The organism is Dysgonomonas sp. GY75 (assembly GCF_015234155.1).
GTDB lineage: Bacteria > Bacteroidota > Bacteroidia > Bacteroidales > Dysgonomonadaceae > Dysgonomonas > Dysgonomonas gadei.
This window is the reverse complement of the sequence record NZ_JADCLQ010000012.1, coordinates 586647-644317: the sequence shown is the minus strand read 5'-3', so window position 1 is coordinate 644317 and position 57671 is coordinate 586647. Positions and strand designations below refer to the sequence as shown.

Below are 57671 nucleotides of genomic sequence, written 5' to 3'. Positions count from 1 at the left end.
GATAACTGAATATACAGCCGCTCCCGTTTATTTTGGAGATGAAAATACCGGTGCCCATGAGTGGTTTATCGAGTTTTCCGTCGAGCCCGACGATTTGGATAAGTTTGTCAAGTCTTTGGATGATAACCTGAAAAGGGTAAACTCGGACTATGAGGCGAAACGTTCCTATAATCTCTCTTTAGGTTTACCTATTGTAAAAAGTTTGCCAAAAGGAACATTTAATGAATGGCTGAAATCGATAGGGAAACTGGGCGGGCAAAACAAAGTGCCGCGATTGTCGAATAACAGGGATTACATAGATAGACTAAGGTTGTTTATAGAACAAACAAGATAAGACAAAAAAGGATGGTTACACAACCATCCTTTTTTATTCCTATGCGTATCACAGCAAACTCGCCGCTTCTGCATCCAGGAACCAATACAAATAACCCCTTTTCGGATTTACTTTCGCCGCAGGGTATTTATTCAGGAATTCTTTCCGGTTCTTTATTATGTCTCTGACCTTTTCCGCCTTGTTCTTTCCTGTAGCAAGGAATACGACATACTGTGAGTTGTTTACCACTTTACCGCTGATCGTCACACGTTGCATACCTGTTTCAGGATGCTGACCGATAACACAGATGTCTTTACTGTCCCAAAGTTCGATCTGATTAGGGAAAATAGACACGGTATGCCCGTCATCCCCTAGTCCAAGCATGACGATCTCGAAACTCGGCATGTCCTGCTTTTGCATCAGTTTCGATTTTAGGACAGTGCCGTACCATAATGCTTCTTCTTCGGGCTCGTTCTCTCCGTGTATACGGTAGATGTTGTTGTTCGGAATGCCCGGCACTTTGTCGAATAAGTGATCCTTTGTCATCCCGAAGTTATTCATCACATTTTCCGGTGGTACGCAACGTTCGTCTCCCCAAAAAAAGGAGATACGGTTCCAGTCGATAGACTCTTTACAATTTTCGGCCCAATAGTCAAAGATGACTTTAGGCGTAGTTCCTCCCGACAATGCCAGGTTGATGTGCGGATATACATCCAGCAATTTCAGTACAAACTCGGTGAATCCTTTGCTTAAAGCGTTAGGATCTTCATAAACTTTAATCTCTTCTTTTATCATAGTTCGCAATATATACCATCGTCAGACAGATTCTTACAAGGATATCTCCATGTCAGTTTTTTTTCTTCAATCAGGTCATCGGCGCAGTTAGGGCCCCATGATCCGGCAGGATAACCATGTAATGGCGCATCCGGATTCTTCTCCCAGAAATCAAGCAGTGGTTGCACGAATTTCCATGTGGCTTCCAAGGCGTCGCCCCGGATATATAATGTAGAATCGCCTACCATGCAGTCGAGCAGCAGACGTTCATATGCTTCGGGCAGATAAGTATCTTGCAGCTGCGAGTAATGGAAATCCATATTCACATTCTTTACCTGATAACCGCTTCCCGGCACTTTCATCTTTGTTTTCAGCAGGATGCCTTCATCGGGCTGTATTCTTATTACCAACTGGTTGTCGTCATTGTTTAAGTCCGTAGTTTCCGGAAACAATCGTTGAGGAGCCGGCTTGAAATGTATAACTACTTCCGATACCCGTGTCGGTAAACGTTTTCCGGTGCGGATATAGAAAGGGACATCTCCCCAGCGCCAGTTATCAATAAACAACTTCATGGCTACATAGGTCTCGGTGCGTGAATCCTTATCCACGTCTTTTTCTTCCCGGTAACCTTTGGCATATTTACCTTTTATGTTAGCAGCTGTATACTGTCCACGAATGACATTTTTGAACAGATCGTCGTTCGACATAGGGCGGAAAGCCTGAAATACTTTCAGTTTCTCGTTCCGTATCGAAACCGAGTCTATAGACATCGGGGGTTCCATTGCCACAAGAGCCACTAATTGCAGCAGATGATTTTGTACCATGTCGCGCAATGCTCCTGAATGATCGTAATATCCTCCACGATTTTCGACGCCAATACTTTCGGCAGCCGTGATTTCGACGTGATGAATATAATTCCTGTTCCACAGAGGTTCATAGATACCATTAGCAAAACGGGTAACGAGCATATTCTGTACAGTTTCCTTACCCAGATAATGGTCGATACGGTATATCTGCTCTTCATCGTAATCTTCGCGTAAAGAAGTATTTAACGAAATGGCAGATTTCAAATCTGTACCGAAAGGTTTTTCTATAATAATCCGCCTGAAATTATCGTCTTCTTTGTTCAAGCCCTGTTCTGCCAGGAATTTAGGTATGAGAGGATAGAGCGCAGGTGGCGTAGATAAATAGAAAATATAATTTCCTGCAGTATTTTCTTCTTTGTCGAGCAGGTCTAAACGGTCTTTCAGCTTCGAGTATTCTTTACCGTCATCTGTATTGATAGACAGATAATGAAGTTTCTGGCAGAATGTATTTAATTCTTCATCAGAGACGTCCTTAGCGGTAGCGAATTGCTTAATACCATCTTTCATCTTTTCACGGAAAGAGTCATCCGTAAAAGGACTACGAGCCACTCCCAATACTGCAAAGTTTTTAGGAAGTGAATTCTGTTTATGCAAATCGAATATAGCAGGAACCAGTTTCCTGTATGTAAGATCTCCCGATGCACCGAATATGATCAGTGCCTGATCTTTTATTATTTTTGGTTTCATCGTATTCTAGTTACGAGGTACGAATTACAAGATAAGAGTTATAAGATTATCTGTACATTTATAACTCATAACTTATAACTCGTAACTAAGTTAGTCTTTCTTTATTTCGTGGCCGCCAAACTGATTCCTCATAGCTGCCAGTAATTTCATTGCATAAGACGATTCCTGTCTCGACTCGAAACGGGTGAAAAGTGAAGCTGTGATAACGTGTGCCGGAACATCAAAATCCATAGCTGTCTGTACAGTCCAACGACCTTCGCCGCTATCGGCTACATAATCTTTGATGCCATCCAGATTTTCGTTTCCTTCAAGTGCATTACCGATCAGTTCGAGCAACCATGAGCGGACAACCGAACCTTCCATCCATACACGGGAAACTTTTTCTAAGTCTACATTGTATGGTGAATTTTTCATTATCTCAAATCCTTCCGCATATGCCTGCATCATGCCATATTCGATTCCATTGTGCACCATTTTTACCATATGGCCGGAACCGCTTTCGCCGCAGCGCATGTAGCCGTTTTCTGGGGCAAGACTTTTAAAGATCGGTTCGGCGAAGTCACAGGCTTCCTTGTCACCACCATACATCAGGCAGTATCCGTTCTGAAGTCCCCATACGCCACCACTTGTGCCACAATCGAGGTAATGAATTCCGTGTTCTTTTACCTTCTTTCCACGTTCTACAGTTTCTCTCCAGTAGCTGTTGCCACCGTCTACAATTATATCGTTTGGATTAAGTAATGTAAGCAGTTCGGCAATGTTTCCGTCCACAGGTTTACCGGCAGGAACCATTAACCACACCAATTTGCGTCCATCCAATTTATCCACGAGGTCTTTCAGGCTGGAGGCAGGTATAGCTCCTTTTTCGGCCACTTCATCTATTTCTTTTTGGGTTAAGTTGTAAGCAACTACTTCGTGTCCATGATTCAATAGGCGCTCTACCATTTTACCGCCCATTTTGCCTAATCCTACAAATCCGATTTTCATATTAGTTTCTATTTTTGATTTTTATAATATAAACAAGTAAAGGTCGCAGACCTATTTATTACTTGGTAAGTAAAAAAGCAATAGTAAGTTATGATTAGAAAATATATCATCAACTCTATCTGTTACCTGATTGTTTAAAAGATTTTGATAATTAATCTTTTAAATCCTACGAAGTTAATGTTTTTTTACGATTTTAAGTTAAAACAAAGTGTTATATTATTTAGTTGGTTAATAGTGAATATTGGTTATCAATATTTTATATATGGAAAATGTTTTATAAATATTATCTATTTATGTTGTCCTCATATTTCGACTGTCAATATTTGAGCAGGGATATTTTTATAAAGAAAAGATAATCGCTTGTTTTTATTTTTATTCAATCATAAAAAATGTATTCTGATAATTAATTGTACTATACAGATAATTCAGATTGGATATATTGCATATGGCTAGACAAAAAAAACCGAAAGACTTAATTTAGTCTCTCGGCTTCTTGTTTTATTACTTATCTGATTTTATTTATAATCGTCCGGAGCGATTGTCATTTCTCCTATGACTTTGTCCGATGCATTTTTGTATTCGTATTTGTATGTTATTTCATATTCTTTTAATTGGGCTATTTCAGGTGAACTTTTTAGTGCATCAACAGCTGCCGCTTTACCTGCTTCGGTATCAAATGTTTCGATGTCCTGATCTATTTTATAAGAGAATTTCATCGTTCTGTTTCCTTCTACTTTGCAACTTTCCAGAGTTAATCCTCCTCCAAGACTAAGCGGGCATTGCTTGTTCATTTGTTCTACCTGCATATCTAGGTATTTAGTTACGACTGCATCTTTTGCATCTTTGCATTGGATGAAAAACGAAGAAATGAATACAATAGCAATAATGCCAAGAGTAGTTTTTGTTAAATTTTTCATAAGTTGTATTTATTATTAATAGTTAGTTTATAAAGATAATATTTATCTTTTATATTTTGTTAAGGCTTGGTAAAAGTAAAAAGAGAGTTGTCGATAAACAACTCTCTTTTCTATATTTAACGGTATCTTATTCAGAAACTACTTCGAAAGGAATTTCTACAGAAACTTCTTTGTGAAGCTTAGCTGTTGCTTTGTAAGTACCTACTTCTTTTACGGCATCTTTGATAATGATTACCTTACGATCTACGTTGTATCCTAATTTCTCAAGAGCCTCAGCTATTTGAATATTGGTTACCGAACCGAAGATAGTACCGGTAGAGCTTGTTTTTGCTCCGATAGTAAGTGATACGCCGTCAAGTTTGGCAGCCAAAGCTTCTGCGTCTTTCTTGATTTTCTCAAGTTTGTGAGCGCGTTGCTTCATGTTTTCAGCCAAAACTTTCTTTGCAGACTCTGATGCTATCACAGCTTTACCTTGAGGTATAAGGTAATTACGTCCATAACCGTCTTTTACAGTTACGACTTCATCTTTATATCCTAAGTTAAGGATGTCTTCTTTTAATATAACTTGCATTTCTTTTTCCTCCTTTTTATTATTTCATTAAGTCTGTAACGTAAGGAAGCAAAGCTAAGTGACGGGCTCTTTTTACAGCTTGTGCAACACGACGTTGGAATTTCAGAGATGTTCCGGTAATACGGCGAGGAAGGATTTTTCCCTGTTCGTTAAGGAATTTCTTCAAAAACTCTGGGTCTTTGTAGTCGATATACTTAATACCGTTCTTTTTGAAACGGCAGTACTTTTTTTTCTTGACATCAACTGAAGGCGGAGTCAAATATCTGATTTCTGATTGCTGTGCCATAATTTAGTTCTCCTTTACTTCTTCTTTTTTAGGTGATTTTAGATTTCTTCTCTTTTCTGCGTACTGGTGTGCAAACTTATCCTGGCGGAAAGTCAGGAAGCGGATAACACGTTCGTCGCGGCGGAAGTTGATTTCTAGTTTAGCGATAACAGCCGGATCAGCTTCAAACTCTAACATCGCATAAAAACCGGTGGATTTCTTCTGGATTGGATAAGCCAGTTTGCGAAGTCCCCAGTTTTCTTCATTTACTATTTTCGCCCCTTCATTGGTCAAAATAGTCTTGAATTTTTCTACCGCTTCCTTCATCTGTACATCAGACAAAACGGGAGTCAAAATGAAAACGGTTTCGTAATTGTTCATAAATTAAATAATTATAAATTAAACATGTCATTTTTGCAAATGAGGTGCAAAGATAGAGCTTTTTATTTATATAACAAATGCTAAAGCTTTAAAAAATCTTTGATAAGCGGACTTCTTATCTTACATTTGTATACAATATAAGAGGAACCGTCAATGGAAAATGAAGAAATACTCAGCTTGGATGGAGATCAGGATCTTATCTTCCCTATCATCAACGGAAAAGTGTCGATGGCTATTAACCGTATGATGTACCGCAACCTTCGTAAAGAAGGTCTCGATATTACTCCCGAACAATGGACGGTATTAGCTTTCCTTTGGCGCGAAGATGGCGTTACCCAACAGACCTTATGTAATTCCACATTTAAAGATAAGCCCAGTATGACACGCCTGATCGATAATCTTGCCAAACAAAATCTTGTCTATCGTAATGCCTCCACTATAGACCGGCGCTCCAATTATATATTCCTCACGGATCTTGGTAAATCAATAAAAGACAAGGCCAATAAAGCAGTATATCAGACCATGGATGCTGCTTTGGCAGGAATTGACGAAGATGGGCTTAAGCAGGTGCGTTTCCTGTTGGCGGCTGTTTTCGGCAATATACGCGAGGCCTTGGAGGATTCTAATCGCTATTAGATCCTGATAAATACCTAATTAGCTTGTCCCGTAATGTCCCGGATACAGGGTATTCGAACTTTCTTGCGAAAAACGCGTCTGAACGGATAATGTCCTCAAAATCCCTTTCGTCCAGATTGGCAGGATATACTCCGTCCCTGTTTTCCCATAACATGAATCTCAGGTTCTTTTTTGCAACCTTTTCTTTGAATGGAGAATTCATCAATATGGAATGTAAAAAGATTTCTTCGGCACAAAATGTATATTTATAAGTTTCGAGAACATTCGGATGCTTATCGATAAAGCTGAGGTAGTATTCAACTGCCGGAAGTGTAAGAGTCCAATAGGTTGAACCTCCATAGAGACTGTTTAATTCGGATGGTAATTCCCTCTTATATCCTACAATCTTTTGCATCTGTACAAATGCTTTGATAAACAAACGTTGCCAGCTTTTAGCATTGAAAATCTCATATGGATTGTAATATATAACCCTGTTAAGTCCTCCTTCTATCCAGGTTTTAATAGGTAGTGGCCTGGCCGAAAGATACTCTGTTCCATGATTCTCTTTCAGATAACCGGATATCTGTTGCGGCGACTTTACAGGAAAATCCTGTCCTGTGATCAGGTGGACATAATCTATGTCTTTGTCTTTCGCGCATTCCTTCGATAAAAGGAGGATTGCTTTGAGGTGGTCGACGCTGCCCCAGTTGACTCTGTATTCCCGCGATACGAGCTTAACGGCAGGCTTCGATTCCAGTATCTTAATATCAGAATCGGTAATCCGGCTTTTCTTATCTATATGGATATAGAATGAATAGTCTTCATCGAAGAAGTCTACCAGTTCGTTTAATTGCTGTGGATTCTTATATGCTGTTACCAGTATGGCGTGCTTCATTTCTTTAGTCTTTAATAATCAAATCCATATAGATTGGTAGATGGTCGCTGTACCCGCCCGGATATTTAAATCCTGAGTAAGTACGCAATGGTTTCTGTCCGCCACCTCCGGACTTTGTATTATCGTCGTGCAAGAGGAACGATGCGGAGTAAGCATGGGCTTCTTTCCTCTTTATTGAAATCTTAGAAGAGGGATTCAAGAGGTTTCCACTTATAATAAACTGGTCTATGAAGTTCCATTTCCCCTTGTATTTATAAGAGCCTGCATCCTTCTCGCCTGAACGATGATAAAACATATTGTATAAGTTTTTGTCCCAAACCGGGGATTTGATGCTATGTGCGCCAAGGCTTTCAGACAGGCTTATATCATTCGGATAGTCGTTGAAATCGCCCATAATAATGATATTTGCTTTCTTCCGTATGCGGAAAAGGCTGTCGGTCTTCTGTTTCAAGAGTTCTGCACACCGGATGCGGTCGGGTCTTGTCCTTTTGATCCCTTCACGCCGTGAAGGGAAATGGCAAACGAATATATCCAGTATTTCATCATTGATGACTCTCCCTGTAATATGAAGTATATCCCGTGTCGTTTTCATTGGGTCTGATTGCAGGGTGGGAGTATAAGACCTTTTGCTTATTATCTTTATCTGGTCCCGCTGATAGAGTAGGGCCGTGTTCGAACCTCTGTTGTCTTTGGAGCTGGTGATTATATATTCATACTTATGTTTCCTCAGTCCGGCTCTTTTGGTAAGGTCGAACAGTACAGAATCGTTTTCTACTTCGCATATACCGACTAGTGCAGGCGGGTATCTATTGTTGCCAACAGATGAAATTACCGTGCTTATATCGTTCAGTTTCTTCCAATACCGATAGCTTGTCCAGTGCAATTGACCGTTTGGAGTGAGATCGTCATCGTTTGTTTCCGGATTGTCCTTTGTATCGTACATGTTCTCTACATTGTAGAACATGATACGGAAATTTTCCTGGGCATTTGCCTGTATGCTGATTATCAGCAGCAGTATAATGCCCTGTAATATCTTCCAACCTTTACTTAACCCGCTCATAACAACCAATATCAGGGGAATCCTGACGGGATTTACCCCGCAAATCGAATGGTAATCCTTTTGAATATGTTTTATCAGCTTTATCTATGGCCGGAGATGATTCCTGTAACTCAAAGTTGTATGAATAGATACCTTCCGTATTTAAGTCTTTGAATAGAGGATCTTTATTCCATATTATATTTTCAAAGTGGGAGTCTGAAATCTCCATACCTTTTATCAGGCAGTTTATGAACTGATGGTTGTAGACTGCGTCAGCATTTCTATTCATTAGGAGTTCTCTGTTCAATGAACCGTAAACGATAGAGTTCATAAAGTCACATTGAGCTAGCGGTGCCTCTTTACTATTGCTTATTACCAGACTTTCCACCGTCCTTGCCGACCATCTGAAATAGTTGGCGATAGTACAATGCAGGAATGAATATTTTCCTCCATTGAGATTAAGTGCGGCACCTTTCGAGTTGACAAGCAGGCAGTTTCCTCCGTCAATATTACTGTTTGTAGCTGATACCCCATATTCCAATGTGTTTTGTACAACTGCATTCAATAAGGTCGCTTTTTTATATTGGATGTCTGAGGCATGGAATGTTATGCCTTTTGTGGCATTCCGTATATTTATGTTTTCAAGTTGGTTGTTGTAACTTTCGGAATAGAAATACACGCCGTCCCATTGTCCCGGGACATTGTCGTAAGGTATATCCGCTTCAATCTTATCAAAACGGTCCCCCCTGAAAATGACAGGCTTTTCTATTGTCCCGTTAGCTATCAGTGTACCGTGTATCCGGATAGAAGCATTATTCCTGAAAAAGACCTTGGCGCCTTCAGCCATTGTAGCCGTAACCCCTTTATCTATCACGATGGAGTCATATACAAGGAGCGGCTTCTTGCCTGCAATTACAGAATCTTGGGTAATCCGTCCGCCTTTCCATATATAGACATCCTGTCCTACAGCTTCCAGTTGCAGGTATTGGATATTGCCGTTTGTTTCGAATCTGATAGAATCGCGTATCAACAGCGGATTTTCATTATCCGTAGGATTCACTGTAACTTCTATAAATCCAAAAAGACTGTCTTTTTTCAGTATTTCTACATTTGAGAGTTTCGTCCCTTTTTCTCCGTCGATATTCATTCTGAATCCGCTTTTTCCCGGGTTCATCAGTTCTATCGAGCCTATCACGAGCGATCTGCTGTTCTTATTATATATTTTAAACTGCCGCGTCGCAGAGCCGATAGTAGTAAATACGGTATCGAAACTGATTGTATCGTTCGAGAATGAGAGCCCTAGGCTCTTGTCGTCCGAAAAATCATCTCCATTTTTACAGGAGCTGAATATCGAAAGGAAAACGGAGGATAGAATAATCCCCCTTATCAGCCTTTTCAAAGGAGACAACAGATAAAGCAGTTTCTTTAATTGGCAATTAGTTCCCGTTATTTTATAGCTCATAATTAATGATTCCGGTGTCCTGTCATTTTTATCTCGCCATACCAAATCTCAGATGAATACAAGAGATATATTCTATCGGCCGGCTTCATTTAAGACTCCGGTTTTCTTTTTCAAATACTTCAATACGCAATAAGAGATTATACTTATCAGGCACGCTATAATGAGAACGTAATTATAGGCTTTCTGATGTTCCACCCATTCTCCGGACAAATCGAAAGCACAGAATATCAGAAACAAGGCAAGCAACCCGTTCTTCTCTTTTTTCAATACTTTTTTCCAGCTAAACGACAATGAAGGTTTTATAAACAGCCCGAAGTCCGGTAAAAAAGCCGGAGTCTTGTCTGCCCATTCACTGTAAACTGTTCCGAATTTCCTGCTCAGGAATTGTTCTTCCGCAAACATGATTCTTTCGTAGTAAACCCAGTATAGAAGGCAAAAGGCAATAATAAACCACAGATTACCGGTCAGCAGGCATACTCCTAACCACATTAAGAAATTTCCCAGATAAAGCGGATGCCTTACAACAGAATACACGCCGCTGGTATTGAGTGTTTCCGCAACTTGCCCTTTGGCGGTGTTCCTGCCCGATGTATTTTCAGGCGTATATCCTACAGTATAAATACGGATACTTAAACCTAACAGGCTTATAATCAGGCATGCCACCTCATAATATATTTCGTAAAGAGTTCCTTCGAGTATAAATGTCTCAGGGTATATTTCCGTCTGCAAATATAAGTATGCACCTATAAACAGGATGATAATGGGTAATACACCCCTATAGCGGAAAAGCCAATTTCCTTGTCGCTCAAATTCTTCTTTCAATGCCATATCAATTTTCTATTGATGTAATTAAACATATAATCATAACTTTACTACCAAATTAGCACTATTGTTCCGGCGAGTATCAATGTTCCGCCGGCAATAGTTTTTATATCTATTGGTTCTTTCAGGAAAATAAATGCCAGCACCATTACAAAAACAATGCTCAATTTATCAATCGGTGCAACTTTCGATACATCGCCTGTCTCCAGAGCCTTAAAATAAAATATCCATGAAAGTCCTGTGGCTAATCCCGACAAAATCAAAAAAACAAGGTTGACTTTACTTAATTCCTTTACATCTTTCAGATGGCCACTGAAAAAGACAATGCCCCAAGCTAAGAAGAGTACAACTGATGTCCGGATAGCAGTAGCCAGATTTCCATTGATATCTTTTACGCCAACTTTGGCTAAAACGGCTGTGAGCGCGGCAAATATAGCTGATAAAAGAGCATAGTATTTCCACATATTCTTCTTCTTTATATATGTTCGCCGAACCAGAGAGTAAATTCGGTGGATATTATTTTTACAACCATTATAACGAATTTCATGGGGTTCTTATTATTCCACTATCGACCTATTTTCATTTTTATGCAAGACATTTTCCTTTGGCAAAGTCACCGGGTGGTTTGTGATTCAACTGCAAACACCGTCTATAGAACAGGATTGCCCGCTTATGATTTCTCCTTTTCCGGCAGATACGCTGTTTTGTTCCCATTCGGCATATGCTTTCGTCAATACCTCCAGATAATCTTCAACAGGAATGGAACCCTGCACTATTTGCTTATTGTTGAATAGATAGAAAGGGATGTATTCGAGATTAAGCTCGTTTTCACTATATTCAATATCCTCTTTTATCTTGTCCAGATATTTATCGCTGTCCAGCATTTCCACAATGGATTTTTCAGTCAGTCCTATTTGTGTCCCCAATTTCACAAGTATACTGTTGTCGCTTATATCTGCACCTTTCACAAAATAGGCATCGAAGAGTACCTCTTCGGCTTCGGTTGCCAGTCCCGATTCATTTGCCAGCTTCACCAGACGGAGGGCGTCGGATGTATTGGCCACGATAAGATTATCGTAGTCGTAATTTAGTCCTACTTCCTTTGCCAGTTTAGCCGTATTTGCCATTGTTTCATGAGCCTCATTTACACTCATCTGATACTTGGCCGCGAAATATCCGTAGATTTTCGACTCCAGAGCTTCTTTAGGAAGTTCGGGGTCTAATTCATAACTATGCCAGACAAGTTCTACATTGTCTCTATGAGGAAACAGGCTCAGGGCCATTTCCAGTTTTCGCTTTCCTATGTAACAATACGGACAGGCTATATCTGACCAGATATCTATTTTCATTTTGTTCATCATCGATGTTTTTTTATGTTGTTGATAATTAGCTTTGTAAGTTTTAAAAGGTAACAAAGGTAACACTTAGTTCAGTTAACAGTCAACAGTTAGCAGTTAACAACTTGTATCTCGTTTACTTGTAACTGCCCGCAGGGCGTAGTAACTCGTAACTTGTAACTGTTAAAAGGTAACAAAGGTAACACTTTTTTCAGTGAACAGTCATCAGTTAATAACTCGTATCCCGTGTCTTGTCTACTCGTATCTCATATAACTTAAAACTTACTACTTGTTAAAAGGTAACAAAGGTAACAGTTTTTTTGTTTTTTCTTTGTTACTTTTTATCATTTCAAAGAGCTGCAAAACAATACTTTATTGTATAGATAAATATATTTGTTATATTTAAAAAGTGACAGGGTTCTAGCAATACAAAGATACTATTAACCGATAATATATTTGCTTTTTGGCAGATATGAAATTACTTTTATAATAATATAAGACCCCAGAAACGTGCATATAGCCAGTAGGGGAATTTTTATTGCGGCTGATGCAAAAACATCGTTAAAAGCCCAGAAGAAGAAATTTAATACTATTATATGTACTAGGTATATCCCGTAGCTCAAGACGGAGATACTGGTTATCACTTTTTTTAGAATAGTATCTTTTCTGTATTTGATATTCTTTATAACTAAAAATAGTCCTAAAGCCATCATTGCCACATTGATGGTCCCATAGTTCCACGACAATTCCAGATCAGATACCAGTTCTTGTGTATTGAGCCTGTTGGCAAAAAGTGAATAGGTAACGATGTATCCAATTATAATTAAAGAGAAGCCTACTGGCAGATCCAATTTACTCTTTACTATACAGAATTTTTTGAGATAGAAACCCAGTATGGCAAATCCGAGAAATCCAGTGAAGTAATATAGCAGGGATGTCGGATTCCAGTAACATTCTCCCAATACTTCTGGGAATACCTGATGTATATAAGGGAGGAGTAATGTGATTGCCCATATAATGAGGTAAAAATGCAGGCTGTTGCGCGATGCACTGTTCAGCCAGGGAGATACAATCGGGAAGAATAGGTATAATCCGATCAGCATATAGATGTACCAGAGATGTCCGACTTCCACTCCATAGTTAACCGGAATTTTAGCTATATTGGTAAACATACCCTCTATATCAGTCTTGCCCATGACGAAAGCATATAGCGCATATAATACACACCATACGATAAAAGGAATTAATACACGTGTGAAACGTTTCTTAAAGAATACATTCATTTGTTCCCTGACAGGCAGGACAAAATAGCCTGTAATCATTATAAACAAGGGCACTGCTGTTCTGAACAATGAATTGTAGATGTTGACCCAAAGCGCATCATCTCCACTTACGACAGTTCCTCCGTCTCCGATATAGTAAAATTCACCAGCGTGTACCTGTATTACCATATAGCAGGCTAATACTCTGAGCAAATCGAGACTGAATACTCTTTCTCCTTTCATTTTTTGTCTTAATTAGTGTTTTATATTGGTGTTTTCTGTTTTGTTTTAAGGTTGGATTATTCTTTTACTACACGCAATCAAAGATTGCTTGTGTTACTTTTGGGCAATGCCAAAATGAACATTCTGACGAAATGAAGTGTAGTCAAAATTAATCGAATATTAAAATATATCAACACATCCTTTTATGAAAAATGCCGTGCCAATAAGCATATTACTATCGGCACGGCAAATTCCTTTATTTCAGGTATTATATATCAAAATAATGTACCTGATATTATTTAGCAGGAATGTTCTTCAATATTTCCAGTAAGAAAACCCACCATTTTTCAACAGAAGGGATTTCAACCTGTTCTTCCGGCGAATGGGCATTACGGATTGTAGGTCCACATGAGATCATGTCCAGATGCGGATATTTTTCGAGGAAAAGTCCGCATTCGAGACCGGCATGGATCGCCATTATTTCCGGCTCTTTGTCAAATAACTTCTTGTAAGCATCTTTAGCTACACCCAATACTTTAGAATCCGGATTAGGTCTCCATCCCGGATATCCGGCCGAGTGTACCACATCAGCTTTCGCAAGAGTGAATACAGCATTGACTATATCTCCTGCATCATCTTTCAGTGAATTTGTAGAACTTCTCTGGCTTGTAGTTATCAGGATCGTATTTCCCTCTTTCATTTTCACGGAAGCCAGATTTGTGGATGTTTCCACCAATCCCGGTATTTCGAAACTCATGCCCAGTACACCATGAGGGCAGGCGTATAGTGCGTTCAGCAGATTGTTAGTTGTATCTTTGTCTATAATAAACGATGTAGCATCAGTCGATTCCACTGTCATTTTCAGATTAGGGTCTATGCTTTTCAACTCAGCTTCGATTTCCGGAGCCAGTGTATTCAAAGCCACGATTACCTCTTCCTTTTTATTATAAGGTACTCCTGCTATAGCATATGCTTCGCGGGCAATAGCATTATGCAGGTTTCCTCCGTTAAATTCAGCAAGGGAAAGATCGTATTTTTTGCTGAGTTCCCATAGATAGCGGTTAAGTATCTTATTTGCATTACCCAGGCCTTTGTGGATTTCCGATCCGGAATGCCCTCCGTTCAATCCTTTTACCTGAGCCTTAAACCAGAAATAGTTTGCAGGAATGTTTTCCGGTTTGTATGTAAATGTAGCAGTAGTTATCTTACCTCCTGCGCATCCTATATATACTTCACCTTCTTCTTCTGTGTCCAGATTGATAAGAATATCTCCATTCAGGAAATCTTTACTTAATGCATAAGCGCCTGTCAGACCTGTTTCTTCATCCACTGTGAATAGGCATTCCAGTTTACCGTGTTCTATTGTATCCGATGAAAGTATAGCAAGGGCTGCTGCTACTCCGATGCCGTTATCTGCACCCAGAGTTGTTCCTTTGGCCTTTAACCAGTTGCCTTCTACAACTGTCTCTATCGGGTCATTGTCAAAATCATGGACAGTGCCGGTGTTTTTCTCACATACCATATCTACATGTCCCTGAAGTATCACGGTCGGAAGATTTTCTTTGCCTTTAGTCGCAGGCTTGGTTATAAGCACATTTCCGGCATCATCTTTTTTTACCTCCAGATTATGCTTTTTTGCAAAATCGAGCAGATAAGCTATTATTTTACCTTCTTTTTTCGATGGCCGCGGGATCTGGCTTATTTCATAAAAATAGTTCCATACTGCGCTCGGCTTTAAATCTTTTATTGTCATATTCAGTTAAATTTTTTAGTAGATGACCACTCTAATTAGTAATAACATCTAAAATTAGATAGATAACCTATAAAAAGCAATTTTTTTACATCTTTTAAAGGTTTCAATATAGCGTTGTTTTAACATAAAGATATATCTTTGCCAAGTCGTTCTCAAAAATGGGTATGGAAATGAGACTCGTACTGACGGATTTTCTGTATTTGAAAAAGGATTAACTAATGCATTTAAATAAATGAAGAATATCTCTTATGTTATTAACGGTGTACTTGCAGTTGCAATAATCGTATTGTTTATTTTATTTTTTACCTCTAATAAGAAAAGCACGGAAGGTGGATCTGCATCCCTGAAATTTGCAGAAGGTGATTCTACAGGCGTTTTACCTATAGCTTATGTCAATGTTGACTCCTTACTTATCAATTACAATTACGCCAAAGATGCAAATGATGTATTGATGAAAGAGTATAACAGTTCCAATGCAACATTGAATAACAAACAACGCCAATTTGAAAATGAAGTAGCTGATTTCCGTAAGAAAATCGATAACAATGTATTTCTAAGTCAGGAACGTGCTCAGCAAGAACAAGTCCGTATACAGAAGATGGAGGCTGACCTTCATGCTACAGCAGAACGGTTGAGAGAAGATTATATGAAAAAACAGGCTAAAGTAAATGCGGAGATAACCGATTCGGTTCGTGTTTGCCTGAAAGATTATAATAAAAAAGCTAATTATCAGGTGATCTTTAGTAATACAGGATTAGATAATATTCTGTTGGCGAAGGATTCATATGATATTACGAAAGATGTGATACAGCTACTCAATAGCCGTTACAAACCCGAAGCCGCTAAATAGAAGAATTAAAAATATAGAAATAGGATAATTGCCAATTGGTATTATCCTATTTTTTTATACCTTCTCAGCTCTTAAAATTAAATTTATTGATATTATGGATTTATATGGAATTGTGGGGAACCCTTTAGCTCAGTCCTTTTCTCCCCGGTTTTTTACAGAGAAATTTTCGAAGGAGAGTATTGATGCAGAATATGTGAAATTTGAAATTCCTGAGATTTCTTTATTTCCGGATATTGTAAGTTCGCATCCGAATCTCAGAGGATTGAACGTAACTATTCCTTATAAAGAAAAGGTGATTCAATATTTAGATGATTTGGATCCTCAGACCAGAGAACTGGGGGCGGTGAATGTAATAAAAGTAGTAAGAAGCGGATCGAAGGTTAAACTGATAGGCTATAATTCAGATATTATAGGTTTCCGGAATTCGATCGCTCCGCTTATCAATAAAGATATTCATAAGAAAGCTTTGATTTTGGGAACTGGAGGAGCATCCAAAGCGGTAGCCGGAGGGTTGAAGAATCTCGGTTTGGATTTTACTTACGTTTCCCGTACACCCAAAGCAGGACAATTACAATATCAGGATTTGGATAAAGATATATTTAGTGAATATACCGTAATTGTGAATGCGTCGCCACTGGGTACATTCCCTAATGTAGATGAAGCGCCGGATATTCCCTATCAGTATCTGACCCGGAATTGCTTGTTGTATGATCTGGTTTATAATCCGGCCGAAACAAGGTTTCTGAGGTTGGGAAAAGAAAGAGGTGCTAAGGTGAAAAATGGTGCAGAAATGCTTGAATTGCAGGCTTTGGCAGCCTGGGATATATGGAATAGATAAATTTTTATTATCAATTCTGTGAAATTGAAAGAAAACAATTAAATTTGGATCAAAATATAATAATGAAAACAATAAATTTATCGGAACAAAACACTGTATTGAATCGTTTTGTCAGTGAACTGCGCGATGTGGAAATCCAAAAAGACAGCATGCGCTTCAGGCGTAATATAGAAAGGATAGGGGAAATTATGGCTTATGAGATAAGTAAGACGTTGAATTATTTCCCTTTAGAAACTGTGACTCCACTAGGAACTTCGGTAACAAACGTTCCCTCCGACCCTATTGTAATAGGTACTATTCTGCGTGCCGGACTGGTATATCATCATGGCTTTCTGAATTGTTTCGATCAGGCAGAGAACGCATTTGTTTCAGCATATAGGAAGTATCGTGAAAACCATCAGAGCTTTCATGTGCATATCGAATATATAGCATCCCCCCGGATTGAGGATAAGATACTGATCCTTACAGATCCGATGTTAGCGACAGGTGGAAGTATGGATTTGTCATATCAGGCATTGCTGACAAAAGGCCAACCGAAACATATTCATATTGCAACTATTATTGCAAGTCGGCAAGCGATAGATTATTGTGAGCAAAACTTCCCTAAAGACAGGACTACTATCTGGGCAGCGGCAATAGATCCGGAGTTGAATGAATATGCCTATATTATTCCGGGACTGGGAGATGCCGGAGATTTAGCATATGGAGAAAAAGAGTAAAAAAAGATAACGCTAAAATAAGGAAAGTCCGGAACTCCCGGACTTTCCTGTTTCCTGTAATATGATGAGTTTAGTTGTTTCTTTTGGAATAAAGCCATGCCGTTTCAAATTTCGGGTTCTCTTTCCTGAAAGAGTCAAGAAATGATTCGGCCTGTGTCTTATCCTCAAACGAAGATATATATATTCTGTATCTGTCGCTTCCTTCTATAATGTCTGCATCATTAAATCCATTTTTCTTAATTTTAGAAAGCAGATTGTTCGCTCTATCCATTGTGTCTTCTCCTCCGACAATAATATAATAGATACGTCCGGATTTGGGCTTGACCAGGCTATTTTCAGCTGTGTTGGTGATTTGCCCGTTTTCGGTCTTGTTGTCCAGATCTTTAACAATTTCGCTATTACGTTGTGATAACGAGCTTGTAATTGCAGATATAAAATCAGCTTTTTGAGAGGTTCTGTTATTGCTGTCTTTAATGTTGATGGGGGTGATGAAAAGTGCAATCGCGGCTACACCGGCAGCGACGGCACCAATTGTATATTTTATGGACAGATTTCTTTTATCTCTTACAATGATTTTATCTATTTCGGCCAATTGTTTTATGCTGGTAGGGTATAATCCAAATAAACCGGGATGTATAATCGATCTGTTCTGTGCGAAAAGAATATTTCCTTCAGCATCAGTTGTAAATGAACCAAGGTTGCCAAATGAAACAGTTTTGCCATCTTTCAGATTCGTTTTAATTACTGTCACAAATTCTTTTATCTTTTTGCATGCAGCGTTATAGGATATCTTCTCGTCTTTGGCTATATATGATGCAATAATTCCATCATTATGATTCAGTTCCGGATTGAAAACAATACTGTGTTTAGGTGATTTGATTTCGCCGTTGGATAAGAATGCTGCCGGTTCCATGTTTAATATGAAGCCTCCGAAATCGGGTATAATAACACAATTGTGTATAGGAAGTGAAAATTCTAAGTATTTAAATATTGTTTTTTCCATAATGCAAATATAAGCATAAGCTGAATAATTTTGTAGTAAAAAAAGGATTTTATTTTTCAATTGATGCATTGTGGTCACGCTCAAGATGTAAAAGGTTTTGCTCGTGTTTTATGGTGTATGATAGGGACTGTAGAAAAGACTATTCATAAAAAAGTGTAGTTTGATATAAAAGCATTAATTTTGTACAAAAAAGAAATATGGATTATGAATACTGAAAGTATAATTAAGAACCAGATAGAGAAGTCGATTTCTGTGAAAGAAGCAATATTGACTGATGTTGCTTTGTTGAAGAATATTCAGGATGCAGCGGAAATGGTTACAGAGGCTTATCGGAAGGGATTTAAGACCTTGCTGGCCGGTAATGGTGGGAGTGCAGCCGACGCTCAGCATATTGCTGGAGAATTTGTTAGTCGATTTTATTTTGACCGGCCTGGTATTCCGTCTATTGCGTTGTCTACAGATACGTCTATTCTGACAGCTATAGGTAACGATTATGGTTTTGACCGGCTGTTTGAACGTCAGGTTCAAGCTCATGGCCAGGCTGGAGATGTTTTTATAGGGATCACTACTTCCGGTAATTCCGAGAATATACATAGAGCTCTGATTGCATGCAAGGATAAAGGAGTTAAGACGATTGTCTTTACAGGAAAAGGAGGAGGCCGTGTTGCGGATATTTGTGATATATCCATAAAAGTTCCATCTGATGAGACTCCACGTATACAAGAATCTCATATCCTTATCGGGCATACAATATGCTGTATTGTGGAGGAAGAATTATTCGGATATTTGAATAAAGAATAACTGTTTTATCATTACATTGCATTTTATGATGGTTAGATAAAAGACAAAATGTTTGTTGATAATACGCTTGTTTTCAGCTAAAAAATGTCTACATTTGTAGCGCTAAAAAAAGAAGGAGAATAGTACGGCTGATGTGACCGTTGCAACTATTTGATTTTATGAGCTATGTGTTTATTTAATGAAGATAAAATACCTCTGTGGTTTTTCGGCAGAGAATACCTTATACAAAATAAAAGAAACAGCAATAAGTTATATTACTCAATTAGAGAATCATAAATTCCCGGAAAAATTAACTCAAATATATGAAAAGACTTATTCTTTATTTATTTACTTTTTTAATTTCGATTTGTTCCCTTTTTGCTCAAATGTCAGATGATCAGGTGATCAGCTATGTCAAGTCTGAAATGGATAAGGGGACATCTCAGCAATCAATAGCTGCCGAGTTGTTAAAAAGAGGTGTGACGCAAGGACAGGTGGAGAGGATAAAAGATCAGCAAAATCAACAACGGCAGGTGGTCTCTCCTGGGGTTATTAATGATGATTCAAAATTGCGGACTGACGTGTTGGATGAAACAATGGCCAACCAGCCAACAGTAGAAAATAAACAGAGAATATTTGGAAAAGATATATTTAATAAGAAAAATTTATCTTTTACCCCGAATGTTAATATTCCTACCCCCGAAGATTATAAACTCGGACCTGGAGACGAGGTCGTGATTGATATTTGGGGGGCATCACAAGCATCTGTGCGACAGACTATATCTCCGGAAGGAAGTATCAGGGTTGATCGACTGGGACCTGTTTATTTAAGTGGAATGACAATTAAGGAAGCGAACGATTATGTTCAACAGAAATTTTCCGGTCTTTATTCTGGAATAGGTGATTATGAGGGTGCTTCACAAATAAAACTTACTTTAGGGCAGATAAGAACTATTCAAATAAATATAATGGGTGAGGTGTCGGTTCCAGGCACTTATTCCATGTCTTCATTATCTTCAGTCTTTCATGCGTTATATAATGCAGGAGGTATAAATGAAATAGGATCACTAAGAATGATTCAATTGTATCGTAAAGGAAAATTAATTAAAACGGTGGATATTTATAAATATTTATTAGACGGCGATTCAAGTGGAGATATACGATTAAATGATGGAGATATTATTATTGTCCCACCATATATATCATTGGTTGAAATAACAGGGAAAGTAAAGCGCCCGATGTTTTATGAGATGACTTCTCAGGAAACTTTAGCCGATTTAATTAAGTATTCTGGTGGCTTTGTAGGTGATGCATACCGGAATGAGGCTGGATTAGTGAGGAAAACTGGAGGTTACGATAAGGTGTTTACATTAGCATCTGATAACTTTAAAAACTTTATTCTTGACGATGGAGACCAGATTACAATTCATGCTGGGTTAAATCTATATGAAAACAGAGTAGAGGTTCAGGGTGCTGTTTATCGGTCAGGCTACTATGAGATCGGAAAAGATATAAAGACAGTCAAGGATTTGATAGAAAAAGCAGGTGGACTGAAAGATGATGCATTTTTAAGCAGGGCTATATTGACAAGAGAAAAGGCTGATTTAACAATAGAGAATTTATCAATTAACTTAAGTTCGCTTCTTAAAGGTACCGTCAGCGATATAGTATTGAGAAAAAATGATGTCTTATTTGTTGCCACAAATGCTGTTGTTATGGACTTAGGTAACTTTGCTATATATGGAAATGTGGCAAATCCTGGTTCATATAAATATGCAGATAATACAACAATTGAAGATCTTATAATCCGAGCTGGAGGATTATTAGGATCAGCATCTACCGCTAAGGTTGATGTTGCCCGAAGAATAGTAGACCCCATGAGTACAGAAAGCCAATCTGTGATTGCAGAAACATTTACTTTTAGCATAAAAGATGGTTTAATTGCGGATGGAGTTTCTAATTTTACTTTGATGCCATATGATCAAGTGTATGTGCGTAGAAGTCCGGGATATATTGAGCAACGTAATGTAGTACTTCAGGGAGAAGTGCTGTTTCCTGGGACTTATGCTCTTAAAGAGAAAACCGAGCGGATCTCTGACATAATAGCTCGATCTGGAAATTTAACTCCACATGCATATTCTCAAGGAGCAAAATTGGTAAGAGAAAAATCACAAGCGGAAATAGCCAGTCAGAAAAAATCTATTAGAATGATATCTGAAAGTGGATCAACAGATTCTATATCTTCGGAATTGATGGATGTGGAGAAATACTATTCAATAGGGATAGAGTTAGATATGGCTCTTAAGTATCCTAGATCGGAATTTGATTTGGTTTTAAAACCCGGAGACAGGTTAATGATTCCGGAATATGATAATACAGTGAAAATTAATGGCGCCGTGATGTACCCGAATACTATACTTTACAAAAAAGGAGAAAAGGTTTCATATTATATTGATCAGGCCGGAGGCTATAATGATGTGGCTCAGAAGAAGAGAGCATACATTGTTTATATGAATGGAACAGTTGCAAAGGTTAAAGGTTCAAGTAAAGATGCTATTCAACCTGGTTGTGAAATAGTAGTCCCAACCAAAGAGCAAAAACAAAAAATGACATTGGCAGAAACTATTAGTATTGGTACAAGTATAACTTCGATGGCGTCGGTTGTGGCTTTATTGATTAATGCATTGACTAAATAAAGCTATGGAAGAGAAAAAAAATAATATTACTGAAGACAAAGAGATCGACTTATTGGAATTAGCTAGTAAGTTATGGAAGAATAAAAAATTTATACTTAAGATGTTAAGTGTAGGTGTAATCCTTGGATTAATTGTAGCACTCAGTAAGCCTAAAGAATTTACAACAACTGTATTATTGCTTCCGGCTTCAAATGAAGCTTCTGGTGGAAAGATGGGATCTTTGGCTGCTTTGGCGGGAATTGATTTGAATGGAACTACAGATGTTATATCAACAGATATTTATCCAAATATTATTCAATCTACACCTTTTATACAAGGATTATATAATATTAATGTAAAAGATTTAGACGAAGGAGTCAACACTACCTTGTATGATTATATTGAGAATCATCAGCAAACAGCATGGTGGAGTTATATTTTAGGTTTACCTTCTTTTTTATCAGGTATGTTCTCTTCATCTGATAGTAATCCGTCAGACTCTATTGGTGTTAATAATCAGACTTTTATTTCTAAAGACGAAATAGTCGTTATTGGTAGTCTAAGAGATCGATTAGAAATAAAATCAGATAAGAATACAAGTCTAACGTCTATTTCTGTCACAATGCAAAGTTCTCAAATATCAGCATTTGTTGCTGACACTTTAACATCTTATATGCAAGGATATATTATTGATTATCGAACTCAGAAAGCTCGGAAAGATTTAATATATGCAGAGAAGCTTTATAAAGAATCAAAAGAGAATTATTATCAAGCACAAAAGAATTTAGCAGTCTTTATTGATGGGAATATGAATGTTGTCTCAGCCAGATTCAAAACAACCCAAGAACAGTTACAAAATGAAGCAAATCTAGCATATTCGCTCTACAATCAGATGGCTCAACAACTCCAAATGGCAAAAGTTAAAGTACAAGACAAAACTCCAGTTTTTACTATTATACAGCCTGTTGTACAGCCGATAGAACCTTCAGGGTTATCGAAGAAAATGGTACTGGCAATTTTTGTGTTTTTAGCATTCTCATGTGCTGTTTTATGGATACTGAAAGATGATTTATTTGATTTTGCTAAAAAATGAAATGAATTTGATCCTTTGAATTACTAAATTCTCCCTACATCTGTATAAAATATATAGAATGGAGATTGATAATAGTAGAAGATAAAAATATTATATTAGTTGTAGTAAAGAGAAAAATACTTTTAATATGGGGAATGCTGCGCAGAAAGTTGTATTTAATACAACTATTTTATATGGGAAGATGTTTGTGACAGCAGGCATAACTTTTTATACAACACGTGTAGTTTTAGACATATTGGGAGATATAGATTATGGTATATATACGCTAATTGCAGGCGTTATAGCTATGCTTTCATTTTTAAATGCAGCGATGACTGTTTCAACACAACGATATTTATCATATCATCAAGGAACGAATAACTTATTGATGCAGAAAAAAGTATTTTCTAATAGCTGGATACTTCATATTGTAATTGGTTTGATTATAGTGTTGTTATTAGAAATTATCTGTCCCTTTTTGTTTGATTCAGTATTAAATATTCCAAGCCAAAGATTAGATGTAGCTAAGATTATTTACCATATGATGGTAATATCGGTTTTCTTTACAATAATTTCAGTTCCGTTTACAGCATCCTTAAACGCTCATGAGAATATGCTTTGGATTGCAGTGGTGAATATAATTGAAGTCTTATTGAAATTGGGAGTGGCGGTTTCCCTAATTTTTATTTCAGACTCTGATAAGCTAGTCATATTTGGAGTTTTAACAGCGTTTATCAGTCTAATATCTTTCTTAATATATTCTTTTTATTGTTTGAAAAAATATGACGAGTGTGATATTCGTCACTATTGTTATGATAAGCCGTTAATGAAAGAATTAACGGGATATGCAGGTTGGAATCTATTTGGAGTATTATGTGGTATGGGGAGAAATCAAGGATTGGCAGTTTTATTGAATCTTTTCTTTGGAACGGTGATTAATGCTGCATATGGGATAGCTAATCAATTGGCTGGACAAATTAATTTTTTCTCAGCGACAATGCTTCGTGCTATTAATCCTCAAATAATGAAGAGTGAAGGACAAAATGATAGGAAACGAATGTTAAAACTATCCATGTCTGCATGTAAATATGGTTTTTTCTTATTGGCAATATTAGCCATCCCTGCAATATTTGAAATGCCGGCTATACTTGGTATTTGGTTGAAGAAAGTACCTGATCATACTGTTGCTTTTTGCTCATTAATGCTGATTGGTACTTTAGTAAAACAATGGACAATCGGGTTGCAATCAGCAGCGCAAGCTACAGGGAAGATTCGTGTTTATCAGGCAGTTGTAGGCTCTTTATTATTGTTAAATTTACCAATCGCATATATACTACTTAAATTGGATTATCCACCCTATTTTGTTCTAATAAGTTTTATCTGTGTTGAATCAATTGCCTGTTTCTTTAGAATATTTTTTCTTGAAAAATTAGCAGGATTATCCATAAAAGAATTCGTTGCAAAAGTCTTTCTTAAAACGATGCTTCCTGCTTTCTCATCTTTAGTTGTATGCTTTTTTATTACAGAATATGTTCATTGGGATTTTCGTTTTTTATTGACATTCTCTTTATCATGTTTTATATTTATAATTACCATTTATATTGCAGGATTGGAAGATGAAGAAAAAATAGCATTAAATGGTTTATTAAAGAAACTACGTAGCATTTTAAATATAAATAGAGAATAATACTTATACTAGCTTGTTGTCTGAATGCAGATCTTATTTAGCCAAATCTAGTACGAAATAGAATAAATAATAATGATATAATAAATAAGTAAATATATAAAATAATGAAAAAAATATATCAAAAATTGCGCGCTTATTATTTGATTATAACAGCATATTTGTATGACATAAGGAGATATATGAAATATTCTAACTCTCTGAATAAATTATCAAATGAAAATAAAGTAAAAGGATTGCTTACTATGACATATCATGTCATTGAAAAGGGCCTTACAATGCCTGAAACAAGATTAGGGTTTGGTGCGAAACCTCTAAATACGTTAATTGATTTATGCGAATTATATATACATCGAAATTATAACTGTAGTGAGATGGAATTTACTCATTCAATTATGATACTGAATGAATATGTAGATTTTCATCGGCAGCATAATTATAATTTGGAGCAGGTTTTATTAGATAAAATACAGTCTCTCTCTATTAAAGTAGACATATTCCAAAAATCAGAACAATTAATCTTTAGAAAATCCGATTTTATAAAATATAAACATGCCGATTTTAAACAGTTTTGTGAATCGAGATATACAGTAAGGAATTATTCGTCAAAAGATATTCCAATAGATATATTACAAGATTGCGTAAATCTTGCACAAAAATCACCATCAGCATGTAATCGGCAACCTAACAGAATTTACATTATAAAGAATAAAGAGATAATCAAACAAGCCCTATCTCTACAGAATGGTAATAGGGGATTTGGAGACTTGGCTAACGCTTTGGTTGTGTTTACCTCAGATGTTTCAGTATTTCAGAGTGCATTTGAAAGAAACGAATCGTATTTAAATTCAGGCATGTTTGCTATGACTTTTGCATATGCTCTTCATTATTATGAAATAGGTTCTTGTGCGTTAAATTGGAGTGTAAGTAAAGATCGTGATGGAAAGATGAGGAGGTTGTTGAATGTACCCGAACGGGAAGTTATAACCCTTGTTATGTCATGTGGTTACTTACCAGATGAATTTAACGTTGCAAAATCACCAAGATTTGACGGTTTGAATGTTACTAAACTAATAGTGTGAGAATGAAAAAAGTTGGACTTATAACTATACATAGAGCCATAAATTATGGAGCGTCTCTTCAGGCGTTTGCGCTAAAAACTGTAATTGAAAGAGAAGGATTCGATTGTGAGATAATAGATTTACTTAGGCCGGTTCATAAAGATTTTGTAGATACTCGTAGATTTAATCCTTTATATAGTAATGTTTCAGCAAATGAAAAAGTAACGATAATATACTTCAAACAATTATTGAAAAAAGTTTTATTTTTCTTTACTAAACAGAAAAAATTGTCAGAATTAAATAAAGTTCGGAATAGAATATTTAAAACTTTCGATGAACAAGAAATGAAGTTTTCGAAAAAAATTTATCATAATGGAGATGAACTATATAAAAACCCTCCTAAATATGATGTATATGTGACAGGGAGTGATCAAGTCTGGAATCCCAAGATGCCATTTCATCCAGAGCCTTATTTTTTAACTTTTACCAATCCTGATTCTAAACGAATATCCTATGCGCCTAGTTTTGGTATTTCAGAATTACCTTTGGATTTGGTTTCTAAGTATAATTTATGGATAAATTCAATAGATTTTTTATCTGTGAGAGAAGAACATGGCGCGAAAATTATAAAACAAATAAGCAGCAGGGATGCACATGTTGTCTTAGACCCCACTCTATTATTAACGGGAGATGAATGGCTAAGTTATCTGCCAGATGTGAAGAAGAAAGAGCCATTCATTTTATTATATACGATAGGATATAGCAAGAGAACTATAGACCTTGCATATTATCTGCAATCGATAACTGGTTATCAAATTATAAAAATAGGAATGACAGTTGAAGATCTTTCTTTAGAAAATGTAAAAGTAATATGGAATTTAGGTCCTAAAGAATTTGTAAGCATCTTCAGTCAAGCTGCAATTGTTGCAACTAGTTCTTTTCATGGTGTCGCATTTTCTATAAATTTCCAAAAGCCATTTTTTTCTATTTTAAATACGAGTATACATCAGAGTAATGGTTCAAGAATAGAAAGCCTTCTCTCAATTTTAGGATTAGAAAATAGGATCATTGATAATGATTCTCCTTTACCAAAATTGAAAGATATTGAATTAGATTATCAAAATGTAAATATAAAACTCGAACAAGAACGAAGAAAATCATTTTCCTTTTTGAAAGAAGCATTGAATGAATAGATTTTATTAAAAAATATATAATAATAAACAATGAAAGTGTCTTTAATAACCCTACATAGAGTTCATAATTTTGGTTCATTATTACAGACTTATGCCACAGTTCGGTTTTTGCAATTAAATAATGCAGAAGTTGAAGTTGTTGATTATATACAACCGCGATTGACACCCAAAGGACTGAGGCAAAATATAATTGCATCAACTAATAATAAAAAAACAAATAAAATAAAGGCTTTTATTGTTATTTGCCTGAGAATTATAATCTCTTATTTCAATGATAAGAAAGTTGATTCTTTCTTGAAAGAATATATTCCATTAACTAAATATAAGTATCATAATATAGAAGATTTTAACCTTAATAAGGTTGCAGCTGATATATATATGACAGGAAGTGATCAGGTTTGGAATACTTCATATAATGCAGGAATTGATCCAAGTCTTTTTCTCGCTTTTGCTACTGAAGGGAAAAAGAAAATTTCTTATGCTGCAAGTTTTGGCAAATCGAAACTGGAGTTGGAAGAAAAAGAAATTATCTTTAATTATTTATCAAAATATGACTCCATTTCAGTAAGAGAAGATTCAGGATTAAAAATTATTGAAGACCTTGGATTAACAGGAACGCATGTGTTGGATCCGACATTTCTTTTGGATAAGGAAGATTGGATTGATTTTAGTAAGAATAAAAATCATAATTCTCAGAAAGAGCCATATCTCTTGATATATTCCGTGCATCTAGATTCTATGCCTCGTATTTTTAAAATAGCTCAGGAAATTGCAGAAAAGAAGAATCTAAAAATCTATTTGTTAAGTTATGGTCTTTCATTCTTACAAAAAGCAGATAAAGTATATAACTTTTCTACTATAACAGCACTTGATTTTATTCATTTATTTAATAATGCTGAGTTTATAGTTGCCTGTTCTTTCCATGGGGCGGCCTTTTCTATTAATCTGAATAAGCAATTTGTTGCTATTGCTCCAAAGAAGTTTGGTACCAGAACAAAAAGTATTTTAGCAGCGGTTGGAATAGAAGAACGTTATATTGAAGACTCATATGATATACATCGTATATCAGATTTAATAGACTATAATGATGTAAACTTGAGATTGAACGAATTGAAATATAAATCAAGACGATTTCTGAGGAATGAAATTTTGAAATGAAGAAAGTCCTTTTATTTATTCTAATTATATGCTCTGTTGAGTTTTGGGGGTTTTTTCTTGTTCCCAAGCCTCTTATGTATTTAGGTTATATATTCTCGTGGATGATTATGGGATATTGTCTTTTATCTTCATATTCAAAAAAGGATATATATTTTAAAAATTGTGTAATATTATTTTTAATAGGCATTTTTACTAATATATTATCTGCATATATTAATCATGGACAATCTTTCTGGATGACATTTTTAGCATTCAAAAATTATACATTCATATTATTATATTTTTATTTATCTAAAAATGAAGTTTCCGAAAAATATGTTGAACGACTTATCATATTTTTTGCCATAGTATTTTCGATATTTTATTTAATCCAAATGTCTGTCTATCCGTTAGAAATATTTGAAACTAAAATATATGAAGATAGAGGTACTTTAAGAATACGTTTATTAGGTAATGGCTTTTTGGGATTAGCTATTCTTATGCAAGTGAATCAATTCTTCATAAAGAAGAGATTAATCAACCTAGTAATGGCATTAGCCTTTTTTTGCGTTTTGATACTTGGAGGCTTTAGATTATTGCCTTTAACTATTTTGTTTTGTTCTGGTTTGATCTTTTTTAGAATAAATAAATTTTCACTTAAATCTATAATGAAGATTTCCGCTATTGGAATTTTTCTAATAATAGTTTTAGTGCAAATTCCATTTATATATAATATTTTAGAAGAAATGATTCTTAGATCGGAGTCTGATATTGATAGAGGACAAGATTCAATCAGATTTATCCAGTTTTCTTATTTCTTTTATGAATTTACACCTAATATCGGAGCATATATATTGGGTAATGGATTGCCTAATGGAGATAGTACATATGGGCAAGAGCATATGCTTATTCAAGAGCAAAGCAATCTATTTTGGATGGATTTGGGTTTGTTAGGACTATGGATTGTTGCAGGAGGAGTTATTGTAATAGCTATTTTATGGTATTCTGTAAAAGCAATATTCACATCTGTACCTAAAGAGAAATTTTATTTAGTTATGTACTTTTTGTATTTAGTTATGGTCTCTTTCACTAGTGCTGAGATATTTAGAATAGGATTATTTGGCGTACAAGCTATTGTTCTATATTTAATTGATAAGAGTAGAGTAAAGTCTTTAGAAATAAATAGATGAAATGAATTATTCTGTTGTAATACCTCTGTATAATAAGGAAGATAGCATTGTAAAAACAGTAAAATCAGTACTCAATCAGGAATATGCTCAATTTGAAATAGTTGTAGTAAATGATGGATCTACAGATAAGAGTTTGGAGAGATTATCTCAAATACAGGATGATCGTATTCGAATTATTTCAACTGAAAATGGAGGTGTTTCTCACGCTCGAAATGTAGGAATAAGAGAGGCTAAATATGAATGGATTGCATTTTTAGACGGAGATGATATCTGGGAGAAAAATTATTTGCATGAGATGGTTCTCTTTATGGAGAAGTACTCTGATGCCCAAATGTATGGGGCTAATAGATATATAATTAATAAATCAGGCGATATTGTTCGAAAAAAATGCAGATTAAATGCAGACTTTATGGGATATTTATTACCTTATTATAAATATGCATCTTCAATGGGGCCTTTATTCTTCTTATCAAGCACAATTGTTAACAAAGAAAAGTCAATAGAGATAGGATTGTTTGATGAAACTCTTTCTTTTGGAGAAGATATGGATTTTATTATTAGATTTACATTCTATAATAAAGTGGCATTTTATAATAGATATCTTATATATTATAGGAATGATTCGGAAAATCGAGCCATGGAGCGTGTTCATCCATTTAAAAAAACTATTCAGTACCAAGTTCTAGAAGGGAAGTATGACGAGTTTGCTTCTGAAGATAGCATTTTTAATAAGTATATTAATGGGTTGGCATTAAGATATTTAATGATTCCTATTTTAGATAAATATAAATTGGATAAAAAAATAATAGATAAATATATAAAAAGGACTAGAACATCAGATATCGGACTAAAAAAGTATATATTGTATATACCATATCCAATTATTAAGTTTTTAGTATCATTCATTATAAAGTAATTGAGGTTAAAATGTCAAAAAGAGAAAATCCGAATTGTTTTATAATTATTGCTAAGGAAATAGGGCGATTTATAAAAGCTTTACGCCTTTATATATTTAATATTTTTTTTAGTAAAATTCCTTTTTTTGTGTTGAGAAAGCCAATAATTAGGTGCTATTTAACACTAGGAAAGAAATCTTATATTGCACCAAATCTTAAATTATTGAATAAAGATTTTAAGAAAAATAAGATTGTTGTGGGAAATAATTGCATTATAAATCCCGATTGCCTTTTAGATGGTAGGCAAGGACAAATAATTATAAATGATAATGTAGATATTGCCAGAGGAACATGGATTTTTACTCTTGAACATGACCCTCATTCCGATTACCATAAACTAAAGAGAGGGGATGTTATTATTGAGGATCATGTATGGGTAGCCTCCCGTGTTATTATTTTGCCTGGTGTTACAATAGGAAGAGGTGCTGTTGTTGCTTGTGGTGCTGTAGTGACAAAGGATGTTCCGGCTTATAGTATAGTTGGAGGTATTCCAGCAAAGGTAATAGGCACAAGGAAATCCAAGTTATTATATGATTTACATTATTTTCCGTATATGACTGTATAAAGTTGGTTTTAAATGAAGAAAAGAATTTATCTATTCCCGATGAGAGATATAGAAACTCTCAAAGAGAAAAACCCATATACTTATAATTTGACAGTAAGTCTCCAACAAAATTTTAATATTGTCAACTATGGACAGAAATTGTCTTGGTACGATATTCCTATAAATATATTTAGGACTGACTTTTTTTACTTTAATTGGATAGAAAATAGTTCTTTTATAAAAGCTGTAATTTTCATTTTTTTATTTTATCTGATAAAATTATTTGGTAAAAAGATTATTTGGACACATCATAACCTTCAGCCTCATGGTTCTAATGAAAAAGTTGGAAAGTTCTTGATTTCTTTTATGGCAAAAAAATCAGACTTTGTTATATTACATACAACTGAGAGTTATCAAGCTCTAAAATTGGACATAAGCGATGATCGGGTACTTCTTTTTCCTCATCCTGTTTTTTCAATGATGCAGCCTGAAATTACAACTGGTAAAAAATATGATATTCTAATATGGGGGAATATAAGAAAAAGTAAAGGAATTGAAGAGTTTTTAGAATTTTTATCTGAGAAAAGAATGCTCAATCGGTTGAAAATTAAAATAATAGGAAAGTTTGAAAGTGAAGAATATTTCAATTTCTTTTGTGAAAGATATATTGGATCCAATATAAGCATATCAAACAAATATATTGAAAGTGAAGAACTAGACAAACTTCATCTTGAAGCAAGATTAGTTTTCTTTCCTTATACAGGAAAGAGCGTATTTAATTCAGGCGCATTAATCACTTCTCTTCCTAAAGGCTCTCTTATTGTTGGGCCTAATGTGGGAGCTTTTAAGGAAATGGCTGCTCAAGGTATAATATTGGCATATCATGATTTTGGAGATGTTATTAAATATTTAGAAGAAAATAGTACTTTACCAGATTATAAGACAAAGATAGAATTATATTGTAAAAAAAATACATGGGGTAATTTTTCAAATTTCTTAAAAAATAAATTATATTAAAAATAAAAAAGACTATATATTTATGAAAAAAAAATTAAAGGTATACTATGCAAAACTCCCGAATATGGGGGATTTATTGAATGAATTGCTTATAAGCAAAGTGTTTGGGAATGATTTCAAAAAGGAATCTGTTTCTACATGTGAATTGAGCGTAATTGGTAGTGGTATGGATTGTTTTCTTAAAGACACATATATATATCCGAAATACTATTCATTATACTCAGAGCTTAGAGCAAAGTTTGTATCTTACCCTGTTAATGTATGGTGTACGGGATTTATCTTTAATCAACGCAACGATAAAGAGTTTATAAGAGAGATGAATTTTCATTCAGTAAGAGGAACTTTAACAAAAAAACGAGTTGAATCAATTCTTGGAAAGGAATTAGATATTGTAACTGGAGATGGAGGATTAATCACACCTTACTTACTGGATAAACCTGAGCAAAAAAAATACCAGGTTGGTGTTATTGCTCATTTTAAAGAACAAAATGAGCTTGTTTTTCAACAGCTTAAAGATTCATTCAAAGATTCTATATTCATAAATCTTAGAGATGATCCAATGACTGTAATAAAACAAATTGCTCAATGTGAATATATTATTTCAAGCAGTTTACATGGGTTGGTTGTTGCTGACAGTTTTAATATTCCTAATCAGTGGATTACTGTAACTGATAATTTAAAGGGAGATGGTTTTAAATTTCATGACTATTATTCTGCATTTGGATTAAAACCCAATCCTCTAAATATAAACGCGAGCAATATACCGACTCTTAATAATATCATTGATCAGTATAAAATCACAAGAGAGATGATTGATATTAAACAAAAAGAAATCTATTCAGCATTTCCTTTTAAATAAAAAATATAACATTGAAAGTATTAGCAGTAGCTTCAGCAGGTGGTCATTGGCTCCAATTATTAAGATTGAAGCCTGCTTTTGATTATTCTGAATTAGTTTTCATTTCAACAAGGGATAGCTTTTCCGAGTTTGTGCCTGAAAGTCGTTTTTATGCAATTCGAGATTTTAGTAGAAAGAATAAAATTGATATAATAAGGAGCTTAAGAGAAGTATGGCGGATAGTAGCCTCTGAAAAGCCAGATGTAATATTGACAACAGGAGCTGCACCTGGTTTAATAGTAATTATTGTTGGAGCCTTATGTTCTTGTAAAACTATTTGGGTCGATAGTATTGCAAATGTTGAAAAATTATCTTTAAGTGGAAAAATTGCATCTGTCTTTGCTGATAGAGTCTATACTCAATGGCCTCATTTAGCGTCTAAGAAGGTAATATATGCAGGAAATGTAATATCATGATTTTTGTAACAGTAGGAACGCAAGAGCCATTTGATCGGCTGATAAAAGCCATAGATGAACTGGCTGCAGTAGTAGAAGAACAAATTGTCGTACAAGCATTTGAGTCCAGCTATAAAGTGAAAAATGTGGAGGTTTGTGACTTTCTATCACCTAGTGAGTTTGATAAACTTTTTTTTAAAGCACGCTTGATAGTAAGTCATGCTGGTATGGGGACGGTAATTACAGCATTAACTCATAATAAACCTGTAATTATTATGCCTAGAATTGCACGCTTGGGAGAGCATCGAAATGAGCATCAATTAGCAACAGCTGCAATGCTAAAAGAGATGGGTTATGTATATGTAGTTGACAATGAGATTAATTTAGTTAATGTGCTTATGGAACTATTGCAAAGAGATGAGATTAAACCCTTACATCGTATTGGTAAGTATGCTTCAGATAGCTTGATCAAATCAATTTCAGACTTTCTAAAAAGTAAATAGTTTCTATCTTGATTATATATAAACCTTGATTTCAATATGGATTACAATGAACTTCAGTCTAAAACAATAAGTTTTCTGAGATTTCCTTTAATAGTCGCAGTGGTTTTTATCCACGCATATTCAGCCTCAACAACAGCTCAAGGAGGGGGCTCCGCCCCTGAAATGGTATACCCTGTATATGATTCTATAAGATATTTAATATCTCAAGTCATAGCAAGAATAGCAGTCCCTTTGTTTTTTTTACATCCGGTTTTTTATTTTTTTATAAAATAAATAAAAATTGGAATCTACACATTTATGTAGATAAATTAAAAAAAAGAAGTAAAACTTTGCTTATTCCATATATTTTTTGGAATGCGTTGGTACTCTTATTGTATTTTATTGCCCAGAATACACCTCAATTGTCCAGTTTTTTCTCAGGAAATAATTTACTAATAAAAGATTATACTATAATTGATTTTTTTAAAGCTTTTTGGTCTATGGATAATAGTCCAACAAAGGCTCCTTTTTTATTCACCTTTTGGTTTATTCGCGATTTAATAGTTATAGTAATCTTATCTCCATTGGTATACTTGCTTGTTAAGTATTTAAAAATTTATGGTATTCTTCTTTTGTGCATTATTTGGTTTTTTAAATTTTATAGTATTGTAGGATTAAATAGTGCCTGCTTATTCTTTTTTAGTTTTGGTGCATATTTTAGTATTAATAACCTTAACTTTTTAAAAGTATTTAATAGGTTTTATTACCCTACTGCAATATTATATTCGATTCTAGCAATGTTGGATTTGATAACAAAGAACACACTTATTCATAATGCAGGAATTTTGGTTGGTTTAATTCTTCTTTTTAATATAGTTGCTTTTGGTATAAAGAATAATAAACTACATATATCAGTTTTTTTATCTAGTGCTAGTTTCTTTTTATTTGCATTTCATGAGCCTTGGTTGGATTTTTTAAGGCGTTTTTTATTTGTTTATATAAAACCTGCGAGTGAATTAGAATTTCTTTTTATATATTTTATACCGACTTTATTTATAATAGCATTATCTCTATTAGTTTATTTTTTGCTGAAAAAAATAATACCTCGTTTCACTAATATAATAACTGGAGGTCGATAAAAATAATGCTGACATGTAAAATCTTACTTTAATTGTAGGAATTGTTGTATCTCTATTATTAAAAATGGAAAGATTAAACTTAATAGTACACTAATTTGTTTTAACAAGAAAATCTTATTAAATAAAACCTTTTAAACAAATTATATGATAAGAGTTGTAATTTTATTATTTATTATATTCATTGTAATTAATGAATCTAATGCCCAAGAATATCAACTTGTAAGTATGAATTATCAAGAGTTGACCAGTATTAGGGAGAAGATTAGAAAAGGAAATTCCCAGTCACAAAAAGCATATCAGCAACTTTTAAAAGATGCGGATGCTTTATTAGATGTCATTCCATGTAAGGTCATAGATGGAAATATACCGCCATCTGGTGATAAAAATGATTTCTATTCCTTAAGTAAATATGCTTGGACAGAGTCAAATTCTAATGGAGAGTTGTTGTCTGTTTTGAAAGATGGGCAAGTGAATCCTAAAGCCGAATCTGATGCTTATGATATGGATAGGTTGAATTTGATGGTTGAGCAAATAGAGACATTATCATTAGCTTGGTTTTATTCTCAGAATGAAGAATATGCTAAAAAAGCCTCTAATATTTTGAAAATTTGGTTTATTGATCCTGAAAGTAGAATGAATCCTAATTTTAAATATGCTGCATGCTTATCAGAAGATAGTAAAGAAGGAATGGCAACTGGTATAATATTTGGTGTTGTTTTCATAAAGTTGATAGACTATGTAAAATTATTAGAAATCTCTAAATATTGGGCTGATTCAGATGATCGAGCATTAAAGAGTTGGTTTGCTGAATTATCTACATGGCTTTTAAATAGTAATCAAGGAAAGTCTATTAGAAAAGCATCAAATAATCAAGCTATATGGTATATTACTCAACTTGCAACATATTCTTTATATATAGGAAATACTGAAGAGTTGGAGCAAATGATCACTTTAGCAAAAGAGCAAATAAAAAAGCAAATAGATAGAAATGGACGTTTTCCTATGGAATTAAAAAGAAATCAATCTTTAAGATATTCTATATATTGTTTACAAGGATTTATTACCATGGCTACCATATCTTCATACACAAATAATGATTTATGGAGTTATAAAACAGAAGATGGTAAAAATCTCAAACTCGCATTTGATTATCTTATTCCTTATATTTCAGGTTCAAAAGAATGGGCTTTTGGAAGTAAGCCGCAAAAGATTGCAACAACAACAGCTTTATCAGTGGCGCGTGATTTAGCGAACGTCTATGATGATTCCGTTTACAAAGATATGATAATGAAACTTCAGAAGAGAACTTCGTCCGTGTCCAGAATAACATGGTTGATGGGAGAAAACAACTATTAATTTATTAGTATAATATTCCTATGTCCCACACCCTCCACCTCACCCCTACCTCTTCCAAAGAAGAAACCTACAGATCCCTCCTTCCCCAACTAAAAGCATTACTGGAAGGAGAGAGTGATACTATTGCCAATTTTGCCAATATATCATCAGCATTGAAGATGACATTCGGCTTCTTCTGGGTTGGCTTCTATATTGTAAAAAAGGATGAACTCGTCCTCGGGCCATTCCAGGGAACAATAGCCTGTACCCGTATCAAGTATGGAAAAGGAGTTTGCGGAACAGCATGGAAGGAAAAGAGAACAGTTATAGTAGAAGATGTAAATCAGTTCCCCGGGCATATTGCCTGCGATGCCGCTTCTCAATCCGAAATAGTAGTACCCCTGTTCCATCACGATGAAGTTATTGCTGTACTTGATATAGACAGCGAGCATCTGAATCACTTTGATGAAACAGATGCCTATTATCTTCAACAAATAGTTAAACTGTTGGAATCCTAAAATCCGGTTACTTTATCAGAAAGGGAACAATAGCGGTAGTACTAATATCATTACTATTCCCATAATTAATTGTAGAGGCAATCCCACCTTTATATAATCTATGAATGTATAACGCCCGGCACTCATTACCAATGCATTTGGAGGTGTTGAGAATGGAGACGCGAAACACATACTCGCAGCTACTGCAACAGCAAACAGGAACGGATATGGACTGACGCTCATGCTTACCGCAGCTTTGAGGGCTATAGGAGTGAATAGCACGGCTGTTGCTGTATTGCTAATAAACATGGTGAGCAATGATGTACAGAAGTATATTCCTGCTAACAGGGCATAAGGGCCAAAGTCTCCTAACTTACCAACCAGCCCACCGGAAATTAGCGTATCTACTCCCGTGTTCTGGAATGCTGTAGCCATAGGCAGCATAGCCCCGATGAGTACTACACTTTCCCAATTGATACTGCCGTAGGCTTCTTCCATGTTTCTTAAACAGCCTGTGACAACCATTGCCACTGCCGCCAGTAGAATTGCTATCACAGATGGAACAATCTCAAACACCATGGCTATTACCATTAATATCATGATAGCCGCAGCTATAGGGGCTTTCTGATCTAGTGTTACCTTTGCAGCTTCCTTTAAGGGTTGTCCCACCAGCACGAGGTCGTCCTGCCTGTCATCGAGGTTTGCGAGGTCTTTCCATGTACCCTGTATCAAGAGTGCATCTCCCGAATGCAATTTTGCATCTTTAATATCATGCATGCGATATTCATTCTGCCGCTGAATACCAAGTACATTTACATTATATTCCTCTCTGAACTGAATCTCTGAGATTGTCCGGTTTATAAGTTTGGAATTAGGCATGATAAATATCTCGGCAATACCTGATTCCTGAAAATCAGCAAAAGGATAATCTCCGTTTGTTTTCTCCAGATGCAGATGATTTTCGGAAACGAATCTCTCTATATCTTCAAGACTTCCATGACAATATAATATATCACCTTTCTGTATCGTTGACTTTGGACCAGCAACTTCTTCAATGACATTCTTCCTGAATCTGGAATTGCCGACTTTTCGTACTATCTTACTGATACTTACATTGTAATGTGTCGCTATTTTTAGTTCGGCAAGAGTTTTGTCCGATAATGGTGTGTCATTTTTTACTTCTATCCTGTATGATTGGTTTTGCAATTCATACTCCATAGCCAGTTCGACCAATGATTTTCCCTGTTTCTTTTTTGTTGCAGACGCGTCACTTTTAGATATTAATAATTTACTTAGAAAGAATAAAATAATAACTCCGACTCCCAGAGCGACAAATCCGATAGGAGCAAAAGAGAAGAATGATAAAGCTTTATATCCTGCATCTACCAAGGCATTATTAATGACCAGATTGGGAGGGGTACTGATTAGTGTAAACATCCCCATACTGCTGGCGAAGGCTAATGGCATCAGGTATCTGCGTGGACTGATATTGGCGCTTGTAGCCATACTGACAATAATCGGCATCATTACAGCTACAGTACCTGTATTGCTCACAAAAGCACCTATCGAGGCTGTTACAAGCATTACGAGTATGAATAGTTTATTTTCGTTGCTTCCCGCCGTTTGCAATATCTTACTACTGATAACCTTGGCTAGTCCGGTACGGAAGATTCCGGCGCCTACGATGAAGAGCCCGATCATCATTATGACGACAGGATTCGAAAATCCGGCCAATGCTTCTGATGTATCCAGTATTCCGAAAAGGACCAATGCCAGTAGGGCACATACAGCCACGAGGTCGGAACGGACCTTTCCCCGCATGAAGAAAATGGATGCCGTAATAAGAATTGCCAATGTAATATTGATAGGGGATAGTAAGGAGGATAATTCCATATTTAAATATATATTATATGATATATTAAGCAGTTTGTTTCTCGAATGTACGCAAAGATAAATAATCCTTTAGCTCAAAGCGAATACTTTTAAGTAAGAACGTTAAAAAGATAAGAATTGTTTATCTTTTTTCACGTTCATTAATCAGGTATTATTTTTCAGCAAACCAATTTAGAATATAACTTATGAGTAGGCTTCAAATTTTTATTCTTTGCAAATCTTCACTAAAAAAGACTGACAAAATGGGAATTAATATGTAATTTTGTCAGGTTTTATCTACTGTTTAACAGTTGACGGTAGGCAACTATTAGCCATATTTGTAGCCTAATGTGTTGAATACTTATGATATATAACCTATAAACTTGTAATTATAATGGCAAAACCGGACATCCAACAAGTAAAGCAACGCTTCGGTATCATCGGGAATAGTCCCGATCTGAACCGGGCTATAGATATTGCCCTTCAGGTGGCTCCTACCGATATGTCGGTATTGGTGACCGGGGAGAGCGGAGTAGGGAAAGAGAATTTTCCACAGATTATTCATCAGTTCAGCCATCGTAAACACGGGACATATATCGCAGTCAATTGCGGTTCTATTCCCGAAGGAACGATCGATTCCGAACTTTTCGGACACGAGAAAGGGTCTTTTACCGGAGCAACAGGTGAGCGGAAAGGATATTTTGAGGTAGCTAACGGAGGTACTTTATTTCTCGATGAGGTAGGGGAGTTGCCTCTGTCTACTCAGGCTCGCTTATTACGCGTACTGGAAACAGGAGAGTTTATAAAAGTGGGTTCATCTAAAGTGGAGAAAACCGATGTACGTGTTGTTGCCGCTACCAATCTGGATATGGTGACTGCTACCCGTAACGGGCGTTTCCGTGAAGATTTGTACTATCGTCTTAACACAGTACCTATCCGTATTCCGGCACTTAGGGACCGGAAGGATGATATCCCCTTGTTATTCAGGAAATTTGCAAGCGATTGTGCCGAAAAGTATAGTATGCCTCCGATCGTGCTAACCGATTCTGCAAGACAAATGCTAAAAGAATATTACTGGCCCGGCAATATCCGCCAGTTAAAGAATATTACAGAACAGATTTCGATAATTGAGCAAACGAGGGATATAACTCCTGATATACTGAAATTATATCTTCCGGCCAATGAGGTAGGGCTTATCCCTGTAGGTACAATAAATGCGAGTGAACAGAAAAATTTCAATAACGAGCGGGAAATATTATATCAGGTATTGTTCGATATGAAGAAGGATATGAACGAGCTGAAAAAGATCGTTCATGATATCGTGGCCGGAAATATGAAGCCCGGAGATATCCTCTCTTCTCCTGTGGTAAACAGTAGTGAAAAGCCTCTTACGCCAATGGTTGTAAATCAGGCAGACAGGACCTCATCTTTGCCTATCAAAGATGACGGACATACCATAATACCTGCATCTACAATTGCCGATGCCGATGTGATCGAGGCTCCGGAGTATGAGGAGGAAACGCTTTCGTTACAAGATGTAGAAAGGGATATGATTATAAAAGCACTGGAGCGGCATAATGGGAAACGCAAGAATGCAGCTCAGGATCTAAAAATATCGGAGCGTACATTATATAGAAAAATAAAAGAATATAATCTGGAAAATTTATGAAAAAGGTATTACTGTCACTTTTCTTTGTCGTGTTGTTTGCCGGCTGTACGGTGTCTTATAAATTTAATGGGGCATCTATCAACTACGCCGAAACACCAACAATCGATATACGCGATTTCCAGAATCAGGCACCTTATGTATATCCTCCGCTGACTCAGGTATTCAACGAGCGAATGAAGGATGTATTTACCCGTAATACGAAACTGCAATTCACCTCGATTAATCCGTCGCTCGAGATTGAAGGGGAGATTGTTACATATGAATTGACACCTTTGTCGGTAAAGGAAGATAACTTCTCCGCCGAAACACGTTTGACATTAGGAGTGAAGATGCGTTTCAGAAATAATAAGAATCCGCAGGAAGACAAAGAGGAAACGATTACTGCTTACCGTGACTTCTCCAGTAGCCTGATGCTTACCGATGTACAGGATGGATTGATTGACGAGTTGACGAAAGATATTGTAGATCAAATTTTTAATGCGACAATGTCTAATTGGTAGAAAAAAGTAATTAATAATTAAGAATGATGAATTAAGAATTTCAAATCAATTGAGATTTTATATCCTATATTTCTGAATAATTCATCATTCTTAATTCATCATTCTTAATTCATCATTTTTAATTGAAAAAGTGGATATTCAACAATTCTATAAATTAACCGAAAAAGGCGTAAATCCTTCGCAAGAGGATATACAGCCCTTAAGGGCTTTTGTTGAAGAATATCCATATTCACAGACGGGTATATTTACTTATCTGAAGTCTGTATATTTATTTGAGTCTGAAAGTTTTCAGGAAGAACTGGGTAAGTTAAGTATTTTTGTAAACGACCGTAAGGCTTTATTTTACTATATTTTGAGTGATGAGTATGACTCGTTTTTCCGTCAGACGGGAAAAAATGAGGTGAGTGAAGATAAAACCAGTCTGTTACTGAATGCTTTTTTCGAATTGAAAGGAAATAATGATGCGGATGCAGATCTGGAGTATAGTATATCACATTCAAGTCTCGCTACTACAGATTACTTTACTTATATGCAGGTGACTTCTGTAGCGGAGAGTGAAGATATCCCTGCTGATAAAGAACCGTCAAGCCTCAAGCATCAGAATATCATAGATACATTCATTACCCGTTCGGAGATGGAAGGCGGTATCCGCATACAAATAAGCGGAGACGACGAGCCTTTGTCGGATGATACGGAAAAAACGGATGAAAAAGATGATGAACTGGACGAAGATGTATTTTTTACCGAGACATTGGCTAAAATCTACATAAAACAGAAGAAGTATGAGAAAGCATACAAAATTATTAAACACTTAAGTTTGAATTATCCGAAAAAAAATATTTACTTTGCAGACCAATTGAGTTTTTTGGAAAAACTGATTATAAATTCGAAATTTAAAGATACAAAATGATTACACTTATTACTGTATTAATTGTAATTGCAGCGATTGCCTTAGTACTGATAGTTCTTGTTCAAAATTCTAAAGGTGGTGGCCTTTCATCAGGTTTCTCATCATCAAACGCCATTATGGGTGTTCGTAAAACTACCGATTTCCTTGAAAAAGCAACTTGGGGACTAGCCGGTTTCATCATGGTGATGAGTATAGTTTGTGTTATGATCAGGCCGAAAGCGACAACTACTCTTCAACCGGAAGTAGGCGCCCCTGCTCCTGTTAATACAGGTGCTCCTGATATGTCGACAACACTGCCTGCCATACCAAGCAACACTGCGCCTGCACCTGCTACAGAGCAGCCAGCGACACCTCCTGCTGAATAATCTCAGACTAGAATATAATTAAGATATTTGAAGGCTTCTCGCACGAGAAGCCTTTTTTGGTGATATAAGTGCATGTATTTGCCGGATATTTATCTATACGGTTTTAGGAGTTCTTTGAAAGATTGGATTGGCCTCCTAAATGCACCAAGGGGGACTTACTATGAGAGTAAAAAGTAATATGTAGAAAAGTGTTACTTTTGTTACCTTTTGAAGAAAGGTACAAGTAAACAAGATACGAGATACAAGTTGTTGACTGATGACTGTTTACTGTTTACTGAAACAAGTGTTACCTTTGTTACCTTTTATATAGTACCCTTTGTGTAACTCTTTGTGTCTCTTGTGGTAAAGAGTTTTAACCACCAAGTGCACGAAGGAAATCACAAAGTGTACAAAGGCTAAAAAAACTGTTACATGTGTTACCTTTTGAAAAAGTTACAAGTAGACAAGATACGAGTAAACAAGATACAAGTTGTTAGCTACTAACTGATGACTGTTAACTGATATATCTGTTACCTTTGTTACTTTTTAACTATATATGGTTAAAATATGTAATTTTACGGAAGGCTATAATTCTGTATATGTTGGTATATCGGCAAGATAATCGAATGTTTGCGTGCTGTAATCCATCCGGCAACAGTAATGGCTAAGTCCGTTGGATACAATCAGGTATTTTACTTTCAGTACGATGTTATATCTTACTATCTGGTCGAAAACAGCCTGAGTGATTTCCACATCCGGCGACTTATATTCGACTATGACCAAAGGGGAAATCGTTTTATCGTAGACGATGGAATCACACCTGCGTTTCTGGTTGTTCAGGTTGATTTGTATCTCGTTAGCTATTAAAGCCTGCGGATATCCTTTCTCTGTGATCAGGTAATTAATGAAGTGCTGGCGTACCCATTCTTCGGGTGTAAGTGTCACAAACTTACGACGTAGCCTGTCGAAAACGCTAAGTCTTCCGTCCGTTTTTTTTACATTTATATCGAAAGGGGGCAGATTTAAATCCAACATTTGTTACCTTTGTTAATCCTGTACAACAAAAAATAAAAGATACTTGTTTTATCTTCGAAACTGTTTAAATTTTGGTCAATGAAATATTTTGAATCTAAAATGGCTCTTATCTTGTCAGAATTTTATCGTTTAGCCCGCTAAACTCAAAAATTTTGACTTCGAAATAGCTCATTTTATCTTTCAAAATCATATTCTTGAAAAATTAAAACAGATTCTTAAAACAAAAGTAAAGTTAATATGAAAACAAAACAAGAAATTGTAGACAATTGGCTTCCAAGGTATACAAAAAGGCCGTTAGAACAGTTTACCAAACATATATTACTTACTAATTTTGCAAAGTATGTAGAGGTGTTTGCCAGTCATTTCAATGTGCCTATTGTGGGTCTCGATGGTAATATGCCGAATGCATCGGCTAATGGCATTACCATTATTAATTTTGGTATGGGAAGTGCCAATGCAGCTACTATAATGGACTTACTGAGCGCGGTTGAACCCGAAGCCGTATTGTTTTTAGGTAAATGCGGAGGGATAAAGAAGCATAACAATCTGGGAGATTATATATTGCCTATCGCGGCTATCCGGGGAGAAGGAACATCGAACGATTATTTTCCGCCCGAAGTACCGTCTTTGCCGGCTTTCAGCCTGTTGAGGTCGGTGTCGTCAACTATCCGTAATCACAACCGAGATTACTGGACGGGGACAGTATATACCACCAATCGCCGGGTGTGGGAATATGACGATGTATTCAAAGACTACCTGAGGCGGATTCGTACAATGGCTGTGGATATGGAAACAGCGACATTGTTTACCTGCGGGTTTGCTAACCAGATCCCGACCGGAGCATTGCTGTTGGTATCTGACCAGCCAATGATTTCGGACGGTGTGAAAACTGAAAAGAGTGACAGCCTGGTCACTAAAAGTTTTGTGGATGAGCATGTGCTTATAGGCATAGAGTCTCTTACAACACTGATAAACAACGGGCAAACCGTTAAACACCTGAAATTTGAATAAGGACTATGACTTTTGAGCAAATTATAGCCGATATAAAAGCCCGTAAATTTAAGCCTGTTTACTTATTAATGGGTGATGAGCCGTATTACATCGACGAGATAACAGATATGCTGGTAAGCACTGTCCTGCCCGAGGAAGAAAAGGACTTTAACCAAACTATCCGCTATGGAATGGAGACAGATGTGGCTTCTGTTATTACTATGGCGCGTAGTTTCCCGATGATGTCCGATTATCAGTTGATTGTTATAAAAGAAGCTCAAAATCTGAGTAAAATAGAGGAACTGGAGGTTTATGCAAAGAATCCGCTTCATACAACCGTCCTTGTACTCAACTACAAGAACGGGACGCTGGATAAACGTAAGAAGCTGTATGCGGAAATAGATAAGAACGGTATAGTGTTCGAGTCGAAGAAGATACCGGAATATAAAATACCCGCCTTTATCTCTTCTTACATGCAACAAAAAGGGCTAACTATAGATGCCAAATCGGCGCAGATGCTATCCGATTATCTGGGAAACGACCTGAGCAAACTAACTAATGAGGTAGCTAAGTTGCTGATTGCCATGCCGAAAGGCCAGGTACAGATTACTCCTAATCTGATAGAAGAGAATATTGGTATAAGCAAGGATTTTAACAACTTCGAGTTGCTAAAGGCTGTTATAGAAAAGAATACATTCAAAGTGAACCAGATAGCGGATTATTTTGAAAAGAATCCCAAGAACAATCCTTTGATTGTGACATTGGTAGTTCTTTTCAACTTCTTCAGCAACCTGATGATATGCTACTGGGCAAAGAATAAAACAGAGCAGGGTATCGCTGCCGAACTGGGATTCAGGAATCCATATCAGGCAAAAGATTATGTTGCGGCGATACGCAACTACAATGCTTTTAAATGTATGGAGATACTTAGCCTGCTGAGAATATACGACGCCAAGTGCAAAGGGGTGGATAATGTATCCACACCCGACGGGGAGTTGCTAAAAGAGTTACTGTATAAAATAACACATTAGTCTGCCTTATGAGAAAGAGCCTTATATCCATTTTGTCGGCTTTATTATTACTAAGTATTACTATTAGAGCAAATGACCCGCTAAGGAAGGAGACATATACTTATTCCGTAAAAGGGACAGATACCCTTCGTCTCGATAAATATGATTTGCCCGGGTCAGGAAAAGTAAAGCCATGCATCGTTTTTATGTTTGGAGGAGGTTTTGTCGGCGGGGTTCGTGATAATAAGAATTACATTGGGTATTTCAACCATTTGGCGAATAAGGGCTTTACCGTAGTCTCTATTGATTACAGGCTGGGTATGAAGAACCTGAATACCCAAGACCCGATGCGTATCGTAGCCGCTCTTAATAAAAGTATATCTATGGCAGTGGAAGACCTCTTCGATGCCACGGCTTTTGTAGTGGATAATGCCGGAGATTGGAATATTGATAAGGATATGATTGTCGCCAATGGTTCCAGTGCAGGTGCCGTATCTGTTTTACACGGCGAATATGCTATCTGTACCCGGGCAAAAGTAACGGAGAAACTTCCGGCAGGCTTTAATTATGCCGGGCTTATCTCTTTTGCCGGCGCAATATTCAGTATAGACGGGGAGTTGCAGTGGCAGACACCCCCTGCTCCGATGCAGCTGTTCCATGGCGATGCCGACAGTAATGTGCCTTATGATAAGATAGAACTCTATAACTACGGCTTTTACGGATCGAAATATATTGCAGGGCAACTTAATAAGATAGCTTCGCCTTATTATTTCTTTGATGTGAAAAATGCGGCGCATGAAATATCAGAGAGTCCAATGACTTCCAACTTACAAGAGATAGACAGCTTTCTTGAAAAATATGTGGCTGGCAGGCAGCCACTTATGATTCATACGGAAGTACAGCAGATCGGTAAACCGGAAATGAAGAAAGACTTTGAGATGACAGACTATATAAAGACCAATTTTAAGTAACAGATTCCTCTTCTAAGGAAACGCCTCTTTAAAATGCAGGCTTGTCGGCAGATAGTGAGGGGCTACCACCTTCTATATATGGCCATTCGTCTTTATCCCATTTTACCTGGTCCAGCAATAATACACGGCCTTTAGGATTTTCCACATCTACTCCATGATAGAAGATCCAGTCGTTTCCTTTCTTGTCCTGTACTATCTCGGAACAATGGCCATTGCCTACGAACCGGGAATTGGAGCCAATGACAACTGAATATCCGTTGTTCATCATGTCTTTTCCCGATTTATCCACATATGGGCCAAATAGAGATTTGGATCGTCCTACAACAAGTTGGTAGGTGCTCTTTATTCCTTCGCAACAACTGCCAATGGACGCAAACATATAATAGTACTTTCCTTTCTTGTAAATATATGTTCCTTCGAAAGCAGTTCCCGCTATCCGCTTTTTGGCGGCGTCCAGTTTCAGGCTTAGGCCATCCTTACCCAGTTCAATGGCATAAATACCTCTGAAGCTGCCCCAGAAAAGGTATTTCTTGCCTTTGTCTTCTATATAGAACTGGTCGATGGAGTTCTGGACGTCTATATCCTTGCTTTGGAAAAGCTTTCCTTTATCGAGGAACGGCCCTTCCGGTTTATCGGATACGGCAACACCGATGCCGCATGTCCATTCGCCGCCCCATACCGACATGGAATAGTATAGGACATATTTTCCATTGATGTAGTTTATATCGGGCGCCCATAATCCGCCTTTCGGTTCGAAATTAGGGCGGGTATTATTTGTAAAAGCAGTACCGGTGAATGTCCAGTCAGTGAGATTATCTGACTTGTAGATAGGTATATTGCGGGTATTTTCGGTTGCATATAAGTAAAAGCTGCCATCTTTGGTCTTGATGATAGTAGGATCGGGAAGGCTGGTATTAATTACCGGATTGTGATATGTATTAGGGTTCTGAGCTGATGTATTAATACAGATAGATTGTATTAGAAAAAGGATAATGCAAAGTAATAATGGTTCAGTTTTCTTCATAATATACAAATTGGAATTCTTCAAATAGGAACGGATAAATGTTCAGGACGCTTCAAATATAATGCATATATTTTGAAGTATAGAAGCCATTAGTGTACAAATGAATATGGGGGATTAAGATTGACTAGAAATTACCTTTCGCTGGTTGAAATTTACTATAAATGGCAGCTTATACCGTTTATCCTACACAAATTCATCGGGCAGGTTAACCAGATATAATTTTGAACTGGCCCGGGTGATTGCAGTATATAGCCACCGGTAAAAGTTTACGCCAAGATGTTCTTCCGAGATATAGCCTAAGTCGAGAAATACATTAGACCATTCTCCCCCCTGAGCTTTATGGCAGGTTACAGCATAGGCAAATTTAACCTGCACAGCATTATAATAGGGATCTACTTTCAGTTTCTTCATCTTGCCTGCACGGGTAGATATATCGGCATAGTCTTCCATTACATTTACGAATAGTTCTTCGGAGCGTTCACGTGTAAGTCCTGCCACGTCGGAATGAAGCGTATCCATCAGTATTTTTATCTCCAGTTCTATATCGTAATCGATACTCTTTACCAGTACATCGCGGAAACGGAAGCCATACAACTCCTGTTCTCCGCGGACACGCAGTACTTCTACTATTTCGCCATTGGCAAGAAAGTCAATACCTTCAGTATTCTCAGTCCAGAAGTAATTGTTCTTAGTAATCATCAGCATATCGCCGGCAGAGAGTTCTTCTTCCCGGTAGAGTATGCGGTTTCTTACACCCTGATTGTAGATGTTGGAGCGTTTATTAGAACGCGAAATAATCATAGTATTCTCCAATCCGTCACGGTCATAGGCAGCAGATATTTCATCTATAAGATCTTCTCCCGATATACGGACAATGTCTATGAACTTTTTCAGCTTTAGCTTGGGATAAGCTTCTGTTTTCCCCTTGTTAAGCGCATTCCGGATGCTGGTAGCATTATATAATATACCGGAACTTTCGGCTTGACGGACGATTTGTGATAACATAGCTTCCCGCACTTCCAGTCCGTATCCGGTAAGTACATCGGTTTGTAATGCCGGGCTGTCGTCTTCGCCTACTGGCGGTAGCTGGGCAGAGTCGCCGATCAATAATAACCGGCAGTTTTCTCCCGAATAAACGTAGTGAATAAGGTCATCGAGTAACCGTCCCGTGCCAAAAACGGATGAATCGAGCCCATTGTTGCTTATCATAGAAGCTTCATCGACGATGAATAAAGTATCTTTATGCAGGTTATCCATTATTCCAAAACTACCGAAATCACCGGAATACTTTTGCTGGCGGTATATTTTCTTATGAATAGTGAATGCAGGGTGGCTGGAATATGAAGAGAAAACTTTGGCGGCACGTCCCGTAGGAGCGAGTAAGACAGTTTTTTGCTTAAATTCGGTCATTGTTTTTACTAATGCCCCTAAAAGGGAGGATTTGCCCGTACCAGCATAACCTCTCAATAAGAATAAAGATTCCTCTTTCTGTAAAAAAAGAAAATCCACGATCTTTTCCAAAGCATTATCTTGTTCGGAAGTAGGTTCGAATGGGAAATTCTGCTTTATCTTATCCAGAAAGAATTTATTGATCATAATGGAGGGTTAAGTGAATTGAAGGTCAAAAATAGTGGATAAAAATATCTTTTTCTAACTTTGTACGTATTAAATCAGGAAAATGTATCAATCTTTATAAAAAGATTTATCTATATATTGTAAACAGGGAAATAAGTATTGGATAGCATGTATGATTGAATATTATTCTGTTTACTTTGCAATATAAAATTTAAATATGTTCTTACCCGAAAATATAGATCTTGGACAGTCAGAAAAATATGTTTTATCTATTCGTATAAAAACGGATGAATTTATGTTTTCTATTTCCGATACGGATAATAGGAAAGGATATTGTCTGCGTGAAACTACATTTTCGGCAAATGATAAACTGTTAAGTAATATTCAGCGGATTATTTTCGATCTGAATTTTCTTACCCAGGAGTTTAAACAGACAAATGTTATTATTGTTTCTCCTGACTATGAGCTGGTTCCTGCATCTTATTTCAATATAAAGGAGAGAGAGCAATTATATAATTTTACACATAATAAGGAAGCCGGACAATTAATGTCAGGATTGATTGATAAACAGGATATAATAAGCTTGTTTAACGTAGAGAAAGATATTTTTGAGTTTCTTTCGCGTAATTTATGGGATCCTCACTTTTTTCATCATTCCAATCTACTTATTAATCTATTAGAGGACAAGGGAGGGGTGATAAACTCAAGGTCGAAGATGTATTTGAACTTTCATGGTAGCTTTATGGATGTTATTTGTTTTTCAGAATCAAAGCTTGTTCATTGTTTGACTTATGAAAACGAACCGGCAGCCAATCAAGTTTATTATATTCTTAAATTATGGGAGAATTGTGGTTTTAATCAATTGGAAGATTATATATATATAAGCGGAAAACCTGACGAACTGGTTGTTATCCGATTGCAGGAGTATATTAAGAATATAGAAAGGATAAATGCTCCGAGCGAAGTATATTTATGGAATGAGGATGCTCAAAAAGCTCCACTCGATTTATTGGCATTAGTATTATGAGAATTATCAGCGGAAAATATAAGGGGCGCAGATTCGATCCGCCTAAAAGTTTTAAAGCACGGCCAACTACCGATTTTGCAAAAGAGAATCTTTTCAATGTGCTGAATAACACGATAGATTGGGAAGATACCATTGCTCTCGATTTATTCGGAGGGACAGGGGGGATAAGTCTCGAGCTGGTATCGAGAGGATGCCCGCAGGTCACATGCGTTGAGAAAAACTTCAATCATGCATCATTTATTGAAAAAACGAAAGAGGAATTGAAAATAAAATCAGAATTATTATTGCTTAAAATGGATGTTTTCAGTTACTTGGAAAGATGCAGGGAGCAATTCGATCTTATTTTTGCAGACCCTCCTTATGATATGAAAAACTTTTTGGATGTTCCGCGTATTTTATTTGAAAAGGATTTAATAAAGCCGGGAGGCATATTTATACTGGAGCATCCGAAAGACCATGATTTTTCCGGGTTCCCTTTGTTTGAAGATAAAAGAGTATATGGAAGCGTGAATTTCAGTATTTTCAGAAAGGCACTTCTATAAAATAAGAAAAGGTTGTCATCCCGACGTCCGATTTTTAGTGGTTATTCTTGATCTTAAGTAATTGATAATCAATCGAAGCAATACCGAAAATCTAAAGTGCTGCACACGTTTGTGCCTTTTTGGAAGGTTTATACTAAATATTTTCCACTTCAAAAATAAACAATTTTTTTTAGCATTTCATACATTAAAAGTTGAATTTTTAGTGTACTGCCAGTTTTATAATGTTTTTTACCAGAAACCATTGCACATCGGCATTACACAAGTACTACCCCGCTTTATTCCTGTACTGTTTACTCCGTTAGACCCATTTGAATAAGCTGCATAATCTTCGAAAGCAAAACCTGTTCCGATATAACTCTAATTCGCCATAAATATACATATTTTAAATGAATCTTCCCTATAGTGGGGCTATAGCCTGGGATTCAACTTTCGTTAAAACAATACAGGTTACTCGCAATGAGTAATTTGATATATTGGTTTACATGAATTTCAGCTTTTTTTGTACGTTTGTACCAATAGTCATACGATCAGTGCATTTATTAAAGAGAATAATTTGTAATAATCATATTTAAGAAATATCCTTTTAGTATACTGAAAGATTTCTTATCTTTGTACTGAAAGAAATCCAATTGAAGATTTAAAAATATGATAAGACAAGAAGAAATAGCCTTAGTTATAGACTCACAAAGAGAAACTTTTCTGAAACAGGATTCGGGATTTACTCGTGATGCACTTGCAGATATACCAGTTGCCGACTCATTTGCAACTATTATAACAGGGATACGTCGCTGTGGTAAAAGCACATTGCTTTTGCAGTTACTTCGTAGAGATTATCAGGCTGCCATATATCTTAATTTTGATGACATACGTTTATCAGGTTTTGGAACTAGTGACTTCACGCGCCTTCATCGGGAGATAGAAAAAAGAGAAATAAAAGTCCTTTTTTTCGATGAAATACAAATCGTTGAAGGTTGGGAGAAATATATCAATCAACTTTTACGAGAAGGTTATAAGGTATTTATAACAGGCTCTAACGCTTCTATGCTAAGTGTTGAGTTAGGGACACATTTAACAGGTAGGCATTTATCTATGGAATTATTTCCGTTTTCTTATTCGGAGTTTATCAGATTCAAAGAATTAGAAAATGGAGAAAACGCTGTTATAGGTTATCTCAAAATGGGAGGAATACCCGAATATGTTAAAACAGGAATATCCGTTGTTTTGAATACACTTGTAGATGACATATTAATGAGAGATATAGCAGTCAGACATTCCGTTCGTGATGTAACTTCGTTACGCCAATTAACAGCATTCTTGATAACTAATATCGGAAATCTCGTTTCTGCCAATAAATTGGTCGGAATGTTTGATATAAAATCACCTGCTACTTTTTTAGAGTATTTTTCATTCCTGAAAGATGCTTATTTGCTTGAATTTATTCCGATGTTCAGTCATTCATTGAAGGTTCAGGCTCGTAATCCGAAAAAAGTGTATGTTATGGATATGGGGCTTTACACAGAGAACTCCGTATCAACAAGCGATAACATAGGCCGGCGTTTGGAGAATCTTATATTTTTACATCTACGCCGAAAATATAAGCATATATTCTATTATAAAGATAAAGGAGAATGCGATTTTATCACAATGGAAAAGAGCACTGTAAAGGAAGCCATACAGGTATGTTTAACTATAAATGATGAGAATTTTGATAGGGAGTACAATGGATTATTGGGAGCAATGCAAAATCTTGGATTAAAAGAAGGGTGTATCGTTACCCTTAATCAGGGTGATACGTTCGAAAAAGACGGTATGATAATCAAGATGATTCCTGTATACGACTTTTTTAATAGATAAACCGGGCAAAGACATTTATGAGAGAGCAACTTACAAATCATACTATCACATTCATTGACACAGAAATTGATCCTAAAAGTCAAAGAATCCTTGATTAATGAAAGTTCTTTTCATAAAACGTCTGTAGCGGAATTTGTTCACTTTTTAGACGGAACAGAATTTATTTGTGGGCACAATATTCTCAATCATGACATTAAGTATATCGGCAAAGCATTAACTGATGCGGGAGTCAATCCGAAGAATATTATTGACACATTATATCTATCTCCGTTGCTTTTTCCCACAAGACCTTATCATTCACGATTAAAAGACGACAAACTTCAATCGGAGGACACGAATAATCCGTTGAATGATTCCATAAAGGCAAAGGATTTATTTTATGATGAAATCACTGCATTTAGTCAGACGGACGAAACTCTTGTAATGAATTGAATGTTCTTTTTTCAAAAAACAAATAGCATAAATATTTTGAGATTTTATATTTTTATAAATTCTGTTACCGTCGTAACTGTTACAGCGGCAACATGATATAAACGCCCATAATATAGATTTTATGGAAAGCGACCGACAGGCTTATTTAGTCCTGTTTGAAGGAGAAGCCACCGTAAACGGCGTCCATATGGAGATACGGGACGCACTGGAAATTGTGAAGGAAGACATAGCCATTACGGCAGAACAGGAAGCACATTTCCTGATTATAGAAATGGCTTTTGACGAAGATTGCTACAAAGAAAAATACGAAGGAAACGAAGAGCAATATAACGGGGAATAAGAGCGTTCATAACAGGAGGCCATACCGCATAGTACGGTATGGTCTCTGTAACTGGAAACTTAAATTTACTATCCGTAAATCACGTCTTCTTATTCAGTGAAGATTTAAACTTCACTACCCTCTTAGCCGGTACTTTTGTCGGAACCCCGTCCCTGGGATTCCACGCGTTCTTTTCACCAAATTCTTTCATATAAAACGTTCCGAAATTGTGGATGGTAATTCTCTCTCCTTCGAGCAAGGAACTCTGGATAACCTGCAGGACTGATTCCAGCACCGTCTTGGTCTGGTTCCGCGATACGCGGGTCTGCTTTGATACCATCTTTATAATCTCCATCTTTGTCATGGCTTTTATCGTTTTATTATTGTTTAAACGGCAGTATTCTACATCATCTGCGAATTACGCCGTTACCGGTAATTCTTTTCAACCGGTTTGATATGTATTTCGACCCTGTTGTTCTTTAATATACTGTTTATAGACTTGTATATGGGCATCGATTCTATCCCGGCGATCTTGAGGGCTTTCAAAGTTATATGATCCTCAATTAAGGTCATGTAATCCTTGGGATGAATCAGGATATATTTATCGCTATCGATTTTCTTTCTGGCCATTTTAAAAAAATTATTTGTGTCCGAAATCAGCGGGAATCTCGCCCCACAAGTTATTATCCCAGTGCAGAACCCGGATATGTTTTATCCGTTCCGACATTATCTTAAGGAATACCTCTGCTTTTCCGAGCTCCGCGTAAGTCTTTTTAGATGCCGTTTTCATATTGTTATACCAGGTAACCGCAGTGGTACTGTCCGTATAAATCACAGGCGTGCAATCATTCTCCAGTATATATTTTACAGCCGCTATTACTCCAAGGAATTCGCCGGTATTAACAGTCTTGTTACCAATATAGCATAAAAAGATCTCCCTGTTGCCTGATAAATCCACCCCTCTGAAACCGGTGAGCCTGTTCTTTACGGAATGAGCAGCATCCGTGGCAATTCCTGCCACAGGTATTTCCATATCAGCAGTCCGGATCATAAGTTATATTATGCTTATTCATTATAGCTATCAGGTGGTCGGCATGCCTGCTGAATTCCTCGATGACAAGCGGGATATCCTCTATGTCATTTCTTGAGGCGATAACCTCGATCACCCCGGATTTTGTCCTGCTCAGGCGGGACTTGCCGTTTACCGGATCGAAGTAAATCGTCTTTATTCCAAAATTAATATTGACCTGGTATGCTTCGTTCTGTTTGATTATTGTCTCGAATTGCACCTTGAAAAGCATCCGGTTCGCTTCCACGACGACATAGCCCTGCCCGCGGTGCATCTCCTTGAGTTCGACATTATAAAGAACGTTTGGTACAACCGTACCCTTTAAATGCTCCGACAGGACGCATATTTTTTTCCTGTATTTCGAGTCCTCGCGAACCCCTATCAGTTTTTTTGTTTTCGGATGCCGGAAAATGAACCCTATCAGCTCTCCCGTCGTATCGGATACCACAAACTTGATTTGTGATTTTTCGTGATTCATACAATCATTGTTCCATAATTAAATCTTTTTGCTTTCAATTGACAATCTGGTTCCGATTCAGCTTAAGCGCTATTATTTGACACAAATTTATGCTAAATAAATAGAGATTCAAAATAAAACACATCTATTTTATCAGGGTATTTTTATTATTCTTTATAGTATTTTGCTATATAAGTCACTGGATCCTTTCCTCTTCCGAAAAATGGCTGAAATGCTCATCGGCACTGGATGTTTCATGTAATCCGCCACATTTCCAGTAGCGGTAAATCCGTTTTGCTTTATCACATCGTTTATATACATCCATATTTGTAATATAAAGCGCTCCCTGCCGGGTATTGGGGTTATACCAGCGGGCGCTGTTTTTAATACCCGGATTCTCCCCGATATATAACAGGCATTTATCCCCGTAAACATTGATATTATGGATTTCAATGTCCGGGTCTATTTCGTATTCCTTAGCGAACACGGCAAAATCATATATATCGGTATACAGCATATCTCCAAAATGCAAAGGGGCTTCCGCTTCCAGCTTCCTTATATTTTCCCTGATATGCGCCCTTGTCCTTATTTCCTGAGCCCGTTTGGGGGTTACATCGTGTTTTGTAATGTATATGACGTCAAACCCGCAGGCATTACTGTCCCGGACTTCGGCCAAACCGATGATTTCCCGCTTTGTGATCAGATTTTCCCTGTCCAGCGGATCAACCTCTTCCCCGAACACGTACCTTATGAATCCGATGAAAATTATAAGGATAATAAATAAAGGCCATCCTATTTTTAATAGGATGATTGTGTAATAATCAGCTTTATTCCACCTGTTCATGTTATTTTTATTTTGATTTACAAATATCGCAAAACCCTTTATTTTTCTTGTATTTATATTTCGAAACCTGAGTTCCGCAACACTTGCAATACATTTGTTTATTTGTATCCTTATTATAAACAACCTGTTCGACAAGGCTCCTTGAGACATGATATTTTTCAGACAGCAACTGAAGTATGCCCTTTTCGCGGATATTACCGTTTCCGGCATACCTCAGGTATTCCTCCCTTATTAATATCTTTTTACATGCAGCGGTATCCAGTATTTGAAAATGCCGGATTTTTGAGATGATGGACTTATCGATTCCCGTTATCCCTGATAACGCGGCCAGTTCCGCTTCACTTATTTCTTTACCCATATTGTTATTATTGATTCTGCTTAATAAGAAATAGGCCGGTATAGTGTTGTGATGTTTTTAATCTCCGGCTAATATGCCCCGCAACCCTCACCGAACGCTCCGGCGGGAAGTATCCATGGTTCATTGTCCGGAATGATGACCGGCAGGTTATAATTGTAGCTCGTAGCCAGGGCGGCCGGTTCGTCCGTAATGGCATCATAAGCCTTGCCGGAATCAATCAGTTCCTGTAGCCCACATTTACGGTTAATTGTATATCCAAACTCGTTTTCAAGTTTTATCACTTCGATTACCTGTTCAAGGCTGATTTTAGCCGCGCTGGCGAACTGGTTTTTGTTGCCGAAAATACACAGCTTGCAGCTGCAACGTGCCCATCCCATATAATAGCAGGGATGCACGCGTACCCTGTATTTTTTAATGATAGCCCATACTTCCGCTTCTTTCCGGTCACGAATCGGACGTAGGCGGTCTACATACCTCTGGAATGTTTTGCCATTTCTAAGATCAGCCCTGTCCGGTTCAAAGATTGGATATTTAGCCCGTTGAGGGCTTTCTTCTCCCCGTTCACCGGAAAGTATAAGGGTACGGATACCTTTAAACCGTTCCTGATTGCGAATGCTAACAGAGCAAGGGTCTATTTTCAGATAAGAACTGCACCATCTGACACTTAAATCCGGTGACTGTTGCGGAAATTTCCGTCTTGCCGACTTTTTTCCGGTAGTACCTCCAACCTTTTTGATTGTTCCATCTTCCTGTTCGAAACAAACAGGAGCAGTCAGGCTGTTCTCTCTGAGTAACTCCCGTTTAAACCCGCCTTCTTTCCATTGGAAGTATATCTTTACCCCGAATGCTGCTGCAAATTTCCGGCAATAATCGGGGGTAATCTCCCAGTCGAAGAAGGGTTCACCCTGGCCATCTATACATTGGTGCCATAATTCTATTTTTGACTTGGATATCTTATTATCAATCAAATATAAAACAAGATTTACCGAATCTTTGCCCCCGGAAAACGATACGATGTATTTATCATATGAGTGAAGATCGAAATCAGGAATCACCATTGAGCATTCCATGCATGATTTTATAAAATCTTCGGATATGCTGCGCATGGTATAATCCCCCAAATTGCTTACATAGCTGGTCGTCGGGCAGCTGGTCTATAACCTGCCTGGCTATATCCAGCCCTTCTATAATGAAAAAGGGAGCCAGGACACTACTTCCCATTACTTCTTTTATGCGTTTGTCCAATGTTTTTGACATAATAAATAAAAAAAGGGTAACAGTTTCTGTTACCCAAGTATTTGATTGTTATTGTTATGATTATGATTTTTGAAACTAAAGCGCTTCGCCTTTAAGATATGACTCATACAGGTATTCCGGACTTTCGTAATACAGACTACTGTTGAAGTCTTCAATTTTGCGGGAAAGCCAGGTATTATATACCTCAATAAGTGTTTCTATTGGCTTTTTGTCCTGTTTATCACAAATGTCAACAATAAGGCGTTTATATACTTTGCCAATATCCCAATATGTTGGAATGGAATACTTACCATCAGCCACATTATCGAATACCCCTATATTGATATGGTAATTGGTTATAAGTTCATCGGATATTCTTTCAATGTTATCGCTATGATATACATCAGCCAAATTATAAATATGCTTGAGTTTATCTTTACCAATTGCGTTCACTACAACATTCCGGTGATTTTTTGTTTTTCTCCCGATATATTCTATAAGACTACAAACAAAAAATAAATCGTTATATTCTTTTTTTTCTCTACCTGTCATATCTTTACCTCCTCACTATTAATGAAAACCAGACACTTTAGGGACTCTTCCGTGTAAAAGTTTATTTGATGAGTGGGATGCTTGAATTTAGCCAAAGCCCAGAATTGCTCCCGCGTGATTACTCCGCTTATGAAATCGGATACATAATTATAAACCTGATCATTAGCCATTGCTCCTATAACGATGTCATAACCGTGTGCTTCCCCGTTGCGGCAAGATACAATAAAGTCGAGCCAATCTTCCGTCATTTCAGTGAATTGAAGAATATTCAGGTTTTCATTGGACTCAAAATTATAGATGCTCACCATGGGTGTATCATAACGCCTGGCCCAACGTACAGCTTGTTCTTTCAATTCAGTACAATAAAAACCAGTCCCGAAATCTTTTGCATATCTGCCTGTTATTATTTCTGGAGTTTTTATCAGGCAATATCCGCCGTGGTATACAT

At 36.6% G+C, this 57671-nt stretch carries 64 protein-coding genes (2 of these 64 cut by a window edge); 34 read left to right on the top strand and 30 right to left on the bottom strand.

All coding sequences use genetic code 11. From position 1 onward, the window contains the following. Positions 1-334, top strand: the 3' portion of a protein-coding gene (locus IR083_RS08215; RefSeq protein WP_194223922.1) for a GH3 auxin-responsive promoter family protein. 1178 nt of this gene lie to the left of the window's left edge; the window shows 334 of its 1512 coding nt (coding positions 1179-1512); the start codon falls outside the window, past its left edge; the stop codon is at positions 332-334. A 48-nt stretch (positions 335-382) separates the two neighbouring features. Here the strand turns inward: IR083_RS08215 and pgl are convergent, their stop codons facing one another. The 7 genes from pgl to rpsF form a co-directional block, all read right to left on the bottom strand. Further along, complete coding sequence (pgl, locus tag IR083_RS08210) at positions 383-1108, bottom strand: 6-phosphogluconolactonase (protein ID WP_194223921.1); 726 nt, start codon at positions 1106-1108, stop codon at positions 383-385. Next, entirely contained in the window at positions 1105-2640 is a 1536-nt protein-coding gene (gene zwf / locus IR083_RS08205) for a glucose-6-phosphate dehydrogenase (RefSeq protein ID WP_194223920.1), read from the bottom strand. The genes pgl and zwf overlap by 4 nt, the downstream gene beginning before the upstream one ends. 90 nt (positions 2641-2730) lie before the next feature. After that, positions 2731-3627 carry a phosphogluconate dehydrogenase (NAD(+)-dependent, decarboxylating) gene (gene gnd, locus IR083_RS08200; protein ID WP_194223919.1) on the bottom strand — a complete coding sequence of 299 codons (897 nt, stop codon included), beginning with the start codon at positions 3625-3627 and terminating at the stop codon, positions 2731-2733. Positions 3628-4142: 515 nt separating this feature from the next. After that, positions 4143-4544: a hypothetical protein gene (locus IR083_RS08195; RefSeq protein WP_194223918.1), complete on the bottom strand. Its 402-nt coding sequence runs from the start codon at positions 4542-4544 to the stop codon at positions 4143-4145. 127 nt (positions 4545-4671) lie between these two features. Continuing rightward, positions 4672-5115 (bottom strand): 50S ribosomal protein L9, encoded by a 444-nt coding sequence (gene rplI / locus IR083_RS08190; RefSeq protein WP_006798741.1) that lies wholly within the window; start codon positions 5113-5115, stop codon positions 4672-4674. A gap of 19 nt (positions 5116-5134) precedes the next feature. Next, positions 5135-5404, bottom strand: a complete 270-nt coding sequence (rpsR, locus tag IR083_RS08185) for a 30S ribosomal protein S18 (RefSeq protein ID WP_183305946.1) — start codon at positions 5402-5404, stop codon at positions 5135-5137. After that, the gene (gene rpsF / locus IR083_RS08180; protein ID WP_006798739.1) at positions 5405-5761 is read right to left on the bottom strand and encodes a 30S ribosomal protein S6; all 357 of its coding nucleotides are present in this window, start codon (positions 5759-5761) and stop codon (positions 5405-5407) included. It lies immediately after the preceding gene. Positions 5762-5914: 153 nt separating this feature from the next. On the opposite strand from rpsF, the gene IR083_RS08175 reads away from it, so the two are divergent. Beyond that, the gene (locus tag IR083_RS08175; protein ID WP_006798738.1) at positions 5915-6397 is read left to right on the top strand and encodes a MarR family winged helix-turn-helix transcriptional regulator; all 483 of its coding nucleotides are present in this window, start codon (positions 5915-5917) and stop codon (positions 6395-6397) included. Here the strand turns inward: IR083_RS08175 and IR083_RS08170 are convergent. The 8 genes from IR083_RS08170 to IR083_RS08135 form a co-directional block, all read right to left on the bottom strand. After that, positions 6384-7271: a beta-1,6-N-acetylglucosaminyltransferase gene (locus IR083_RS08170; RefSeq protein WP_194223917.1), complete on the bottom strand. Its 888-nt coding sequence runs from the start codon at positions 7269-7271 to the stop codon at positions 6384-6386. The genes IR083_RS08175 and IR083_RS08170 overlap by 14 nt on opposite strands. A 4-nt stretch (positions 7272-7275) precedes the next feature. After that, entirely contained in the window at positions 7276-8331 is a 1056-nt protein-coding gene (locus tag IR083_RS08165) for a hypothetical protein (RefSeq protein ID WP_242052386.1), read from the bottom strand. Then, entirely contained in the window at positions 8315-9772 is a 1458-nt protein-coding gene (locus IR083_RS08160; RefSeq protein WP_194223916.1) for a choice-of-anchor Q domain-containing protein, read from the bottom strand. Before IR083_RS08160 ends, IR083_RS08165 begins: the two co-directional genes overlap by 17 nt. Positions 9773-9844: 72 nt before the next feature. Further along, positions 9845-10600 carry a methyltransferase family protein gene (locus IR083_RS08155; protein WP_194223915.1) on the bottom strand — a complete coding sequence of 252 codons (756 nt, stop codon included), beginning with the start codon at positions 10598-10600 and terminating at the stop codon, positions 9845-9847. A gap of 44 nt (positions 10601-10644) precedes the next feature. After that, entirely contained in the window at positions 10645-11058 is a 414-nt protein-coding gene (locus IR083_RS08150; RefSeq protein WP_194223914.1) for an EamA family transporter, read from the bottom strand. Positions 11059-11226: 168 nt separating this feature from the next. After that, positions 11227-11955 carry a DsbA family protein gene (locus IR083_RS08145; RefSeq protein WP_242052385.1) on the bottom strand — a complete coding sequence of 243 codons (729 nt, stop codon included), beginning with the start codon at positions 11953-11955 and terminating at the stop codon, positions 11227-11229. 416 nt (positions 11956-12371) lie between these two features. Then, positions 12372-13436 carry an acyltransferase gene (locus tag IR083_RS08140; protein ID WP_194223913.1) on the bottom strand — a complete coding sequence of 355 codons (1065 nt, stop codon included), beginning with the start codon at positions 13434-13436 and terminating at the stop codon, positions 12372-12374. A 274-nt stretch (positions 13437-13710) separates the two neighbouring features. Next, a complete protein-coding gene (locus IR083_RS08135) occupies positions 13711-15168 on the bottom strand; it encodes an aminoacyl-histidine dipeptidase (protein WP_194223912.1) in 1458 nt (485 codons plus the stop codon). 232 nt (positions 15169-15400) lie between these two features. Here IR083_RS08135 and IR083_RS08130 point away from each other — a divergent pair, with 232 nt between their 5' ends. From IR083_RS08130 to upp, 3 genes are all read left to right on the top strand, one after another. Then, a complete protein-coding gene (locus tag IR083_RS08130) occupies positions 15401-16018 on the top strand; it encodes an OmpH family outer membrane protein (RefSeq protein ID WP_006798729.1) in 618 nt (205 codons plus the stop codon). Between the two features lie 94 nt (positions 16019-16112). After that, positions 16113-16856: a shikimate dehydrogenase family protein gene (locus IR083_RS08125; protein ID WP_194223911.1), complete on the top strand. Its 744-nt coding sequence runs from the start codon at positions 16113-16115 to the stop codon at positions 16854-16856. Between the two features lie 62 nt (positions 16857-16918). Next, positions 16919-17575, top strand: a complete 657-nt coding sequence (upp, locus tag IR083_RS08120) for a uracil phosphoribosyltransferase (protein WP_006798727.1) — start codon at positions 16919-16921, stop codon at positions 17573-17575. 70 nt (positions 17576-17645) lie between these two features. Here upp and IR083_RS08115 read toward each other — a convergent pair whose 3' ends face one another. Then, the gene (locus tag IR083_RS08115; protein ID WP_006798726.1) at positions 17646-18578 is read right to left on the bottom strand and encodes an SPOR domain-containing protein; all 933 of its coding nucleotides are present in this window, start codon (positions 18576-18578) and stop codon (positions 17646-17648) included. 204 nt (positions 18579-18782) lie between these two features. Here IR083_RS08115 and IR083_RS08110 point away from each other — a divergent pair, with 204 nt between their 5' ends. The 17 genes from IR083_RS08110 to IR083_RS08030 all read left to right on the top strand — a co-directional run bounded on the left by IR083_RS08110 (position 18783) and on the right by IR083_RS08030 (position 36654). Further along, positions 18783-19379, top strand: a complete 597-nt coding sequence (locus IR083_RS08110) for a D-sedoheptulose 7-phosphate isomerase (RefSeq protein ID WP_194223910.1) — start codon at positions 18783-18785, stop codon at positions 19377-19379. Positions 19380-19681: 302 nt separating this feature from the next. After that, positions 19682-22054 carry an SLBB domain-containing protein gene (locus IR083_RS08105; RefSeq protein ID WP_194223909.1) on the top strand — a complete coding sequence of 791 codons (2373 nt, stop codon included), beginning with the start codon at positions 19682-19684 and terminating at the stop codon, positions 22052-22054. A 4-nt stretch (positions 22055-22058) separates the two neighbouring features. Then, positions 22059-23126: a Wzz/FepE/Etk N-terminal domain-containing protein gene (locus tag IR083_RS08100; RefSeq protein WP_006798723.1), complete on the top strand. Its 1068-nt coding sequence runs from the start codon at positions 22059-22061 to the stop codon at positions 23124-23126. 127 nt (positions 23127-23253) lie between these two features. Continuing rightward, positions 23254-24792 carry a lipopolysaccharide biosynthesis protein gene (locus IR083_RS08095; RefSeq protein ID WP_006798722.1) on the top strand — a complete coding sequence of 513 codons (1539 nt, stop codon included), beginning with the start codon at positions 23254-23256 and terminating at the stop codon, positions 24790-24792. Positions 24793-24896: 104 nt separating this feature from the next. Continuing rightward, the gene (locus tag IR083_RS08090; RefSeq protein WP_006798721.1) at positions 24897-25871 is read left to right on the top strand and encodes a nitroreductase family protein; all 975 of its coding nucleotides are present in this window, start codon (positions 24897-24899) and stop codon (positions 25869-25871) included. A 2-nt stretch (positions 25872-25873) separates the two neighbouring features. Further along, a complete protein-coding gene (locus IR083_RS08085; protein WP_006798720.1) occupies positions 25874-27043 on the top strand; it encodes a polysaccharide pyruvyl transferase family protein in 1170 nt (389 codons plus the stop codon). A 30-nt stretch (positions 27044-27073) separates the two neighbouring features. Further along, entirely contained in the window at positions 27074-28201 is a 1128-nt protein-coding gene (locus IR083_RS08080; protein WP_194223908.1) for a polysaccharide pyruvyl transferase family protein, read from the top strand. Then, complete coding sequence (locus IR083_RS08075; protein WP_194223907.1) at positions 28198-29370, top strand: hypothetical protein; 1173 nt, start codon at positions 28198-28200, stop codon at positions 29368-29370. The genes IR083_RS08080 and IR083_RS08075 overlap by 4 nt, the downstream gene beginning before the upstream one ends. A 1-nt stretch (position 29371) precedes the next feature. Further along, positions 29372-30286 carry a glycosyltransferase family 2 protein gene (locus tag IR083_RS08070; protein ID WP_006798717.1) on the top strand — a complete coding sequence of 305 codons (915 nt, stop codon included), beginning with the start codon at positions 29372-29374 and terminating at the stop codon, positions 30284-30286. An 11-nt stretch (positions 30287-30297) separates the two neighbouring features. Next, positions 30298-30891: an acyltransferase gene (locus IR083_RS24890; protein WP_006798716.1), complete on the top strand. Its 594-nt coding sequence runs from the start codon at positions 30298-30300 to the stop codon at positions 30889-30891. 12 nt (positions 30892-30903) lie between these two features. After that, on the top strand, positions 30904-31887 hold the full coding sequence (locus tag IR083_RS08060; RefSeq protein ID WP_006798715.1) for a hypothetical protein: 984 nt from the start codon (positions 30904-30906) through the stop codon (positions 31885-31887). Positions 31888-31909: 22 nt separating this feature from the next. Next, complete coding sequence (locus IR083_RS08055; RefSeq protein WP_006798714.1) at positions 31910-32746, top strand: polysaccharide pyruvyl transferase family protein; 837 nt, start codon at positions 31910-31912, stop codon at positions 32744-32746. Positions 32747-32757: 11 nt separating this feature from the next. Then, positions 32758-33201: a hypothetical protein gene (locus tag IR083_RS08050; protein ID WP_006798713.1), complete on the top strand. Its 444-nt coding sequence runs from the start codon at positions 32758-32760 to the stop codon at positions 33199-33201. After that, the gene (locus tag IR083_RS08045) at positions 33198-33683 is read left to right on the top strand and encodes a glycosyltransferase (RefSeq protein ID WP_006798712.1); all 486 of its coding nucleotides are present in this window, start codon (positions 33198-33200) and stop codon (positions 33681-33683) included. The genes IR083_RS08050 and IR083_RS08045 overlap by 4 nt, the downstream gene beginning before the upstream one ends. 191 nt (positions 33684-33874) lie before the next feature. Continuing rightward, positions 33875-34801 carry an acyltransferase family protein gene (locus tag IR083_RS08040; RefSeq protein WP_083820945.1) on the top strand — a complete coding sequence of 309 codons (927 nt, stop codon included), beginning with the start codon at positions 33875-33877 and terminating at the stop codon, positions 34799-34801. A 144-nt stretch (positions 34802-34945) separates the two neighbouring features. Further along, the gene (locus tag IR083_RS08035) at positions 34946-36157 is read left to right on the top strand and encodes an alginate lyase family protein (RefSeq protein ID WP_006798709.1); all 1212 of its coding nucleotides are present in this window, start codon (positions 34946-34948) and stop codon (positions 36155-36157) included. 20 nt (positions 36158-36177) lie between these two features. Beyond that, on the top strand, positions 36178-36654 hold the full coding sequence (locus tag IR083_RS08030) for a GAF domain-containing protein (RefSeq protein WP_194223906.1): 477 nt from the start codon (positions 36178-36180) through the stop codon (positions 36652-36654). 15 nt (positions 36655-36669) lie between these two features. Here the strand turns inward: IR083_RS08030 and IR083_RS08025 are convergent, their stop codons facing one another. Beyond that, complete coding sequence (locus IR083_RS08025) at positions 36670-38499, bottom strand: SLC13 family permease (protein ID WP_194224033.1); 1830 nt, start codon at positions 38497-38499, stop codon at positions 36670-36672. Positions 38500-38899: 400 nt separating this feature from the next. Here IR083_RS08025 and IR083_RS08020 point away from each other — a divergent pair, with 400 nt between their 5' ends. From IR083_RS08020 to secG, 4 genes are all read left to right on the top strand, one after another. Beyond that, positions 38900-40174: a sigma-54 interaction domain-containing protein gene (locus tag IR083_RS08020; protein WP_194223905.1), complete on the top strand. Its 1275-nt coding sequence runs from the start codon at positions 38900-38902 to the stop codon at positions 40172-40174. Further along, positions 40171-40674, top strand: a complete 504-nt coding sequence (gene lptE / locus IR083_RS08015; RefSeq protein WP_194223904.1) for an LPS assembly lipoprotein LptE — start codon at positions 40171-40173, stop codon at positions 40672-40674. Before IR083_RS08020 ends, lptE begins: the two co-directional genes overlap by 4 nt. 130 nt (positions 40675-40804) lie before the next feature. Beyond that, positions 40805-41584 carry a hypothetical protein gene (locus IR083_RS08010; protein ID WP_194223903.1) on the top strand — a complete coding sequence of 260 codons (780 nt, stop codon included), beginning with the start codon at positions 40805-40807 and terminating at the stop codon, positions 41582-41584. Next, positions 41581-41949, top strand: a complete 369-nt coding sequence (gene secG / locus IR083_RS08005; RefSeq protein ID WP_006798703.1) for a preprotein translocase subunit SecG — start codon at positions 41581-41583, stop codon at positions 41947-41949. Before IR083_RS08010 ends, secG begins: the two co-directional genes overlap by 4 nt. Positions 41950-42513: 564 nt before the next feature. On the opposite strand, the gene IR083_RS08000 is transcribed toward secG, so the two are convergent. Then, the gene (locus tag IR083_RS08000; protein ID WP_194223902.1) at positions 42514-42963 is read right to left on the bottom strand and encodes a type I restriction enzyme HsdR N-terminal domain-containing protein; all 450 of its coding nucleotides are present in this window, start codon (positions 42961-42963) and stop codon (positions 42514-42516) included. Between the two features lie 237 nt (positions 42964-43200). Between IR083_RS08000 and IR083_RS07995 the strand changes: the two genes are divergently transcribed. Genes IR083_RS07995 through IR083_RS07985 form a run of 3 tightly spaced genes read left to right on the top strand, consistent with a single transcriptional unit; the run spans position 43201 to position 45934 of the window. After that, on the top strand, positions 43201-43974 hold the full coding sequence (locus IR083_RS07995; RefSeq protein WP_006798701.1) for an AMP nucleosidase: 774 nt from the start codon (positions 43201-43203) through the stop codon (positions 43972-43974). A gap of 5 nt (positions 43975-43979) precedes the next feature. Next, positions 43980-44984 carry a DNA polymerase III subunit delta gene (holA, locus tag IR083_RS07990; RefSeq protein ID WP_194223901.1) on the top strand — a complete coding sequence of 335 codons (1005 nt, stop codon included), beginning with the start codon at positions 43980-43982 and terminating at the stop codon, positions 44982-44984. 8 nt (positions 44985-44992) lie between these two features. After that, complete coding sequence (locus tag IR083_RS07985; RefSeq protein ID WP_194223900.1) at positions 44993-45934, top strand: alpha/beta hydrolase family protein; 942 nt, start codon at positions 44993-44995, stop codon at positions 45932-45934. A gap of 28 nt (positions 45935-45962) precedes the next feature. Here the strand turns inward: IR083_RS07985 and IR083_RS07980 are convergent, their stop codons facing one another. Both IR083_RS07980 and IR083_RS07975 read right to left on the bottom strand, forming a co-directional pair. Next, on the bottom strand, positions 45963-46958 hold the full coding sequence (locus IR083_RS07980) for a family 43 glycosylhydrolase (protein ID WP_194223899.1): 996 nt from the start codon (positions 46956-46958) through the stop codon (positions 45963-45965). A 183-nt stretch (positions 46959-47141) separates the two neighbouring features. After that, positions 47142-48554 (bottom strand): ATP-dependent RecD-like DNA helicase, encoded by a 1413-nt coding sequence (locus IR083_RS07975; protein ID WP_194223898.1) that lies wholly within the window; start codon positions 48552-48554, stop codon positions 47142-47144. A gap of 196 nt (positions 48555-48750) precedes the next feature. Here IR083_RS07975 and IR083_RS07970 point away from each other — a divergent pair, with 196 nt between their 5' ends. The 5 genes from IR083_RS07970 (at position 48751) to IR083_RS07950 (ending at position 52728) form a co-directional block, all read left to right on the top strand. Further along, positions 48751-49560, top strand: coding sequence for a DUF3822 family protein (locus IR083_RS07970; RefSeq protein WP_194223897.1), 810 nt, complete (start codon positions 48751-48753; stop codon positions 49558-49560). Further along, positions 49557-50102 (top strand): RsmD family RNA methyltransferase, encoded by a 546-nt coding sequence (locus tag IR083_RS07965; protein ID WP_006798695.1) that lies wholly within the window; start codon positions 49557-49559, stop codon positions 50100-50102. The genes IR083_RS07970 and IR083_RS07965 overlap by 4 nt, the downstream gene beginning before the upstream one ends. A 645-nt stretch (positions 50103-50747) precedes the next feature. Beyond that, positions 50748-51956 (top strand): ATP-binding protein, encoded by a 1209-nt coding sequence (locus tag IR083_RS07960; RefSeq protein WP_194223896.1) that lies wholly within the window; start codon positions 50748-50750, stop codon positions 51954-51956. A gap of 90 nt (positions 51957-52046) precedes the next feature. Continuing rightward, the gene (locus IR083_RS07955) at positions 52047-52388 is read left to right on the top strand and encodes a hypothetical protein (RefSeq protein ID WP_206759857.1); all 342 of its coding nucleotides are present in this window, start codon (positions 52047-52049) and stop codon (positions 52386-52388) included. Positions 52389-52509: 121 nt separating this feature from the next. Next, positions 52510-52728 (top strand): hypothetical protein, encoded by a 219-nt coding sequence (locus IR083_RS07950; protein WP_194223894.1) that lies wholly within the window; start codon positions 52510-52512, stop codon positions 52726-52728. A gap of 79 nt (positions 52729-52807) precedes the next feature. Here the strand turns inward: IR083_RS07950 and IR083_RS07945 are convergent, their stop codons facing one another. From IR083_RS07945 to IR083_RS07900, 10 genes are all read right to left on the bottom strand, one after another. Next, positions 52808-53071 (bottom strand): HU family DNA-binding protein, encoded by a 264-nt coding sequence (locus IR083_RS07945; RefSeq protein ID WP_194223893.1) that lies wholly within the window; start codon positions 53069-53071, stop codon positions 52808-52810. 62 nt (positions 53072-53133) lie between these two features. Then, positions 53134-53337 carry a hypothetical protein gene (locus IR083_RS07940; RefSeq protein ID WP_194223892.1) on the bottom strand — a complete coding sequence of 68 codons (204 nt, stop codon included), beginning with the start codon at positions 53335-53337 and terminating at the stop codon, positions 53134-53136. A gap of 10 nt (positions 53338-53347) precedes the next feature. Next, positions 53348-53758, bottom strand: a complete 411-nt coding sequence (locus IR083_RS07935) for a ribonuclease H (RefSeq protein ID WP_242052384.1) — start codon at positions 53756-53758, stop codon at positions 53348-53350. After that, positions 53742-54254, bottom strand: coding sequence for a hypothetical protein (locus tag IR083_RS07930; protein WP_194223891.1), 513 nt, complete (start codon positions 54252-54254; stop codon positions 53742-53744). Before IR083_RS07930 ends, IR083_RS07935 begins: the two co-directional genes overlap by 17 nt. 175 nt (positions 54255-54429) lie before the next feature. Next, positions 54430-55077 (bottom strand): hypothetical protein, encoded by a 648-nt coding sequence (locus tag IR083_RS07925; protein ID WP_194223890.1) that lies wholly within the window; start codon positions 55075-55077, stop codon positions 54430-54432. A gap of 7 nt (positions 55078-55084) precedes the next feature. Beyond that, entirely contained in the window at positions 55085-55435 is a 351-nt protein-coding gene (locus IR083_RS07920) for a hypothetical protein (protein WP_194223889.1), read from the bottom strand. A 68-nt stretch (positions 55436-55503) separates the two neighbouring features. Further along, the gene (locus IR083_RS07915; RefSeq protein ID WP_242052383.1) at positions 55504-56505 is read right to left on the bottom strand and encodes a phosphoadenosine phosphosulfate reductase family protein; all 1002 of its coding nucleotides are present in this window, start codon (positions 56503-56505) and stop codon (positions 55504-55506) included. Next, on the bottom strand, positions 56480-56692 hold the full coding sequence (locus IR083_RS07910; protein WP_194223888.1) for a hypothetical protein: 213 nt from the start codon (positions 56690-56692) through the stop codon (positions 56480-56482). The genes IR083_RS07915 and IR083_RS07910 overlap by 26 nt, the downstream gene beginning before the upstream one ends. Before the next feature lie 75 nt (positions 56693-56767). Further along, a complete protein-coding gene (locus IR083_RS07905; protein WP_194223887.1) occupies positions 56768-57223 on the bottom strand; it encodes a hypothetical protein in 456 nt (151 codons plus the stop codon). Continuing rightward, a protein-coding gene (locus IR083_RS07900; protein ID WP_194223886.1) for a DUF3990 domain-containing protein crosses the window boundary here: on the bottom strand, positions 57220-57671 show its 3' portion. 4 nt of this gene lie beyond the right edge of the window; only the last 452 of its 456 coding nucleotides appear in the window; the start codon falls outside the window, past its right edge — the gene reads right to left on this strand; it ends in the stop codon at positions 57220-57222. Before IR083_RS07900 ends, IR083_RS07905 begins: the two co-directional genes overlap by 4 nt.

Bases quoted from the DNA above. Each gene is read 5' to 3' on its own strand.
- pgl (WP_194223921.1), bottom strand. From the start codon at position 1,108: ATGATAAAAGAAGAGATTAAAGTTTATGAAGATCCTAACGCTTTAAGC.
- zwf (WP_194223920.1), bottom strand. From the start codon at position 2,640: ATGAAACCAAAAATAATAAAAGATCAGGCACTGATCATATTCGGTGCA.
- gnd (WP_194223919.1), bottom strand. From the start codon at position 3,627: ATGAAAATCGGATTTGTAGGATTAGGCAAAATGGGCGGTAAAATGGTA.
- IR083_RS08195 (WP_194223918.1), bottom strand. From the start codon at position 4,544: ATGAAAAATTTAACAAAAACTACTCTTGGCATTATTGCTATTGTATTC.
- rplI (WP_006798741.1), bottom strand. From the start codon at position 5,115: ATGCAAGTTATATTAAAAGAAGACATCCTTAACTTAGGATATAAAGAT.
- rpsF (WP_006798739.1), bottom strand. From the start codon at position 5,761: ATGAACAATTACGAAACCGTTTTCATTTTGACTCCCGTTTTGTCTGAT.
- IR083_RS08175 (WP_006798738.1), top strand. From the start codon at position 5,915: ATGGAAAATGAAGAAATACTCAGCTTGGATGGAGATCAGGATCTTATC.
- IR083_RS08170 (WP_194223917.1), bottom strand. From the start codon at position 7,271: ATGAAGCACGCCATACTGGTAACAGCATATAAGAATCCACAGCAATTA.
- IR083_RS08165 (WP_242052386.1), bottom strand. From the start codon at position 8,331: ATGAGCGGGTTAAGTAAAGGTTGGAAGATATTACAGGGCATTATACTG.
- IR083_RS08160 (WP_194223916.1), bottom strand. From the start codon at position 9,772: ATGAGCTATAAAATAACGGGAACTAATTGCCAATTAAAGAAACTGCTT.
- IR083_RS08155 (WP_194223915.1), bottom strand. From the start codon at position 10,600: ATGGCATTGAAAGAAGAATTTGAGCGACAAGGAAATTGGCTTTTCCGC.
- IR083_RS08150 (WP_194223914.1), bottom strand. From the start codon at position 11,058: ATGTGGAAATACTATGCTCTTTTATCAGCTATATTTGCCGCGCTCACA.
- IR083_RS08145 (WP_242052385.1), bottom strand. From the start codon at position 11,955: ATGATGAACAAAATGAAAATAGATATCTGGTCAGATATAGCCTGTCCG.
- IR083_RS08140 (WP_194223913.1), bottom strand. From the start codon at position 13,436: ATGAAAGGAGAAAGAGTATTCAGTCTCGATTTGCTCAGAGTATTAGCC.
- IR083_RS08135 (WP_194223912.1), bottom strand. From the start codon at position 15,168: ATGACAATAAAAGATTTAAAGCCGAGCGCAGTATGGAACTATTTTTAT.
- IR083_RS08130 (WP_006798729.1), top strand. From the start codon at position 15,401: ATGAAGAATATCTCTTATGTTATTAACGGTGTACTTGCAGTTGCAATA.
- IR083_RS08125 (WP_194223911.1), top strand. From the start codon at position 16,113: ATGGATTTATATGGAATTGTGGGGAACCCTTTAGCTCAGTCCTTTTCT.
- upp (WP_006798727.1), top strand. From the start codon at position 16,919: ATGAAAACAATAAATTTATCGGAACAAAACACTGTATTGAATCGTTTT.
- IR083_RS08115 (WP_006798726.1), bottom strand. From the start codon at position 18,578: ATGGAAAAAACAATATTTAAATACTTAGAATTTTCACTTCCTATACAC.
- IR083_RS08110 (WP_194223910.1), top strand. From the start codon at position 18,783: ATGAATACTGAAAGTATAATTAAGAACCAGATAGAGAAGTCGATTTCT.
- IR083_RS08105 (WP_194223909.1), top strand. From the start codon at position 19,682: ATGAAAAGACTTATTCTTTATTTATTTACTTTTTTAATTTCGATTTGT.
- IR083_RS08100 (WP_006798723.1), top strand. From the start codon at position 22,059: ATGGAAGAGAAAAAAAATAATATTACTGAAGACAAAGAGATCGACTTA.
- IR083_RS08095 (WP_006798722.1), top strand. From the start codon at position 23,254: ATGGGGAATGCTGCGCAGAAAGTTGTATTTAATACAACTATTTTATAT.
- IR083_RS08090 (WP_006798721.1), top strand. From the start codon at position 24,897: ATGAAAAAAATATATCAAAAATTGCGCGCTTATTATTTGATTATAACA.
- IR083_RS08085 (WP_006798720.1), top strand. From the start codon at position 25,874: ATGAAAAAAGTTGGACTTATAACTATACATAGAGCCATAAATTATGGA.
- IR083_RS08080 (WP_194223908.1), top strand. From the start codon at position 27,074: ATGAAAGTGTCTTTAATAACCCTACATAGAGTTCATAATTTTGGTTCA.
- IR083_RS08075 (WP_194223907.1), top strand. From the start codon at position 28,198: ATGAAGAAAGTCCTTTTATTTATTCTAATTATATGCTCTGTTGAGTTT.
- IR083_RS08070 (WP_006798717.1), top strand. From the start codon at position 29,372: ATGAATTATTCTGTTGTAATACCTCTGTATAATAAGGAAGATAGCATT.
- IR083_RS24890 (WP_006798716.1), top strand. From the start codon at position 30,298: ATGTCAAAAAGAGAAAATCCGAATTGTTTTATAATTATTGCTAAGGAA.
- IR083_RS08060 (WP_006798715.1), top strand. From the start codon at position 30,904: ATGAAGAAAAGAATTTATCTATTCCCGATGAGAGATATAGAAACTCTC.
- IR083_RS08055 (WP_006798714.1), top strand. From the start codon at position 31,910: ATGAAAAAAAAATTAAAGGTATACTATGCAAAACTCCCGAATATGGGG.
- IR083_RS08045 (WP_006798712.1), top strand. From the start codon at position 33,198: ATGATTTTTGTAACAGTAGGAACGCAAGAGCCATTTGATCGGCTGATA.
- IR083_RS08035 (WP_006798709.1), top strand. From the start codon at position 34,946: ATGATAAGAGTTGTAATTTTATTATTTATTATATTCATTGTAATTAAT.
- IR083_RS08030 (WP_194223906.1), top strand. From the start codon at position 36,178: ATGTCCCACACCCTCCACCTCACCCCTACCTCTTCCAAAGAAGAAACC.
- IR083_RS08020 (WP_194223905.1), top strand. From the start codon at position 38,900: ATGGCAAAACCGGACATCCAACAAGTAAAGCAACGCTTCGGTATCATC.
- lptE (WP_194223904.1), top strand. From the start codon at position 40,171: ATGAAAAAGGTATTACTGTCACTTTTCTTTGTCGTGTTGTTTGCCGGC.
- secG (WP_006798703.1), top strand. From the start codon at position 41,581: ATGATTACACTTATTACTGTATTAATTGTAATTGCAGCGATTGCCTTA.
- IR083_RS08000 (WP_194223902.1), bottom strand. From the start codon at position 42,963: ATGTTGGATTTAAATCTGCCCCCTTTCGATATAAATGTAAAAAAAACG.
- IR083_RS07995 (WP_006798701.1), top strand. From the start codon at position 43,201: ATGAAAACAAAACAAGAAATTGTAGACAATTGGCTTCCAAGGTATACA.
- holA (WP_194223901.1), top strand. From the start codon at position 43,980: ATGACTTTTGAGCAAATTATAGCCGATATAAAAGCCCGTAAATTTAAG.
- IR083_RS07985 (WP_194223900.1), top strand. From the start codon at position 44,993: ATGAGAAAGAGCCTTATATCCATTTTGTCGGCTTTATTATTACTAAGT.
- IR083_RS07980 (WP_194223899.1), bottom strand. From the start codon at position 46,958: ATGAAGAAAACTGAACCATTATTACTTTGCATTATCCTTTTTCTAATA.
- IR083_RS07975 (WP_194223898.1), bottom strand. From the start codon at position 48,554: ATGATCAATAAATTCTTTCTGGATAAGATAAAGCAGAATTTCCCATTC.
- IR083_RS07970 (WP_194223897.1), top strand. From the start codon at position 48,751: ATGTTCTTACCCGAAAATATAGATCTTGGACAGTCAGAAAAATATGTT.
- IR083_RS07965 (WP_006798695.1), top strand. From the start codon at position 49,557: ATGAGAATTATCAGCGGAAAATATAAGGGGCGCAGATTCGATCCGCCT.
- IR083_RS07960 (WP_194223896.1), top strand. From the start codon at position 50,748: ATGATAAGACAAGAAGAAATAGCCTTAGTTATAGACTCACAAAGAGAA.
- IR083_RS07950 (WP_194223894.1), top strand. From the start codon at position 52,510: ATGGAAAGCGACCGACAGGCTTATTTAGTCCTGTTTGAAGGAGAAGCC.
- IR083_RS07945 (WP_194223893.1), bottom strand. From the start codon at position 53,071: ATGACAAAGATGGAGATTATAAAGATGGTATCAAAGCAGACCCGCGTA.
- IR083_RS07940 (WP_194223892.1), bottom strand. From the start codon at position 53,337: ATGGCCAGAAAGAAAATCGATAGCGATAAATATATCCTGATTCATCCC.
- IR083_RS07935 (WP_242052384.1), bottom strand. From the start codon at position 53,758: ATGATCCGGACTGCTGATATGGAAATACCTGTGGCAGGAATTGCCACG.
- IR083_RS07930 (WP_194223891.1), bottom strand. From the start codon at position 54,254: ATGAATCACGAAAAATCACAAATCAAGTTTGTGGTATCCGATACGACG.
- IR083_RS07925 (WP_194223890.1), bottom strand. From the start codon at position 55,077: ATGAACAGGTGGAATAAAGCTGATTATTACACAATCATCCTATTAAAA.
- IR083_RS07920 (WP_194223889.1), bottom strand. From the start codon at position 55,435: ATGGGTAAAGAAATAAGTGAAGCGGAACTGGCCGCGTTATCAGGGATA.
- IR083_RS07915 (WP_242052383.1), bottom strand. From the start codon at position 56,505: ATGGAATGCTCAATGGTGATTCCTGATTTCGATCTTCACTCATATGAT.
- IR083_RS07910 (WP_194223888.1), bottom strand. From the start codon at position 56,692: ATGTCAAAAACATTGGACAAACGCATAAAAGAAGTAATGGGAAGTAGT.
- IR083_RS07905 (WP_194223887.1), bottom strand. From the start codon at position 57,223: ATGACAGGTAGAGAAAAAAAAGAATATAACGATTTATTTTTTGTTTGT.